53 protein-coding genes (1 of these 53 running past the window's edge) are annotated in these 57,671 nt (G+C 45.7%); 23 read left to right on the top strand and 30 right to left on the bottom strand.

What is annotated here, in order from left to right:
* From purH to FTU55_RS03365, 7 genes are all read right to left on the bottom strand, one after another.
* Positions 1-236 carry the start of a bifunctional phosphoribosylaminoimidazolecarboxamide formyltransferase/IMP cyclohydrolase gene (purH, locus tag FTU55_RS03395; RefSeq protein ID WP_005178775.1) on the bottom strand. It extends 1,339 nt beyond the left edge of the window, so 236 of the gene's 1,575 nt are visible here — the first part of the coding sequence; its start codon is at positions 234-236; the stop codon falls past the left edge of the window.
* Positions 237-327: 91 nt separating this feature from the next.
* Positions 328-597 carry a DNA-binding transcriptional regulator Fis gene (fis, locus tag FTU55_RS03390; protein WP_001086304.1) on the bottom strand — a complete coding sequence of 90 codons (270 nt, stop codon included), beginning with the start codon at positions 595-597 and terminating at the stop codon, positions 328-330.
* Positions 598-965: 368 nt separating this feature from the next.
* Positions 966-1,835: a DUF3426 domain-containing protein gene (locus tag FTU55_RS03385; protein ID WP_005178772.1), complete on the bottom strand. Its 870-nt coding sequence runs from the start codon at positions 1,833-1,835 to the stop codon at positions 966-968.
* Between the two features lie 18 nt (positions 1,836-1,853).
* A complete protein-coding gene (gene prmA / locus FTU55_RS03380; RefSeq protein WP_180046189.1) occupies positions 1,854-2,756 on the bottom strand; it encodes a 50S ribosomal protein L11 methyltransferase in 903 nt (300 codons plus the stop codon).
* Between the two features lie 116 nt (positions 2,757-2,872).
* A complete protein-coding gene (locus tag FTU55_RS03375; protein WP_016659105.1) occupies positions 2,873-3,760 on the bottom strand; it encodes a bile acid:sodium symporter family protein in 888 nt (295 codons plus the stop codon).
* Between the two features lie 77 nt (positions 3,761-3,837).
* On the bottom strand, positions 3,838-4,722 hold the full coding sequence (locus tag FTU55_RS03370; protein WP_180046187.1) for a bile acid:sodium symporter family protein: 885 nt from the start codon (positions 4,720-4,722) through the stop codon (positions 3,838-3,840).
* A 162-nt stretch (positions 4,723-4,884) separates the two neighbouring features.
* On the bottom strand, positions 4,885-5,244 hold the full coding sequence (locus tag FTU55_RS03365; RefSeq protein ID WP_045794918.1) for a hypothetical protein: 360 nt from the start codon (positions 5,242-5,244) through the stop codon (positions 4,885-4,887).
* 261 nt (positions 5,245-5,505) lie between these two features.
* On the opposite strand from FTU55_RS03365, the gene mnmG reads away from it, so the two are divergent.
* Positions 5,506-7,386, top strand: a complete 1,881-nt coding sequence (gene mnmG, locus FTU55_RS03360; protein ID WP_016659103.1) for a tRNA uridine-5-carboxymethylaminomethyl(34) synthesis enzyme MnmG — start codon at positions 5,506-5,508, stop codon at positions 7,384-7,386.
* 324 nt (positions 7,387-7,710) lie between these two features.
* Here mnmG and FTU55_RS03355 read toward each other — a convergent pair whose 3' ends face one another.
* Positions 7,711-8,709, bottom strand: a complete 999-nt coding sequence (locus tag FTU55_RS03355) for a YafY family protein (protein WP_005178762.1) — start codon at positions 8,707-8,709, stop codon at positions 7,711-7,713.
* Between the two features lie 245 nt (positions 8,710-8,954).
* On the opposite strand from FTU55_RS03355, the gene FTU55_RS03350 reads away from it, so the two are divergent.
* The 5 genes from FTU55_RS03350 to FTU55_RS03330 all read left to right on the top strand — a co-directional run bounded on the left by FTU55_RS03350 (position 8,955) and on the right by FTU55_RS03330 (position 13,200).
* A complete protein-coding gene (locus tag FTU55_RS03350) occupies positions 8,955-10,505 on the top strand; it encodes a circularly permuted type 2 ATP-grasp protein (RefSeq protein ID WP_005178759.1) in 1,551 nt (516 codons plus the stop codon).
* Between the two features lie 20 nt (positions 10,506-10,525).
* Positions 10,526-11,128 (top strand): alpha-E domain-containing protein, encoded by a 603-nt coding sequence (locus tag FTU55_RS03345; protein ID WP_045794921.1) that lies wholly within the window; start codon positions 10,526-10,528, stop codon positions 11,126-11,128.
* Positions 11,125-11,904 (top strand): transglutaminase family protein, encoded by a 780-nt coding sequence (locus FTU55_RS03340; RefSeq protein WP_180046185.1) that lies wholly within the window; start codon positions 11,125-11,127, stop codon positions 11,902-11,904. The genes FTU55_RS03345 and FTU55_RS03340 overlap by 4 nt, the downstream gene beginning before the upstream one ends.
* A 30-nt stretch (positions 11,905-11,934) precedes the next feature.
* Positions 11,935-12,669: a proteasome-type protease gene (locus tag FTU55_RS03335; RefSeq protein WP_104471041.1), complete on the top strand. Its 735-nt coding sequence runs from the start codon at positions 11,935-11,937 to the stop codon at positions 12,667-12,669.
* 96 nt (positions 12,670-12,765) lie between these two features.
* On the top strand, positions 12,766-13,200 hold the full coding sequence (locus tag FTU55_RS03330; protein WP_104494634.1) for a BLUF domain-containing protein: 435 nt from the start codon (positions 12,766-12,768) through the stop codon (positions 13,198-13,200).
* A gap of 68 nt (positions 13,201-13,268) precedes the next feature.
* Here FTU55_RS03330 and alr read toward each other — a convergent pair whose 3' ends face one another.
* The 12 genes from alr to ppsA all read right to left on the bottom strand — a co-directional run bounded on the left by alr (position 13,269) and on the right by ppsA (position 25,863).
* The gene (gene alr, locus FTU55_RS03325) at positions 13,269-14,339 is read right to left on the bottom strand and encodes an alanine racemase (protein WP_180046183.1); all 1,071 of its coding nucleotides are present in this window, start codon (positions 14,337-14,339) and stop codon (positions 13,269-13,271) included.
* A 45-nt stretch (positions 14,340-14,384) separates the two neighbouring features.
* Positions 14,385-15,830, bottom strand: a complete 1,446-nt coding sequence (dnaB, locus tag FTU55_RS03320) for a replicative DNA helicase (protein WP_005178744.1) — start codon at positions 15,828-15,830, stop codon at positions 14,385-14,387.
* A 210-nt stretch (positions 15,831-16,040) separates the two neighbouring features.
* Positions 16,041-16,487, bottom strand: a complete 447-nt coding sequence (rplI, locus tag FTU55_RS03315) for a 50S ribosomal protein L9 (RefSeq protein ID WP_005178742.1) — start codon at positions 16,485-16,487, stop codon at positions 16,041-16,043.
* 9 nt (positions 16,488-16,496) lie between these two features.
* Positions 16,497-16,724, bottom strand: coding sequence for a 30S ribosomal protein S18 (rpsR, locus tag FTU55_RS03310; RefSeq protein WP_004719336.1), 228 nt, complete (start codon positions 16,722-16,724; stop codon positions 16,497-16,499).
* Positions 16,725-16,735: 11 nt separating this feature from the next.
* The gene (gene rpsF / locus FTU55_RS03305) at positions 16,736-17,125 is read right to left on the bottom strand and encodes a 30S ribosomal protein S6 (protein ID WP_005178734.1); all 390 of its coding nucleotides are present in this window, start codon (positions 17,123-17,125) and stop codon (positions 16,736-16,738) included.
* Positions 17,126-17,422: 297 nt separating this feature from the next.
* Positions 17,423-18,301 carry a heme o synthase gene (gene cyoE / locus FTU55_RS03300; protein ID WP_127798743.1) on the bottom strand — a complete coding sequence of 293 codons (879 nt, stop codon included), beginning with the start codon at positions 18,299-18,301 and terminating at the stop codon, positions 17,423-17,425.
* A 10-nt stretch (positions 18,302-18,311) separates the two neighbouring features.
* On the bottom strand, positions 18,312-18,641 hold the full coding sequence (locus FTU55_RS03295; protein ID WP_171301768.1) for a cytochrome o ubiquinol oxidase subunit IV: 330 nt from the start codon (positions 18,639-18,641) through the stop codon (positions 18,312-18,314).
* Complete coding sequence (gene cyoC / locus FTU55_RS03290) at positions 18,638-19,258, bottom strand: cytochrome o ubiquinol oxidase subunit III (protein WP_005178726.1); 621 nt, start codon at positions 19,256-19,258, stop codon at positions 18,638-18,640. Before cyoC ends, FTU55_RS03295 begins: the two co-directional genes overlap by 4 nt.
* Before the next feature lie 4 nt (positions 19,259-19,262).
* Positions 19,263-21,245 carry a cytochrome o ubiquinol oxidase subunit I gene (cyoB, locus tag FTU55_RS03285; protein WP_104494637.1) on the bottom strand — a complete coding sequence of 661 codons (1,983 nt, stop codon included), beginning with the start codon at positions 21,243-21,245 and terminating at the stop codon, positions 19,263-19,265.
* Between the two features lie 3 nt (positions 21,246-21,248).
* A complete protein-coding gene (cyoA, locus tag FTU55_RS03280) occupies positions 21,249-22,325 on the bottom strand; it encodes a ubiquinol oxidase subunit II (RefSeq protein WP_005178724.1) in 1,077 nt (358 codons plus the stop codon).
* Positions 22,326-22,623: 298 nt separating this feature from the next.
* Positions 22,624-23,418, bottom strand: a complete 795-nt coding sequence (locus FTU55_RS03275) for an RDD family protein (protein WP_180046181.1) — start codon at positions 23,416-23,418, stop codon at positions 22,624-22,626.
* Positions 23,419-23,484: 66 nt separating this feature from the next.
* Positions 23,485-25,863 carry a phosphoenolpyruvate synthase gene (gene ppsA / locus FTU55_RS03270; RefSeq protein WP_005178721.1) on the bottom strand — a complete coding sequence of 793 codons (2,379 nt, stop codon included), beginning with the start codon at positions 25,861-25,863 and terminating at the stop codon, positions 23,485-23,487.
* Between the two features lie 155 nt (positions 25,864-26,018).
* On the opposite strand from ppsA, the gene FTU55_RS03265 reads away from it, so the two are divergent.
* On the top strand, positions 26,019-26,855 hold the full coding sequence (locus FTU55_RS03265; protein WP_005178719.1) for a pyruvate, water dikinase regulatory protein: 837 nt from the start codon (positions 26,019-26,021) through the stop codon (positions 26,853-26,855).
* Between the two features lie 114 nt (positions 26,856-26,969).
* Here FTU55_RS03265 and FTU55_RS03260 read toward each other — a convergent pair whose 3' ends face one another.
* The 4 genes from FTU55_RS03260 to FTU55_RS03245 all read right to left on the bottom strand — a co-directional run bounded on the left by FTU55_RS03260 (position 26,970) and on the right by FTU55_RS03245 (position 30,149).
* Positions 26,970-27,524, bottom strand: coding sequence for a flavoprotein (locus FTU55_RS03260; protein WP_180046179.1), 555 nt, complete (start codon positions 27,522-27,524; stop codon positions 26,970-26,972).
* Positions 27,525-27,768: 244 nt separating this feature from the next.
* Complete coding sequence (locus FTU55_RS03255; RefSeq protein ID WP_178865889.1) at positions 27,769-28,773, bottom strand: LLM class flavin-dependent oxidoreductase; 1,005 nt, start codon at positions 28,771-28,773, stop codon at positions 27,769-27,771.
* A gap of 227 nt (positions 28,774-29,000) precedes the next feature.
* Positions 29,001-29,504 carry a glycine zipper domain-containing protein gene (locus FTU55_RS03250; RefSeq protein WP_045794933.1) on the bottom strand — a complete coding sequence of 168 codons (504 nt, stop codon included), beginning with the start codon at positions 29,502-29,504 and terminating at the stop codon, positions 29,001-29,003.
* Positions 29,505-29,726: 222 nt separating this feature from the next.
* Entirely contained in the window at positions 29,727-30,149 is a 423-nt protein-coding gene (locus FTU55_RS03245; RefSeq protein ID WP_005178713.1) for a glycine zipper domain-containing protein, read from the bottom strand.
* A gap of 358 nt (positions 30,150-30,507) precedes the next feature.
* Between FTU55_RS03245 and prfA the strand changes: the two genes are divergently transcribed.
* The gene (prfA, locus tag FTU55_RS03240; RefSeq protein ID WP_005178710.1) at positions 30,508-31,596 is read left to right on the top strand and encodes a peptide chain release factor 1; all 1,089 of its coding nucleotides are present in this window, start codon (positions 30,508-30,510) and stop codon (positions 31,594-31,596) included.
* Positions 31,596-32,423 (top strand): peptide chain release factor N(5)-glutamine methyltransferase, encoded by an 828-nt coding sequence (prmC, locus tag FTU55_RS03235; RefSeq protein ID WP_180046177.1) that lies wholly within the window; start codon positions 31,596-31,598, stop codon positions 32,421-32,423. The genes prfA and prmC overlap by 1 nt, the downstream gene beginning before the upstream one ends.
* Here the strand turns inward: prmC and FTU55_RS03230 are convergent.
* The 3 genes from FTU55_RS03230 to FTU55_RS03220 form a co-directional block, all read right to left on the bottom strand.
* Complete coding sequence (locus tag FTU55_RS03230; RefSeq protein WP_180046175.1) at positions 32,420-33,331, bottom strand: bestrophin family protein; 912 nt, start codon at positions 33,329-33,331, stop codon at positions 32,420-32,422. The two genes, prmC and FTU55_RS03230, sit on opposite strands and share 4 nt — an antisense overlap.
* Positions 33,332-33,493: 162 nt before the next feature.
* On the bottom strand, positions 33,494-33,844 hold the full coding sequence (locus FTU55_RS03225) for a hypothetical protein (protein ID WP_005178707.1): 351 nt from the start codon (positions 33,842-33,844) through the stop codon (positions 33,494-33,496).
* 223 nt (positions 33,845-34,067) lie between these two features.
* The gene (locus tag FTU55_RS03220; protein ID WP_180046173.1) at positions 34,068-35,087 is read right to left on the bottom strand and encodes an AraC family transcriptional regulator; all 1,020 of its coding nucleotides are present in this window, start codon (positions 35,085-35,087) and stop codon (positions 34,068-34,070) included.
* A gap of 159 nt (positions 35,088-35,246) precedes the next feature.
* Here FTU55_RS03220 and FTU55_RS03215 point away from each other — a divergent pair, with 159 nt between their 5' ends.
* The 3 genes from FTU55_RS03215 (at position 35,247) to FTU55_RS03205 (ending at position 39,270) form a co-directional block, all read left to right on the top strand.
* Positions 35,247-36,017 carry a 3-hydroxyacyl-CoA dehydrogenase gene (locus FTU55_RS03215; protein ID WP_005178702.1) on the top strand — a complete coding sequence of 257 codons (771 nt, stop codon included), beginning with the start codon at positions 35,247-35,249 and terminating at the stop codon, positions 36,015-36,017.
* A 178-nt stretch (positions 36,018-36,195) separates the two neighbouring features.
* The gene (locus FTU55_RS03210) at positions 36,196-37,332 is read left to right on the top strand and encodes an acyl-CoA dehydrogenase family protein (protein ID WP_016659090.1); all 1,137 of its coding nucleotides are present in this window, start codon (positions 36,196-36,198) and stop codon (positions 37,330-37,332) included.
* 297 nt (positions 37,333-37,629) lie between these two features.
* On the top strand, positions 37,630-39,270 hold the full coding sequence (locus FTU55_RS03205; protein WP_168405500.1) for an AMP-binding protein: 1,641 nt from the start codon (positions 37,630-37,632) through the stop codon (positions 39,268-39,270).
* Positions 39,271-39,450: 180 nt separating this feature from the next.
* On the opposite strand, the gene FTU55_RS03200 is transcribed toward FTU55_RS03205, so the two are convergent.
* Positions 39,451-39,951 (bottom strand): pyridoxamine 5'-phosphate oxidase family protein, encoded by a 501-nt coding sequence (locus tag FTU55_RS03200; RefSeq protein WP_005178694.1) that lies wholly within the window; start codon positions 39,949-39,951, stop codon positions 39,451-39,453.
* A 24-nt stretch (positions 39,952-39,975) separates the two neighbouring features.
* Here FTU55_RS03200 and FTU55_RS03195 point away from each other — a divergent pair, with 24 nt between their 5' ends.
* From FTU55_RS03195 to FTU55_RS03175, 5 genes are all read left to right on the top strand, one after another.
* The gene (locus tag FTU55_RS03195; RefSeq protein WP_127801228.1) at positions 39,976-40,251 is read left to right on the top strand and encodes a hypothetical protein; all 276 of its coding nucleotides are present in this window, start codon (positions 39,976-39,978) and stop codon (positions 40,249-40,251) included.
* Positions 40,245-41,018, top strand: coding sequence for a HesA/MoeB/ThiF family protein (locus FTU55_RS03190; RefSeq protein WP_180046171.1), 774 nt, complete (start codon positions 40,245-40,247; stop codon positions 41,016-41,018). The genes FTU55_RS03195 and FTU55_RS03190 overlap by 7 nt, the downstream gene beginning before the upstream one ends.
* 59 nt (positions 41,019-41,077) lie before the next feature.
* Positions 41,078-42,376 (top strand): AarF/ABC1/UbiB kinase family protein, encoded by a 1,299-nt coding sequence (locus tag FTU55_RS03185; RefSeq protein WP_180046169.1) that lies wholly within the window; start codon positions 41,078-41,080, stop codon positions 42,374-42,376.
* A gap of 117 nt (positions 42,377-42,493) precedes the next feature.
* Positions 42,494-42,874 (top strand): dihydroneopterin aldolase, encoded by a 381-nt coding sequence (gene folB / locus FTU55_RS03180; protein WP_005178686.1) that lies wholly within the window; start codon positions 42,494-42,496, stop codon positions 42,872-42,874.
* Positions 42,831-43,268, top strand: coding sequence for a 2-amino-4-hydroxy-6-hydroxymethyldihydropteridine diphosphokinase (locus FTU55_RS03175; RefSeq protein ID WP_005178682.1), 438 nt, complete (start codon positions 42,831-42,833; stop codon positions 43,266-43,268). The genes folB and FTU55_RS03175 overlap by 44 nt, the downstream gene beginning before the upstream one ends.
* Before the next feature lie 168 nt (positions 43,269-43,436).
* On the opposite strand, the gene coq7 is transcribed toward FTU55_RS03175, so the two are convergent.
* Complete coding sequence (gene coq7, locus FTU55_RS03170; protein WP_016659085.1) at positions 43,437-44,072, bottom strand: 2-polyprenyl-3-methyl-6-methoxy-1,4-benzoquinone monooxygenase; 636 nt, start codon at positions 44,070-44,072, stop codon at positions 43,437-43,439.
* A gap of 4 nt (positions 44,073-44,076) precedes the next feature.
* Complete coding sequence (locus FTU55_RS03165; RefSeq protein ID WP_180046167.1) at positions 44,077-45,396, bottom strand: MFS transporter; 1,320 nt, start codon at positions 45,394-45,396, stop codon at positions 44,077-44,079.
* A gap of 177 nt (positions 45,397-45,573) precedes the next feature.
* On the opposite strand from FTU55_RS03165, the gene FTU55_RS03160 reads away from it, so the two are divergent.
* The 6 genes from FTU55_RS03160 to FTU55_RS03135 form a co-directional block, all read left to right on the top strand.
* The gene (locus FTU55_RS03160) at positions 45,574-48,324 is read left to right on the top strand and encodes an autotransporter assembly complex family protein (protein WP_180046165.1); all 2,751 of its coding nucleotides are present in this window, start codon (positions 45,574-45,576) and stop codon (positions 48,322-48,324) included.
* 21 nt (positions 48,325-48,345) lie between these two features.
* Complete coding sequence (locus FTU55_RS03155; RefSeq protein ID WP_180046163.1) at positions 48,346-52,857, top strand: translocation/assembly module TamB domain-containing protein; 4,512 nt, start codon at positions 48,346-48,348, stop codon at positions 52,855-52,857.
* A 107-nt stretch (positions 52,858-52,964) separates the two neighbouring features.
* On the top strand, positions 52,965-53,324 hold the full coding sequence (locus FTU55_RS03150; protein WP_180046161.1) for a hypothetical protein: 360 nt from the start codon (positions 52,965-52,967) through the stop codon (positions 53,322-53,324).
* A gap of 271 nt (positions 53,325-53,595) precedes the next feature.
* Positions 53,596-53,865: a hypothetical protein gene (locus FTU55_RS03145; RefSeq protein ID WP_005178664.1), complete on the top strand. Its 270-nt coding sequence runs from the start codon at positions 53,596-53,598 to the stop codon at positions 53,863-53,865.
* A gap of 295 nt (positions 53,866-54,160) precedes the next feature.
* On the top strand, positions 54,161-56,800 hold the full coding sequence (locus tag FTU55_RS03140; RefSeq protein WP_104488916.1) for a bifunctional aconitate hydratase 2/2-methylisocitrate dehydratase: 2,640 nt from the start codon (positions 54,161-54,163) through the stop codon (positions 56,798-56,800).
* A gap of 204 nt (positions 56,801-57,004) precedes the next feature.
* The coding region (locus FTU55_RS03135) for a hypothetical protein (protein WP_180046158.1) at positions 57,005-57,671 on the top strand (667 nt) is incomplete at its 3' end.

Below are 57,671 nucleotides of genomic sequence, written 5' to 3'. Positions count from 1 at the left end.
CGACGAGCCAGAATGCCGCCATGAATTTTAGGATGTAAAGTTTTTACACGACCATCCATCATTTCTGGAAAACCGGTGTGCTCTGAAACTTCAACTACAGCGATATTGTTGTCTTTAAGCAACTTATATGTACCGCCTGTAGATAAAATTTCTACCCCAAGAGCCACTAGATTTTGTGCAAATTCAACAATTCCAGTTTTGTCAGAAACAGAGATTAAAGCGCGTTTAATAGTCATGATTTTCGTCACAGTTATCAAAAAACAGATTAAAACATTAGCAAAATGCGGTTAAAAAAAATGCCCACGAAAGCCGCGAGCATTTTATCATTTATTCACTCATTAAACCGTGAGCTTTTAACTTTTTACGTAAAGTACCACGGTTTAAGCCTAGAATCTCGGCAGCACGTGTCTGGTTACCACGTGTATATTCTAGAACTACAGATAAAAGAGGTTTCTCCATTTCTGCTAGCACCATGTCATACACCTGAGAAGGTTGCTCGCCTTGCAATTGAGCAAAGTAATGGCGAACTGCGCGATCTACGTGAATACGAAGAGCGACATCAGATTGTGCAGTAAAAATAGGAGATTTGCTATTCATGCGAATTAATCCGAAAAATCAAATATCACTTGGGTAAAGTGATATATAAATGTGGTCTATAAATAAATGAACCCCGTTTTAGATCCTAAAACGAGAGTTCTAAAACTGGAACATTTAGCTTGCCACAACTCACAGCGCTGGTCGAAAAATAAGCGTAACAATAGATTAATAATTGTTACAGACCAAAAATCGAAACGAAAAAACCTGCTCAATACGCGTTATTGAAAATAAGGCGCATTCTGCGAGTTTCTATTTGTTTTGAATTACTGAGGAGTATGCAGCACTAAGCTTACGTGGCGCGTATCATACCATTGTCTTAGAAAAAGTGAGCAAGAAAACTGCACTTTTTTTACATTTTTTTTTAATTTTTAAGGCTTGATAATTTCTAAATTATAGGTATCAAAGCTTTTTCGGGTCACTGGCAGCTGAATTTCAAACTTGAATGGGGTATTTTTGGGAATCCGCTCAATGCTGGCCAGACTTTTAATTAAATACTCTTTCGGTTCGAGTACATAGGTCGCCACTTCTTCATTATCATCTTTTAAGGTGATTTTCAGTTTTGGCAATACCAGACTCTTGTCATGAAAATTGATCAGCTCGCCGGAGAACAAGGTATGTTCATGGTCATAGCGTTTCACCCGCACACGGTTAATTGAAATCAGGCTGTACTGCTTTTCAAAGGTTTCACAGTTAAACAGCTGGCAGACCCCGTTAAAAGCCACAGTCAGGGCAGGGCTGTTGTTCATGAATTTCGGGTTAAACCATAGAATCTGGAAAATCAGCAAACCGACCAGACTAAAATTGACAATACCCCACAGCGTGTAATAGCCCGCACCATGTTTCTTGCGTTCTTGCTGCAGTTCATTTTCAGACAGATTCATCGAGGGAATACTGGCAATTGGTTCAGTGCTGAAATAATTCAGATTGTTTAAGTAGGTCTTTAAATCAATATTGGAATGTTCAACCTTACGGTCAAAAATATCCAGCAGATGGGTTTCATGTGTGTCGTCAAAAGCCAGACCATGATCGGCCAGAACCGGCGAACTGACCTGTCCACCAGTAAAACCGTTGTATTCGAGCTGGGTTGGCGCAGGCTTTGGCTGCACCAGATGCGAGAGCGCATTAAAGGTAGAGGCACATTTGGGACAGCAAACCATGCCCTGAGCCACTGTAAGCTGTGCAACAGAAACTTTATAGGTGGTTAAACACTCGGGGCACTTGGTCTGCTTTTCACTCATAAGATCTATAGAGGTTGATTAATGCGGCTGGCGCTTCCCGGAAATTCGGCACCAGTTTTCTTCACGTTTTTCGACCTCTAATATATCAAAAAATTCAGAATAAACACTAGAAACTTCAGCAACTTGCTCTTCGATTACACCTGCAAGTGCGAACTCTCCCTCAGATTTGGTTAAAGTTGCGAATTCAGGCGCAAGCATCATTAACGGGCCAGCCAGAATGTTGGCAACCAGTACATCGGCTTTCTGATCTTTTAAGGTTTCATTAAACTCTTCAGGCAGACCGACAAACAGACGATCCAGTACGCCATTCAATTCAGCATTTTGCTGGGTGGCTAAAACCGCTTGTGGGTCAATATCAGTGGCATAGACTTTTTTCGCACCTAAAAGTAGGGCAGCAACACCTAAAATGCCAGAACCGCAACCATAGTCGATGACGATTTTATCTTTAACATCGGTTTTACCTAACCATTGCAGGCACAGGAACGTTGAGGCATGGTTACCGGTACCAAAGGCCAGACCCGGATCCAGTTTAATATTCACCGCATCTGCTTCAGGGGGCTCTAGCCATTCCGGTACAATCCAGAATTTTTCAGCAATCTGGATTGGCTCGTAATAATCCATCCATGAGCGTTCCCAGACCTGATCTTCCAGGAATTCGCTACGCATTGGTGCATCTGGCAGTTGAGTGTGAATGAAAGTTTCCAGCGCAGCCACATCAATTTCTTCGTTTTCGTCCTGTGCATAAATACCGGTCACAATCACCTTGTTCCACAGCGGTGTTTCGCCTGGAAGTGGTTCAAGCAAGTCCTGATTTTCAGCATCATCCAGCGTTACACTCACGGCGCCAAGTGAGCTGAGTAATGTTTCAGTAAAGTCGACTTGAGCTTGATCAACAGTAATATGTATTTGTAACCACTTCACAGGAATAACCTAATTTGTTTTTTCAAAAGGATATTGTAGCGGAAGGCAATCGGTTTCGCCTACCAATGTACAAAATAAAAAGGATGCCAGCGCGACATCCTTGGGTGAAAAAGTACTTAACTGTTTGCCACCACAGGCTTGGGTTCGGCAATCGGCACAAAGCGGTTTAATAACATGCCAAAGATGGCGGCGAAGATATACATGAAAATAGAATAGACTGCCGCCGGCATGGCCACGGTTGAACTGGCCATAACGGTTAAGGCAATGGTCATGGCAAGCGTGCTGTTATGAATCCCAATTTCAAAGGCACTGGCGCGGGCCTGGGCGCTATTAATCCCAAACAGGCGTGGGACGAAGTAACCAATCACCAGACTGGAAATACAGAACAGTGCGGTAGCCAGGCCAATATCACCAATATAATTCAGGATATTGTGTCGCTCCTGCACAATGGCCCCAATGATAATTAAAATCAGAAAGATCACTGCAAAAATCCGTAAGGGCTTGTTCAGTTTCTCGGTCAGTCGCGGGGCATAATGACGAATTAACATGCCAATAATCACCGGCACAATAATAATCCCGAATACCTGCAAGATTTTACTGAATTGCAGGCCAATGCTTTGGTCAGCCTGTAAAAAGTGGGCAATTGCGAAATTGACGATAATGGGTAAGGTCAGTGCTGCAATCACCGAGTTAATTGCGGTTAAGGTAATGTTGAGCGCCAGATCGCCCTTAAATAAATAACTGAACAGGTTGGCGGTACTGCCACCCGGCGAAGCAGCCAGCAGCATCATGCCGACGGCCAGTAACGGCGGTAGTGCCAGAATTTTACATAATAAAAAGGCAATCCCGACCAGCAATACCAGCTGGCAAAATAGTGCGACCAGGACTGCTTTGGGGTGTTTGGTAACGCGTGCGAAATCTTTGGGCGTGAGTTCCAGCCCCAGCCCAACCATAATAATGGCCAGCGCCAAGGGCAGCATAACGGTAATAATGCCTGAATCCATATGACCTTCCTGTCAAATTTATCCTTGTGAGAAAAGACAGTTGCTTCATGCAAAATATCTTTTACTGTTTATTCAAATTACTCTATGACTTTCTGTTTTACCGAATTTAACGGCATTCGTCTAGCCAGTAAATGTCCAAAGATCAAGGCAAACATATACATGAAGATGGTGTAAATGGCGGCAGGAATGGCAATCTGGGGGCTTTGTAGTACCGACAGTGCCAAGGTTAAAGACAGCGCGGTGTTATGAATACTCATAAAGAAACCGCAGGAGCGTGCCTGCTGTTCGGGAATGTTCATCAGCTGTGGCAGCACATAACCAGCCACCAGACTGACAAAAGCATACAGGGCGGTGGCCAGTCCAACCTGTTCCATATACTGCGCCAGCTGATAGCGCTCCTGAAAGAGCGCGAAAAAGAACAGGGCAAAAATAAAATATACCGACATGCGTCGAATTGGTTTACTCAGCCGTTTGGCCAGCTCTGGAAAAGAGGAGCGAATGGCCATCCCTAAACAGACTGGTACTAAAATTAGCAGGAAGGTATAGGCAATCCGCTCAATTGGCATGTTAATTTCGGTCTGATCGGCCATGAAATAGCGCATGGCAATGCTAATGATAAAAGGCAGGGTTAAAATGGCCATCACCGAATTGATAGCGACCACGACAATATTCAGGGCTACATCGCCTTTATAGACATAACTGAACAGGGCAGAGGTGGAACCACTAGGGGTAGCTGACAGCAGCATCAGGCCCACCGCCAGCAAAGGAGGCAGTTCTAAAAACAAGCAGAGAATAAATGCCAGTCCAACCAGCAAGACCTGCCGGGTAAACAAGGCAATAAAAATGACTTTCGGTTGCTGATTGACCCGAATAAAATCTTTAGGGCTGAGTAGCAAGCCCAAACCCATCATTAATACCGCCAAGGTTAGCGGTAGAAAGAAGGTAAAAATGCCGCTTTGCATGGCATCATCCTATTTAATTCTTATTTTCCCCAGTTTCAGTGTAATTGAGTTGAGTTTTAAATCAACCATAAAAATAATAAAAACAGCCATTTACTTGGTAATAAATGGCTGTTTTCTTGATTGAGTTCACATATTTTAGCTAGATGTGAATCGGGTTGGAGTTTACATTTGAGCAGGACGCGGCGGGGTAAATCCAAGGGCACATTTACCACGAACTTCTGCACCGGAAATGGTTGCCGTGGTTGCATTCATGTCTTGGCCACAGGTGGTATACAGTGCAGCTTCATCACCCTGAATATCGAGTTTTCTGTCTGCCGGGAAGAACTGTGGCTGGCAGGTACCGTTCCAGATAATGCCACGATAGGCAAAGCTGACAGCAGCACCTTGAGATTTGCCTTTACAGACATTCTGATAGCGCTGTGAATCGTACACTTTTTCAACTTTGTCATTTGCCTGTACAGCTGCAAATGGAGATAAACATAAACCGCAGAGGATGGATGAGAGGAGTATCTTCTTATTCATAATTCGTACCTGTGCTTGTTTGTAATGAGTACATGATTTAGGATAAAAAATAATCAAAATAAAACAACCTATATCTGGTTAATTTTTAATATGAAATGTTTTTATTTGCGGTATATCTGCAACGTTCATTTACATTGCCAGGCGATCAATCAGGTGAAAAACCACGAGAAAATCCAAATAAAATTGACTTAATCTGTCAACTTATACGCCGGCTTTTGCTATAATATTCTGTCATTTCTTTTTATCTCTCAATTTACCACTATGCATTATCCTAAAGTTTACGATGTCATTGTTATCGGCGGCGGTCACGCGGGTACGGAAGCGGCTTTGGCTGCGGCGCGTATGGGCCGACAAACCTTGCTCTTAACTCATAACATTGAGACTTTGGGGCAGATGAGCTGTAACCCGGCCATTGGTGGTATTGGTAAATCGCATCTGGTGCGTGAAATTGATGCCTTGGGCGGTGCGATGGCGCTGGCTGCCGATAAAGGCGGGATTCAATTCCGTATTCTGAACTCGCGTAAAGGTGCTGCAGTGCGTGCCACACGTGCACAGGCTGATCGGGTTCGCTATAAAGCTGCCATTCGTGAGACTTTGGAAAACCAGGCCAATTTGGATATTTTCCAGCAAGCGGCGGATGACCTGATTGTAGAAGGCGATACCGTTAAAGGTGTGGTCACCCAAATGGGCATTCGCTTTGATGCTAAAACGGTAGTATTGACTGCCGGGACCTTCCTGGGTGGTGTGATTCACGTCGGTCTGGAAAAATCCAGCGGTGGTCGTGCCGGTGATCCACCCTCTATTTCTCTGGCACACCGTTTACGTGAATTGCAGCTGCCGGTGGGCCGTTTAAAAACCGGGACTCCACCGCGTATTGATGCACGTTCAGTTGATTTTTCGGTGATGACGCCGCAGCCGGGTGATTTCCCGTCTCCAGTGATGTCATTTATGGGCGATGCGTCGATGCATCCTGAACAGGTTAACTGTTATATCACGCATACCAATGAAAAAACCCATGACATTATTCGTGGTGGTTTGGATCGTTCGCCAATGTATACCGGCGTGATTGAAGGGGTAGGTCCACGTTACTGTCCTTCGATTGAAGATAAAATTCACCGTTTTGCCGACAAAGATTCGCACCAAGTGTTCTTGGAGCCTGAAGGCTTAGATACCCACGAGCTGTATCCAAACGGTATTTCAACTTCACTGCCTTTTGATGTGCAGTTTGAATTGGTACGCTCAATCCGTGGTATGGAAAATGCCCATATTCTGCGTCCGGGTTATGCGATTGAATACGATTATTTCAACCCGCAAGCGTTGAAATTCACTTTGGAAACCAAAGCGATTAATAACCTGTACTTTGCCGGTCAAATCAACGGTACCACCGGTTATGAAGAAGCTGGTGCGCAAGGTCTGCTTGCAGGTTTGAACGCTGCACGCCGTGCCTGGGATCAGGAACAGTGGACGCCAAAACGTGATGAAGCGTATATGGGCGTACTGGTTGATGACCTGATTACCTTGGGAACCAAAGAACCGTACCGTATGTTCACCTCACGTGCTGAATACCGTTTAATGCTGCGTGAAGACAATGCGGATCAGCGTTTAACTGCAATTGGTCGTGAACTGGGTCTGGTGGATGATGCACGCTGGAATGCTTACTGTGAAAAAATGGATGCAGTTGAGCGTGAGAAAGGCCGTTTACAGCACTTGTGGGCTGCGCCAAATAACCCGATGGGTAAAAAATTCGTTGAAATGACGGGTGCAGACCTTTCTAAAGAGTGTTCTGCAATTGACCTGCTAAAACGTCCAAACATCACTTTTGCGCAAATTGCCGAACTGACTGGTTCAGAAGTATCGCAGCAAGTCGGTGACCAGATTGAAATTGCGGTGAAATACGAAGGGTATATCAACCGTCAGCATGAAGATGTAGCGCAGATGAAACGTCTGGAAGAAACCAAAATCCCGGCTGATTTTGATTATGACGGCGTATCTGGTCTGTCGCGTGAAATCACCATGAAGCTGAAACAGGTATTGCCGGAAACTCTGGCACAGGCCAGTCGTATTCCAGGCGTGACTCCTGCGGCAGTTCAATTGGTGATGATCACCATTCGTAAAAATGCCCAAGCCCGTAAATCTGCTTAAAAGATCCTAATTTGTGAAAAAGCCCGCGGTTGAGATCGCGGGCTTTTTTATGTGCTGAATAAATAAAGTGGAAATTGAGTTTAAGAAAAAAACAGATTTAAGCTGCAGATCTTATGATTTCACAGATGATATTGGAAGCGTTACAGTCATCTTATCCAAACAGAGAGGAGTGCACGATGACCTTAAAAACCATTCGTTATAATACGGCTGAACTGGCATGCTAACGGCAATCGCATCCTGTTCAACTTCCCTAAAATCAGCAGCGATAACAACAAAATTGAAAAGAAAATAAGTAAATGTTAGGTCCCAGACTTGGGACCTTTTTTATTCATTGATTTGATGCACAGCGTCAGACACTTCTGCCGGCTCAATCTGTACCAGTTTTTTGCCAAAACTGCGCAGCCACCACACCAGTTGCGAGGTAAACGGCACATTGGAAATGACCTGATACAAGCCATTGTCCAGCTGGATAATCTGCTGGTCTTTGCTTAAACGGGTTTCTTCAAAATAATGTGCATCGGCTTCTGACATGGTCAGTTTCAACTCGATATTTTCAGTCGGCTTGCTGTAATCGACTCTAAAGCCCAGCGCGCCGGATTCAATATAGGCATCAATATCAAAATTAACCGGATGCAGGGCGCGGGAATTTAATACCTCCGCCGATTTAAAGCGATGCAGGGCAAAGGTCTGAATATCGGTTTTGTCGTGTCGGGTGCAAATCAGATAAATCACTGCACCTTTTTGTACCAGTGCCAGCGGATTCAGAATATAGGTTTTCTCTTCCGAAGCCGTGGTACGTGGATGGTAAACACATTCCAGCTGTTTATCCTGCAATAAGCCTTCATAAATGGCCTGTTGTGCGCTTTTATCGACCACTGGCGGAATCAGCGGCTGAATGGCCGGCACAATCCGCACCCGGTTAATCCACTGGCGGACATTGTTCTGGGTCGACAGGCTGCGCCGTGCCAGATCAAACCATGGAGTCATTTCCTCAATCAGGCTAGGTGGTAACAGATGTTTGAGATGTTCTTCCACCATCATAAAGGTGACTGCCTGTGAGCTGGTCATGTGCGGCAGGCTTTGTAGCGGTGCATCGGAGCGCCAGCGCCAGCCTTGCGGGACGGTGCCATTATTTTCAATCGGGAAGCGCTGCGAAATCTGGTTTAAATCACGCTGGATGGTACGTAGGCTGATATCAATGCCTTCACGTTGCAGAATTTCCTGTAATTCACGGGTGCCCATCCATTTTCCGGTAGAAAGGCGGGACAGGATTTGCCACTGGCGATAGAGGCTATTGGACGTTTCTTTTTCTTGTGTCGACATATTGGAATCAGCGCTGAGATAAATATTGGAGAGTACATGGCTATAGTCCACACAATAAGAAATGTCATGCTTTTTGGCAAGTGGCAGGCACGAGGTCTGGCGATAAATTGATACAAGATGAAGCAAAATAAGATTTGTTTTATCTGTACAGATCGGCGATAAAGAAAGAGTGAATGCTAAGTCACAATTATTGGCACTGGAATTGCTTATATAAAATTAGAAAGGATAACAATGATGAGGTTTGTATGCTGAAAGAAAATCAAGATACAAATTCAATAGATACAATAACATCAGACCATCTTTTAGAGCGGGTGCAGGTCTCGGTGACCGATATTTCGCTGCCGCAGCAAAAATCATCTGTATTATTCGAACAATTGAAATCTGAATTTTTTAATGAATTGTCGGGCGAACAGAGCCTTGCCGATAGTGCCGCGCAGAAAATCGAACAATGGCTGACCCAGCACAGTTTAGAAGAACTGACAGCACTGAATGATGCCGCCAAAGCACATTTTCTGTATCAGGGAATTACCTTTACCGTGTATGGCGATCAGGAAGGCACCGAGCGCACCATTCCTTTTGATATTATTCCGCGGGTTATGGCCCGGCAGCAATGGAATACAGTGGCCTTGGGCTGTGCCCAGCGTACCCGGGCGCTAAATCTGTTTTTACATGATATTTATCATCAACAGGATATTCTAAAAGCCGGTATCGTACCGGAACTGCAGGTGCTGACCCACGAAGCCTATCAGCCACATATGCTTGGTCATGGTCTGAAGGGTAAGGTCTATAGTCAGATTAGTGGCATTGACATTATTCGTGATCAGCACGGTGAATTTTTTGTGCTGGAAGACAATTTAAGAACGCCATCGGGTGTGTCTTATATGCTGGAAAGCCGCAAGATTAGCCAGAAACTGATTCCAGAGCTGTATCAGCAGAATAATATTCAGGGCATTGAGCATTATCCACAGCTTTTAAAAGAAATTCTGGCCGAAAATGCCTATGTCGATCAGCCTTTTATTGTGGTGCTGACCCCGGGGCGCTATAACAGTGCCTATTATGAACATGCATTTTTAGCCCGTGAGATGGGTGTACCTTTGGTAACATCGAGTGACCTGTTTGTATTAAATGACAAGGTTTATGTGAAAACGGTGCGGGGCAAACAGCAGGTTGATGTAATTTATCGCAGGGTAGATGATGCATTTTTAGACCCGCTCTGTTTCAGACCGGACAGCACCCTGGGTGTGCCGGGCCTGATGTCGGCCTATTTACAGCATCACGTCGTCATCGCCAATGCGCCGGGTACCGGGGTGGCCGATGACAAATCCATTTATCCTTATGTCGATAAAATGATTCATTTCTATTTGGGTGAACAACCAATCTTAAATAATGTCCCGACCTATCAATGCCGCGAAGCAGATGATCTGGCCTATGTGCTGGAACATCTGGAACAGTTGGTAGTGAAAGAAGCACAAGGTTCAGGTGGATATGGCATGCTGATTGGTCCTCAAGCCTCCGAGGAGCAACTGGCCGAGTTTAAAATGAAAATTCTGGCCGCACCGCAAGCCTACATTGCCCAGCCGACCCTGAATCTGTCGGTGAGTCCGACCTTAACCGAACAGGGCATTGCCGAACGGCATATTGATTTACGTCCTTTTGTGCTCAGCTCGCCTTATCGTACTGAAATTGTTCCCGGTGGCTTAACCCGTGTGGCCATGCAGGCCGGTTCGCTGGTGGTCAATTCATCTCAAGGTGGTGGCATTAAAGATACCTGGGTGGTTGATCCCTTACATTCATAACAACTCCCAAGGAGAATCATGTGATTTTACTGAGTCGTAATGCACAGCAGATTTTCTGGTTGGGTCGTTATTTGACCCGCATCCAGTATTTATGCAGTCAGTTTCCATTTAAATATAATGATGATGCCTTGCAGTATGCACACGCCTTCTGTTTGCCAGCCTTTGATGCGGCATCTTTAAATGAGCTGATTCTAAATCCGGAACAGCCCGCCTCTTTTCATCAGCAGTTTCAGTATGCCAAAGATAATATTCAGGATTTACGCGGGGTCTTGTCGGCACATGCCTATGCCGAATTAAACCAGTACATTAAAAATGCCAAAGAAAATCCGGCCTATATCTGTGATGTGGTCGGAGATTGTCATGAAGTCTTAGAAGCTGAAGCATCTGATATTTTTCTGTTCTTTAAATTGGGCCAGCATCTCGAGCAACTGGACCGGCAATTGCGCTTAAAGCAGGATATTCAGGGCACGGTCTATTATATTGAAGTGGTGGTGGGATTATTGACCCAAGCCGGCTGGGATTCTTTATCCGAAATCTGGATGAAGCTGAAGCAGCAGCCCGACAGCATGCATTTTTACCAGTTTAGTGACCATATCCAGCAACTGTTCGAGGCCGATGCATGAGGCTCATGATTAATCACCAGACCCATTATCATTATTCGGCACCGGCCTGTAACAGTATTCAATATATTAAAATGACCCCGCCGAACAATGCCCATCAACAGGTTCATCATTGGGCGATTAGTGTGCCAGGGGAATCCGAGATTAAACAGGATGCTTTTCAGAATATCTGGATGACCAGCACCCAGCGCTTTAGCTATCAAAGTCTGAGTATTATGGCGCAGGGCATTGTCGAGTTGCGTCCGCAGATGCGATGGGGCCTGCAAGATCAGCTGAATCCCTATCTATTTTTACAACCAACAGCCAGCACGCTGTGCAGCCCTGAAATGCAGTGTTTTGCACGGCAGTATGTGTTGCAGGTGAATCGTGACAACCTGATCCGTTTGTCAGAAGCGATTTTAAGCCATATGCCATACCGTCCGGCCCAAACTTCGGTGCAGACCACCGCCATTGAAGTCTTTCAGGCCAAACAGGGCGTCTGTCAGGACCATGCCCATGTGCTGATTGCCATGTGTAAATCTTTAGGCATCCCGGCACGTTATGTTTCCGGTTATTTATATAGCAGCAACAGTTCACATCTTGCCAGCCATGCCTGGGTAGAGGTATTTTTAGAACAGCACTGGTACTGTTTTGATGTCAGCAATCTGGCTTTTCAGCCAGACTCGCATGTCTATCTGGCCGTCGGGCGGGATTATTGGGATGTGGCGCCGGTCCGTGGCGTAAGAGAAAAAGGCGGCATCGAGCACATGCAGACCATGGTGCAGGTTCTGGCCTGCTAAGTAATGGATGACAATTAAAAGGATAATGCTATGACGTATTGCTGTGCGCTGCGTTTAAAAGATGGTCTGGTGTTTATTAGTGATTCGCGTACCAATGCCGGGGTCGATCACATTTCGGTATTTCGCAAGCTGTATACCTTTGGCGTGGAAGGCGAGCGCCTGATTACCATTCAGACCTCGGGTAACCTGGCGACCACACAGGCAGTCATCGGTCATTTAAAAAATCATCTGACTTTAAACCAGGAACCGCATTTATATAGTGTCAAAACCATGTTTGAAGTGGCAGAATTGGTGGGTTGTTTGCTGAAAAAAGTCATTCAGGATGTCACTGACGATAAAGACGAGCAGCATAATTATTATTGCAATTTGCTGGTGGGTGGACAGATCAAAGGCGAGCCGATGCAGCTGTATCATATCTATCCACAAGGCAATTTTATTTGCGCCACGCGCGATACCCCATTTTTCCAGATTGGGGAAAGTAAATATGGCAAACCAATTCTTGACCGGGCCTTGCGTTACGATATGTCATTAGAAGATGCCTTGCGCTGCGGCCTGATTTCTTTTGATTCTACTTTACGTTCTAATGTGTCCGTGGGGATGCCGCTGGACTGTATGGTCTATCATAAAGACAGCCTGCATATTCCTTTGGGCAAACGCATTTACGAAGAAGACCCGTACTTTGAATATATCAGCAAGCAGTGGTCCGATACTTTAAGACGCGGGTTGCAGGAATTGCCGGTGCCAACCGAAGATTATTTGACTTAAAAGCTCAGTCCCTTTATTTTAATCAAGTTTTCCTTGAATGATAAATCCTTAAGAAAATCAAAAAATATTCGTACAGATCATGATGAGGACTTGAATATGTTTCAGCTTTGCTATGCCAGCCAGAGTACCTCGACGGCTGAAAATTTACTGCAAGATTTACGCAATATTCTGATCGAAGCGCGCAATGCTAATACCCAGCATCAGGTATCGGGTGTGCTGTGCTATGCAGAGGGTTATTTTTTTCAATGTCTGCAAGGTGATGAACAGGCCGTTCAGGAAATTTTTGCCGGGATTGTTGGTGATTCGCGTCATCAGAATATCCAGATTTTTACCGAGAATCATGTTGCCCAGCAGCGTTTTCAGGATTGGGCCATGAAATATGTGATGCGTAATAGCGAGATCAAAGCCTATTTTCAGCAACTCGGTCATGCGCAATTTTTACCGCATCAATTAAATGCCACACAGGTTGATGGATTGCTTCAGGTGCTATATGAGGCGCTAAATCATTCGGTGGTAGATGAGGTGGCTTAAATCTGCTGCCTGCGTTATAAAAAGAATAAAAAAAGAACCTCCATTGAGATTCTCTTTTATTGAAAAGATTAAATAACTTTACGGTCCGGACGCTGGGTTAAGCGGCACAACAGCTCATAACCAATGGTGCCATTGGCTGCTGCGACATCATCCACTAATCGTTGCTTGCCCCAAAGCTCGACTTCCGTGCCTAACTGAACATCCAATCCAGTTACATCAATAGCAATCATATCCATGGCAACACGACCGACTACAGCTGCTTTTTGGCCTTTAATGGCGACAAAATTCTGCGCAAAGAAGGCACGTGGATAGCCATCACCGTAGCCAATGGACACAATAGCCAGTTGCATAGCTTTATCGGCAGTAAAGGTCGAGCCATAACCAACCTGTTCACCGGCCTGAATCTCATTTAAGGCAATAATTTCTGCGCTAAAGGTCATCACCGGTTTTAAATCTAGTGCATAAATATCTCGGTCTGCAAACGGAGTTGCGCCATAAAGCATGATACCGGGACGGACAAAATCAAAATGCAGTTCCGGATATTTATAAATAGCAGCAGAATTACAGCACGAAGCTAAAATCGGTGCGCAGTCGTTTTTTACTTCCAGAAACTGACGGATCTGTTCATCATTCAGTGGATGATCAGCATCTGCATTGGCAAAGTGCATCGCCAGAACACAGGTAAAGCCGGCCGATTTTAATTGCTGAATGACCTCTTTAATCACCTCAAGTTTAAAGCCCAGACGGTTCATGCCGCTGTTGAGCTTAACCCAGACTTTCAGGTTTTTAGAGATATAGGCATCTTTGTGCGCAATGAGCCATGTAACCTGTTCAGGCTGATGCACCACAATCTCGATATTCTGTTCAATGACAATTGGCATTTCATCTTTAGTGAACACGCCTTCAATCAGGGTGATGGGTTGCTGGAACCCCAGTTCACGAATTTCTAGTGCTTCTTGTAAACAGGCGACGCCAAAGGCATCGCTGTCTTGTAAGGCTGCTAAGCAGTCTTTAACGCCATGTCCATAAGCATTGGCTTTGACCATACTGACAATTTTGGCAGTTGGGGCAAGTTGTCTGACACGGTTTAAATTATATTGAAGCGCAGCGCGATCAATATAAACTGTAGCTTGGCGCACCCTTATTTACTCCTACAGGGTCATGGAAAGGCAATGATGGCTGAATTATTCATCATCATCGTACTGAGCATAAAACTCAGGGGAAAGGTTACTAAAGCGGGTGTATTGGCCTTCAAACGCCAGACGCACGGTGCCAATCGGGCCGTTACGCTGTTTACCAATAATAATTTCGGCAGTACCGGCTTCTTTAGATTCCTTGTTATAGACCTCATCACGGTAAATGAACATGATCAAGTCGGCATCCTGCTCAATCGCACCCGATTCACGAAGGTCGGACATTACTGGGCGTTTGTTGGGACGGTTTTCCAGCGAGCGGTTGAGCTGGGAGAGGGCAATGACCGGACACTGCATTTCTTTGGCTAAGGCTTTCAAGCTACGCGAAATTTCTGAAATCTCGCCGACACGGTTATCGCCCATGCCGGGTACTTTCATCAGCTGCAAATAGTCGACCATGATACAGCCGAGTTTGCCGCCGTGCTGTTTGGCAATCCGGCGCGCACGCGAACGTACTTCGGTTGGAGGGAGCGCTGATGAGTCATCAATATATAAATGCTTTTCCTGTAGCTGCAAGATGGTACCGGTGACTTTGGACCATTCATCGCCGCTGAGTTTGCCGGAACGTAAATTCCCCTGATGCACTTTGCCATACGAGGAAATCAGACGCATGGCAATTGAATCGGCTGGCATTTCCATGGAGTAAACCAGCGCCGGCAGGTCGTTATTGAACAGCACACTTTCGACCAGATTCATGGCAAAGGTGGTTTTACCCATCGACGGACGGGCCGCAACAATAATCAGGTCGCCGGCTTGCATCCCGGAGGTTTTATTGTCCAGCTCGACAAAGCCGGTGGTCAGACCGGTAATGTTGCCGTCCATTTGCGACAGTTCATTTAACTTGTCGAAGACATCGGCCACGACGGTATTAATGGCTTTCGGACCGGCATTTTTCTTGTTGTTATTGTGCTGCTCGGCAATCTGGAAAATATTGGTTTCAGCCAGGTCTAAAATTTCACTGACAGTACGGCCTTTGGTGTCATAGGCATTTTGCAGAATTTCCGAGCTGACTTTAATCATGTTTCTTAAGGTCGAAAACTCTTTAATTTTAGCCGCATAGGTTTCCAGGTTATAGAAACTCGATGGTGAATCGGCCATCAGCTGCATGAGATATTCTTCACCACCAATGGCATCAAGCAGATTGTGCTTGATCAGCCAGTCATTGACCAGAACTGCATCATAAGGCGAGTTTTCTTTGGCCAGGGTATCAATGGCACGGTAAATATATTTGTGTCGGGTGGCGTAGAAATCGGATTCCTGTAATACATCTCCGACCTGTTCCAGTGATTCGGCCACGGTCATGAGGGCAGCCAGAACGGCCTGCTCAATGGCCAGGTTATGTGGCGGGGTGCGAAACTCTTTGAGTGCACCGGAATCGTTGCTGGAACTCTCTGTTTTGACTGGAGTTGGTTTGGTGTTGGCCAGCGCCTGTGACATATAATTCCCTGATTTTAATACGATGAATACCAAATAAAACCGGTGGTCTTATAGCATGAATTCAATAAACGGTGTAATCACAAATCATACGCGCTCTGGCAAAAAAAGCGAGCAGATTTTAAGAACGGATAGCTTACAAAAAGGTGAGGAGATTTTTACAGAAATAAAAAAAAGAGCATGCCAAGGCATGCCCTTTTTTCTTGCGAGAAATTACTCAGATACGATAGTAACGAGAACTTCAGCAACAACATCATGGTGCAATTGGATTGCGATGTTGAATTCACCAGTGTGACGAAGCGCACCGTTTGGTAAACGAACTTCTGAACGGTCTACTTCTAAACCAGCGTTCGTTAACGCGTCAGCGATGTCACGAGTACCGATTGAACCGAATAATTTACCTTCGTCACCCGCTTTCGCAGTGATTACGATATTTACTTCGTTCAGTTGGTCAGCACGTGCTTGAGCAGCAGCCAATACTTCAGCTTCTTGCTTCTCAAGTTCAGCACGACGAGCTTCAAAAGCAGCAGTGTTTGCTTCAGTCGCAGCAACTGCTTTACCTTGAGGGATAAGGAAGTTACGGCCGTAACCAGCTTTAACTGATACTTTATCGCCTAATTTACCAAGGTTTTTAATGCGTTGTAATAAGATAATATCCACAGCTCAACCTCACTTATGATTGTCAGTGTAAGGGATCAACGCTAAGTAGCGAGCTTGTTTGATCGCAAGCGCTAATTGACGTTGGTAACGAGCTTTAGTACCTGTAATACGGCTAGGAACGATCTTGCCGTTTTCAGTGATGTACTGTTTTAAAGTATCGATATCTTTGTAGTCGATGTACGTAACGTTCTCAGCTGTAAAGCGGCAGAACTTGCGACGACGGTAAAAACGTGCCATTGATGTTCTCCTTATGCTTCAGCAGAGTCTTGGTTAACTTGTTGTGCTTCTTCACGTTGAGCTTTACGCGCACGTTTTTCTTCAGCACTCTTAGCCAGTAAAGACTCTTCAGTGATAGCGTTTTCACGACGGATGATTAAGCTACGAAGGATCGCGTCGTTATAACGGAACAATTCTTCAAGTTCATCAAGAGTCGTTTGACCACATTCAACGTTCATTAAAATGTAGTGCGCTTTGTGAATTTTGTTAATTGGGTAAGCCAATTGACGACGGCCCCAATCTTCTAAACGGTGAATTTGACCTTCAGCTTCTTTGATGTGAGTCAGGTAACGTTCTACCATACCCACAACTTGATCGCTTTGGTCTGGGTGTACCAAAAGTACGATTTCGTAGTGACGCATTGTCAGCTCCTTACGGTTTATGCAGCCCCTGACCAAATAGCCAGAAGCAAGGAGTCACAACCAGGGTTGTGTCGCAAAATTGCGAAGCGTGAATTTTAGTGCTTTTGCTAACGAAATACAAGCCATTGAACAAAGAGCTTGATCACTTATTTCAACAAAAGAGTGAGGTGGGGGAATTATGGTAATAAGCTTACTAATAGAGAGTAAGTATCTATAAATCAGAAAAAGAGATCGAAGAAAAGAAAACTGGAATTAGAAGGGGAGTCCCATCTTAAAAGATAGAGAGGGCTCTATCTTTTAAAAGAGGATGATTGAATTTGCAGGAGCTTGCGCAGTAATGCTGAAGCTTAAACTGATCACGGTAATTAAAATTACAGAGAACAGGAAAAAGCGTTTTGCCCACAGCTGATCATTTTCTGCTTTAAAGCCGAGGATGGCAATGTACAGCCAGTAAATACACAGGGCATTTAAAATCAGCAGATATAACCAGTTGGCATATCCAAATACAAATAAGGCATTCATGACCACTGTAAACAGAATCACATAAATTAGCGACTCTACTTTGGTGCGATACACAGAACGCGCCACAGGTAAAATTGGAATACCTGCATTTTTGTAGTCATCGAAGCGGTAAATGGCAATCGCCCAGGAATGCGGCATTTGCCACAGTGCATAGCCCAGAAAAATAATCAGGGCAGCCAGGTCAAACTGGTTTGCAACCGCAGTATAACCAATAACCGGTGGGCTTGCGCCCGAAATACTACCAATAATGGTCTGATGAATGGTGGTGCGTTTGGTCCATAAGCTATAAAAGCCGACATAAACTACAAAACCAATCACGGCAAAAAGGAAAGCGTACGCATTTACCCCAAACCATAAAATGCTAAAACCCAGTACACCCAGTACTAAAGCAAACGCTAAAGCAACCGGAACTGAAATGGTTTTTTTTACCATCGCACGATTTTGTGTACGTTGCATTTTTTGGTCGATGTCTTGGTCAATTACGTTATTAACCACACATCCAGATGCCACTACCAGGGTAGTGCCCAGAAGGGTAAGAAGCAGGAGAAGGAAATCTACAGAACCTTGAGTGGCTACAAAGTAGCCACCCAAAGTGGTAACGAAGTTACCGAAGAGAATTCCTGGCTTAGTCAGGAATAAATACTTTTTCAGCATGACAACCAGTTTAGATCATCATGTTGTAGTGAAGGTAGTTCATAATCCATACTGAACCGACTAACAGAATAGCGATACAGAGGATTGTATAAATAAACGCAATCACGTTCCAGCGTTGTTCTGAAGACGAGTTCATGTGCAGGAAGTAAACTAACTGTACAAGAACCTGAGCAACCGCAGTAATCGCAATAACTGTGACCAGCAGACTGCGGCTAAAACCACCTGCCATAACCATACCAAAAGGAATAACGGTTAAAATAACAGACAGGATAAAGCCAACAGAGTACTGCTTGAAGTTACCGTGTGATGCGCCAGCAGCGTTGTGATCGTGACCCATTATAGAACTCCCATCAAGTAAACGACGCTGAATACACAGATCCATACGATGTCAAGGAAGTGCCAGAACAAGCTTAGGCAAGCAAGACGACGCATGTTAGGTAGAGTCAAACCATATTTCTTGATTTGAATCATTAACACGATCATCCATACCAGACCAGAAGTAACGTGAATACCGTGCGTACCAACTAAAGTAAAGAACGCAGATAAGAACGCACTAACGCTTGGGCCATGACCAGCGTGAACTAAATGATTGAACTCATATAGTTCCATGCCAATAAAGATCGCACCGAAGATCCATGTGATGCCTAACCAAGTTAAAACTTTAGCAACATCTTTTTTGTATGCAGCCAGAACTGCAAAACCAAAGGTTACTGAAGAGATCAGCAGGGCGAAGGTTTCAGTTAAAACGAAACCTAAAGACTCGCCAAAAAGATCTTTTGCACTTGGAGTACCAACTGGAACGTGGCTGCTTAATACAGCGAATGCAATGAAGAGTGTACCGAAAATGATCAAGTCACTCATCAAGTAAGTCCAGAAACCAAAGACAGTGATGTCAGTATCATCGTGATGATGATGCTCATCGTGTCCGTGGTTGTCGTGATGAAGTACCTCAGCCATTGTCTTAGTCCTTCTTCAAGTGTTTTTCAAGTAAGGCATAACGTTCGTTTTCAATGCGTTCTACTTCTGCTGCAGGAACATAGTAGTCCACTTTCTTCGTGAACGAGCTCACGATGAACGAAATGATAGACGCGATAAACGTTACAACTACTAACCACCAGATGTGCCAGATAAGTGCAAAGCCCATTACTGTGATAAACATAGCAATCACAAAGCCCGCAGCACGGTTGGTTGGCATGTGGATGTCTTCGTACTTCGCTGGTTTCGCGTAAGCTACGCCATTCTCTTTGTCAGTCCAGAAAGTATCAATGCCATTGATCTTTGGAAGATGCGCAAAGTTATAGAACGGAGCAGGAGATGAAGTCGCCCATTCAAGGGTACGGCCATCCCAAGGGTCGCCAGTGTGATCAAGACGCTGGTTACGTTGCAAGAAGCCAACAATGATTTGCATCAAGAAGCATGCAATACCAATGGCGATCATTACCGCACCCACCATCGCGATCATGACATATGGGTCCCAATCTGGGTTGTCATATGTGTTCAGACGACGCGTCATACCCATGAAACCAAGGATATACAGCGGCATGAACGCAAAGTAGAAACCTAAGAACCAGAACCAGAATGCAGCTTTACCCCAAGTTTCATTCAGTCTCCAACCAAACATTTTTGGCCAGTAGTAAATGATACCTGCGAACATCGCGAATACTACACCACCAATAATTACGTTATGGAAGTGAGCAATTAGGAATAAAGAGTTGTGTACCAGGAAGTCCGCTGGTGGAACTGCCATTAATACACCTGTTAAACCGCCGATACCGAAAGTCACAAGGAAGCCAAGTGTCCAAAGCATTGGGGTAGTGTAGGTAATACGACCCTTGTACATGGTGAATAACCAAGAGAAGATTTTCACACCAGTAGGAATCGCAATAATCATGGTCATGATACCGAAGAACGCGTTAACGTTGGCACCTGCACCCATGGTAAAGAAGTGGTGAACCCATACAACGAAAGACAATACAGTAATTGCTACAGTTGCATACACCATTGATTTGTAGCCGAACAACGTTTTGCGAGCAAAAGTCGCAGTTACTTCTGAGTAAATACCAAATGCTGGTAATACCAAGATATAAACTTCAGGGTGACCCCAAGTCCAGATCAGGTTTACATACAACATTGGGCTACCACCCATGTCGTTTGTAAAGAAGTGGAAACCGAAGTAACGGTCAAGCGTTAACATTGCAATTGTTGCAGTTAACACTGGGAATGAAGCAATGATCAGTACCGCTGTACATAAAGATGTCCAGGTAAAGATCGGCATGTCCATTAATTTCATGCCAGGCGCACGCATCTTGATGATGGTAACGAAGAAGTTAACACCCGTTAGAAGCGTACCTAAACCGGAGATCTGTAATGCCCAGATGTAGTAGTCCATACCTACGCCTGGAGAGTATTCAATACCGGACAGTGGAGGATAAGCCATCCAGCCTGTTGCAGCGAACTCACCAATTGCAAGTGAAACCATGATTAGACCCGCAGCACCAGCGAACAGCCAGAAGCTTAAAGAGTTTAATAATGGGAAGGCAACGTCACGAGCACCAATCTGTAAAGGTACAGAGATGTTCATCAAGCCTACTACAAGACCCATTGCCACGAAGAAGATCATGATCACACCGTGTGCGGTGAAGATCTGGTCGTAGTGCTCAGGGTGTAAATAACCTTCGCCACCACCTCGTGCAAGGAATTGCTGAAGACGCATCATGATCGCATCGGCGAAACCACGCAGCAGCATGACCACAGACACGATGATATACATGATACCAATTTTTTTATGGTCTACAGATGTGAACCATTCATTCCACAGGTACCCCCATTTCTTGAAGTAGGTAATACCCGCAACAAGAACGAGACCGCCCAGGATCATCATTACAACTGTAGCCTGTACGATTGGATCGTACGGAATTGCATCTAGTCCTAACTTACCAAACATGTCTTATTCCTCTACAGAAGCAGTCGCATGTTCAACGTTTACATGAGCTTCTGAAGCAGGCGCTTCAAGCGCAGTTTCAGCTTGAGCTGAATGGTCTGCACCATGGTAGTTACTCATGTATTTATTGATCACAGATTCAAACAAGCCTTGCTCTACAGAAGAGTAATAAGTCACAGGATGTGGCTGAGTCTTATAAGGACCTTCTGCTTCAGCAGTTGCAGCAAGTTTTTTCTCTAGTTCTGTTTTCGCATTACGAACCATTGCATCAATTTGTTTCTGTGAACGGTTACCGTCACGTAAAGATGCAAATTCAGCTTGATCTAGAACTGTTTTTTGAACAGCTTCAGGATTGATCGTTGTGCCTTGTCCAGCTTTAACCGCAGTTACCCATTGATCAAAATCAGCTTCAGTTACAGAGTGAGCAAGGAAGCGCATTTGAGAGAAACCGTAACCTGAGTAGTTAGACGAGAAGCCGCGGTATTGACCAGTGCTGTTCGCTAATAGGTTCAGGTGAGTCTGCATACCCGCCATTGCATAAATCTGACCAGACAATGCAGGGATAAAGAACGAGTTCATTGTAAAGTTAGATGTTAAACGAAGGCTTACCGGCGTTTGCTCTGGGAAGCGGATTTCGTTAACAGTCGCAATGTTCTGTTCTGGGTAGATGAAGATCCATTTGAATTGTTCGGCAATAACCTGAACAGTTAATGGAGCCTTATCTGACTCGATTGGACGGTATGGGTCATACTTGTGGGAACCCCACCAAGTTAACCAAGCTAAAATACCAATAATAATAACCGGGATACCCCAAACCACGATTTCAATCGCAGTAGAGTGTGCCCATGTTGGTTTATAGTCTGCATCTTTATTTGATGCGCGATATTTCCAACCAAACCATAATGCCATGATGATTGAAGGAATCACCACTAATAGCATCAAGTAGATCGCAGTCATCATCAGGTTCGATTGACCTTCAGCAACTGGACCTTGCGAGTTTAGAAGTACCATATCACCACCACACCCGGTTAAGAGTGCAGCCATCGTAGATAAAGACAATACAGCTAAAATCGTTTGTCTCATTTTACAACCTCGGTGAAGAGTCCCATTCCCTAATTTAATTATGGGATAGCGATTATAGTGTCGCATGATTGATAAGTATTTTTTTTGACGCAAAAATCCTTGTCAATCATGATACACCGCTACGTTGTAGGGCATTATGCCTGATATCGACAAACTAAGCTACTCAAAAAGCGGCTTTAAATGACTGTAATAAAAACCGATTCTGTCACTTAGAATTAACTTTTTTACGAAATATTTTTATTTGTATATCAATGTAATGAATAAAAAAGGGATGAAATTTCATCCCTTTTTTGATCTTTTATTTTTCTTGCTTTACGACTTTGGTTTTGGCCAGTTTGTCATGCAAAGTCTGACGTTTTTCACCCAAAGCGAAGATATAATCGGCAATTGTAATAAACGGCATGAATAACAGATTCAAAATAATGAAAACCAGGGTACGCAGGGCAAATACGCGGGTCAGGCCTACTTTGCTATGGTCTTCAGCATCGACAATCTTGATTTTGGTTAAACGTTTACCAATACTCTGTCCACTTTTGGCCAGCAGAAACGCCTGAATCCCGAGCATAATCAGCAGGTAAATAGCCATCATTTGCCAGGCATCGGCAGGAATCAGGCGAAACAGTTCTGACTGTAATTGCACGGCCTGATCAGAGCTGGTGGCTGACTGCATTTTCTGTTGCAGTTCAGACAGTTGATCAAACTGGTCCTGCGTTAAAAAGAAAGATGGAATGGCGGCAGCCGGTAACCACAGCAACAGGTCAATAATTTTCGCCAGTGCACGGGTGCCGATAGAGGCCAGTTCGGTTTGAGTGGCTTTTGCTTGCGGCTGGTTCAGGCTTGAATTGTTATAGCTGGCAGTATTCTGCGGCTGCTGAAACGGCGATGCTTCCGGTGCGGCCGGCGCAGGCTCGTAGCCTTCAGGTTGATATACAAGTTTACCTTGGGTGAGCTCACCTAAAGCTTTCCATTCTGTCATCCCTTGATGCCATGCAAGATCTGTCAGTAACACTTGCTGGCTGGCAAGCATCTGGTTCACTTGCTCCAGGGTATATGGACCGGCTTGTTGATTATTTCGTGCCAAGTAAATCTGCATAAAGTTTAAATCTCAAATCTATAAATAAAAAAGACCCAATGAATGGGTCTTTTTTAACATGTTTTATTAAGCTTGTTGAGCTTTTTCTTCAGCAAGGAAGAACCAGGTGTCTAATACTGAGTCTGGGTTCAGCGACACAGATTCAATCCCTTGTTCCATCAGCCATTTTGCCAGGTCAGGGTGATCAGAAGGACCTTGACCACAGATGCCGACATATTTGCCCGCTTTACGGCAAGCATGAATCGCCATCGACAGTAGGGCTTTTACCGCTGCATCACGTTCATCAAACAGGTGAGAAACAATACCTGAGTCACGGTCTAAACCAAGGGTTAACTGGGTCAAGTCGTTTGAACCGATTGAGAAACCGTCGAAGTGTTCAAGGAATTGCTCAGCCAACAGGGCGTTGGTTGGTAATTCACACATCATGATCACTTTCAGACCGTTTTCACCACGTTTCAGGCCATTTTGTGCCAGCAGTTCCATCACACGTTTCGCTTCAGCCACAGTACGTACAAATGGAATCATGATTTGTACGTTGGTTAAGCCCATTTCATCACGGACTTTTTTCAGTGCGCGACATTCAAGCTCGAAGCAGTCACGGAAGTTGTCTGATACATAACGGCTTGCACCACGGAAGCCTAGCATCGGGTTTTCTTCTTCCGGCTCGTATAACTTACCGCCAATCAGGTTGGCATATTCGTTTGATTTGAAGTCAGACATACGCACGATGACTGGCTTGTCTGCAAACGCGGCTGCCAGCGTTGAAATACCTTCCACCAGTTTTTCCACATAGAATTCAACTGGAGAAGTATAACCCGCAGTACGTGCCATTACGGCTGCACGTGTTTCACGTGGCAAGCTGTCAATATTCAGTAGTGCTTTTGGATGCACACCGATCATACGGTTAATGATGAACTCAAGACGTGCCAGGCCAATGCCTTCGTTTGGAATTTGCGCGAAGTCAAATGCACGGTCCGGGTTACCCACGTTCATCATGATCTTGAACGGCAGCGCAGGCATCGACTCGATTGAGTTACGTTGTACTTCAAAATCTAAAGCACCTTCGTAAATGAAACCGGTATCACCTTCAGCACAAGATACTGTCACTTCCTGACCGTCAGTCAAGACTTCAGTGGCATTACCACAACCCACAATTGCAGGAACACCTAATTCACGCGCAATAATCGCAGCGTGACAGGTACGACCACCACGGTTCGTGACAATCGCAGCGGCACGTTTCATCACTGGTTCCCAGTCCGGGTCGGTCATGTCAGAAACCAGTACATCACCGTCTTGGACTTTATCCATTTCTTTGATCGAGGTTACGATGCGGACTTTACCAGACCCGATACGCTGACCAATTGAACGGCCTTCACACAATACAGTGCCGCGTTGTTTCAGCAGGTAACGTTCCATGGTGCCCACGTTTTGACGGCTTTTCACTGTTTCTGGACGCGCCTGAACAATATAAATTAAACCGTCATCACCATCTTTGGCCCATTCGATGTCCATTGGTGCACCGTAGTGCTCTTCAATGATTAACGCCTGTTTCGCCAGTTCTTGCAATTCGTGATCGTTTAAGGCGAACTGTTGACGGTCCGCTTTTTCAACATCAACCACAACCACAGATTTACCAGCCGCACCTTCTTCACCATAAATCATTTTTTGGTGTTTAGAACCAAGGTTACGACGTAAAACCGCGTGTTTACCCGCTCTTAAGAGCGGCTTAGAGATATAGAATTCGTCAGGGTTAACCGCACCTTGTACTACCATTTCACCCAGACCATAAGAAGCAGTAATAAAGACTGCATCACGGAAACCAGATTCTGTATCCAGGGTGAACATTACACCTGCAGCACCTGTTTCTGAGCGCACCATGCGTTGTACGCCAGCAGACAGGGCAACAACATCATGGTCAAAGTTTTGGTGTACACGATAAGAAATTGCGCGGTCGTTGTACAAAGAGGCAAATACTTCTTTAATGGCAATCAGGACGTTGTCGATGCCACGGATGTTCAGGAAGGTTTCCTGCTGACCCGCGAAAGAAGCATCTGGCAAATCTTCTGCAGTAGCAGATGAACGAACGGCAACCGCGATGTCAGGGTTGCCGTTAGAAAGTTCTGCGAAAGCATCGCGGATTTCTTTTTCAAGTTCTGCCGTAAGCGGAGTGTCGACAATCCATTGACGGATTTTTGCGCCTGTCTCAGCAAGAGCATTGACGTCATCTACATTTAACGTTTTAAGCTCGGCTTGAATTTTAGCGTTTAGGCCACTTTGCTCGAGAAATTCACGATAAGCTTGAGCCGTTGTCGCAAAGCCACCTGGTACAGAGACGCCAGCATTAGACAAATGGCTGATCATTTCGCCCAGAGATGAGTTTTTCCCACCTACGAGCTCAACGTCGTGTTTCCCTAATTTTTCTAGACCAATTACGCGCGCTTCCAAAGTTATTACTCCACTTTTGCAGTATTAATCACTATCTTGGCATGAAATTATATTGAATATGCTTAGCTTTTTGATTTAACTAAGCGACAGTCATGTAAGATCAGTTTACTATAAAGATTATATAGCACTAAGACAAATGTTTAAGGAGAATTTTAATGTCCGAAGGTAAACAAATTAAGCGGAGTGTGTTCTTTATTTCCGATGGAACCGCAATTACAGCCGAAACCTTGGGACACTCCCTTTTAGCGCAGTTTCCGAATGTCGATTTTGACATTCATATTATTCCCTATATCAGCTCGGAAGAAGCAGCCACCGATGTGGTGTCAGAAATTAACCGACGTGCTGAATTAGACGGTCAGCCGCCACTGGTATTTGATACGTTGGTCGATCCGTATGTGCGCGATATTATCAACACCGCCAATGCCGTCAATCTGGACGTATTTGAGGGGTTGATCAGCAAACTGGCCGATGAGTTGGGCACACAGCCAACCACGCTGGTAGGGCAGACCCATGCTGTAACTGATTCAGAATCGTATAAAGCGCGAATTGATGCGGTACATTTTGCTTTGGACAATGATGATGGCGCACGTACCCGTCACTATGACAAAGCTGATCTGATTCTCATTGGCGTATCCCGTTCTGGTAAAACCCCAACCTCGATTTATTTGTCATTACAGTTTGGTATACGTGTGGCCAACTATCCACTGACCGAAGAAGATCTGGACGATAACCGCTTGCCAGCTGTGCTGCGTCCACACAAACATAAATTATTCGGTTTGATGATTGATGCCGAGCGTCTGGTGGCAATTCGTACTGAACGTAAAGCCAATAGCCGTTATGCAAGTTTTAATCAATGCCAAATGGAATTGCGTGCGATTGAAGGTATTTATATTTCAGAAGGGATTAAATATTTAAATGTTTCAGAAATGTCGATTGAAGAAATTTCAACACGTGTTTTACAAATGACAGGTTTAAAACGTCGTATTGGTTAATGAAACTATATGTATTAAAAGAGCCAAAATTTTATTTTGGCTCTTTTTTATTGGATTTAAATAGAATAAAAATCAAGCTACTATTTATTTAAATGATAATGCTTTTAGTGTGACTTAAAATGTAGTGATAATGGTATCAATTGGATGTTCTTGTCCATCAATACTATGCACGCTATGTGCACAGACTTTGACAATTGGCCAAGTAATCAAATGGCAATTTTCGCGTTGTAAAGCTGAATAATAATGATCAGATTTAAAATAGCGTTGATGTGTATCTGCAATGTTTGGTGTGAGTTGACGTTTAAGCCACGTGTCTTTGACTTGAGCATCTAAAAAGCGTAAAGCCAAAATATTTTTGACGCGGTTATTAAACAAACGTCGATTTTTAAACACCAAAGGATGGCTAATTAGGCGATGGATGCCACGTTCTGTACTTGGCAGGACAAAATGCGGTGCAATTTGAAAGACTTGAACAGATGTTGCTTGCTGACAAATTCTATCGAGTTGTGCCACGCTGTCCTGATTTGCACCAATAACTGCAACGCGTAAACCTGTGAAGTCATGCTGTTTGATTTCAGTTGCAGGAATGCATTCGCCTTGGAATTCTCGAAAATCTGCCAAGCAGTTTTGAAAAGCGTGTCTATGTACGTCGTGTTTAGGACTGACCATGCTGAATCTCTTGATATATTCATTTTATAAATTAGAACATTTACTCTATTTTGTTGGGGCAGTACTGTTTGGTAAAGTCTTTTGTGCAGGCGAGCCAGTCATTCCTAAAGATTGAAAATTAATTCAACTGAGATTACTGAGATTTAAGCGAAAGAGAACAAGAAAACGGATTTAAGTTATTTATTTTAAATGTTTTTAATTGATGAAACCTTGTAGCTTAATAGAACTACAAGGTCGGAGCTAATTAAGTATCTAACTTCATTTGCATGAGCAAATCAAAGTTATGTAAGCGTTTTTCTGTGTCATAGATGTCACAGGTAAAAATAAACTCATCGACATCATACTTCGCCAATAAGTTTTCCAATCCTGCTTTGACAGTCGCCTTTGAGCCAATTTGCGCCATGGCATAAAAACTATCAACTGACATTTTTTCTGCAGGTGACCATAAGCCATCCATACTTTCGACTGGAGCTTTGAGTTTTAGGCTTTGTCCACGCATTAAACCTAAAACACGCTGATAGGCACTAGTCGCCAAAAATTCTGCTTCTTGGTCGGTATCTGCAACCACCGTTGGCACGCCCATAGATACATAAGGTCGCTCTAAATATTCTGAAGGCTCAAAATTGTCACGATATAACTGAATGGCTTGAGCAAGCATACGTGGGGCAAAGTGTGAGGCAAAGGAGTAGGGTAGTCCTAATTTTGCGGCAAGCTGTGCGCTAAATAAACTTGAACCAAGCAACCATACTGGAACGTGTGTCCCTTGTCCTGGTGTGGCAACAATACGTTGTTGTGGTTCTGCATCTTTAAAATAATGCAAAATTTCTAAAACATCTTGCGGAAATTGATCTTCAGTTTCCTGACGCCCACGACGCAGTGCGCGCATGGTCACTTGATCTGTACCTGGTGCGCGACCTAAACCGAGTTCAATACGGTTAGGATATAAAGTCGCTAAAGTTCCAAACTGTTCAGCGACCACTAACGGTGCGTGGTTGGGGAGCATAATACCGCCAGAACCGAGTTTAATTTTTTGCGTATTTGCTAATAAATAACCCAAAAGAACTGCGGTTGCTGAGCTGGCAATGCCATCCATATTATGATGTTCCGCCAACCACAAACGGTCATAGCCGAGTTGTTCTGCATGTTGTGCTAATTCAAGTGCATGATGCAGCGAAAACTGTACTGATTGATCATCACGTACAGGTGCGAGTTCAAGAATGGCAAATTTTGTGTCTTGCAGGGAACGCATCATTTATTCCAGCTTGATTAAAGAGAGTTTTATCATACGATGCTGCACTGATTTTGTATATCGAAAATTTTCGATATATGGGCGAGTCATGAGATATTGCCATTTAACAACGCGCGACATTCATCCAAAAAGCACGCTTTATAAAAAAACATTTATCCAAGCAAGTAGTCAGCAAACAAAAAGCACCCGAAGGTGCTTGTGATAGGTTCAGATTCTGAACTTTGAAATTAACGGCGTTTCCCGTTTTTGTAATGACCCAGATGCAAGCCATTATCACCGCGGTAACGGTCATTATAACGGTAATCGTTGTAACGGTAGCCACGGCTGTCGTAGCGACGGTCATAACGGTCATCATAACGGCGATCTTCGCTGACTTTGGTACCTAACACTGCTCCGGCGCCACCACCTAAGGCTGCGCCAATATAACCGCCATTGCTGCCGGCCATGTTTTTACCGACACTATAACCACCGGCACTGCCTAAAGCGGCACCAATGGCTGCACCATTGCGGTCACGTTTATCGGCAGAGACCGCTGCACCACCGGCACCACCCAAGGCCGAACCAATTAATGCACCGGTTGAGCCGCCCATTTGCTGGCCAATGGCTGCACCGACCACACCACCTAAAGCGGAACCTACTGCGACACGGGTGTTGTTATCGGCGTGTGCTGTACCCATCATAAGTGCTGAGCTGGCCAGTACTGTACTCAATAAAATTTTGTTGATCTTCATGGTTACACTCCAAAGAGCACATTCAATTTGTCTTGACTTTAATGTAGAAAAACTTTGAGAAAAGATCGTGGAGGGCACAGGTGTCAAAATGCTAATTTTGGTCAACGCTGTGTAATTTTTCTGTCGAATCTCTTCATAATTGCCTCCTCATCCATCTACTGAAAAAATGAAATCCCAGGCGTAAAAAAAGCATCCTGAAGATGCTTTTTTACAAGGGGAGAATTAACGACGACGTTTTTTCTTCCATTTACGTTCCTGGTAACGGTCGTATTCTTTATCTTTGGAAATCTTGTTACCCAGCGCTGCACCACCGGCTGCACCGAGCGCTGCACCAATATAACCACCATTCGTACCGCCCATGTTCTGACCCACGGTATAACCCGCACCGCCACCTAAGGCACCGCCAATGGCAGATTCAGTACGATGGCGTTTGTTACTGGCTACAGCTGCGCCACCTGCACCACCTAAAGCCGCACCAATGGTTGCACCCGTGGTACCGCCCATGTTTTTACCTAAGGCTGTACCTGCGACACTACCTAAGGCACTGGCTGCAGCTACACGGGTCGCATTGTCAGCATGTGCATTCACCGTCATGAAAGAAGTGGCAGCAAGCGTTGCACTTAATAAAACAGCATTGAGTTTCATATTCACTCCATGTCCAAGAGCGGACTTTTTAATGTCATTTGATGGCAGTAAATGTAACAAAAGGATTCCCTGCAAATATGGAGAGGCACCTTCATAATTCAGTGCTTTGGTTTCGGCTTTGTATAAGTTGTATTAAAACTGTCGATTTTATCGGCAGCCCAGACTTTAAATTGAAAGAGGCAGGATGCATCTCTTGCACGCTGTAGCGTATTTGCCGGATTTGACCATCAACCACGCAGTTTCTGCTACGAATAAAGATGTTATTTGCTGGCCAGAATCGTTAAACTATGGCAATTTTTTGATTTCGCTGGCCTTATTGAATTAGGGCGACAGCCTGTATATTGAGATAATTTGCACAATGAAAGAATCGTTACGTTTACGATTAGATCAACTTTCTGACCGTCACGAAGAATTAACAGCACTCTTGGCCGATGCTGAAGTCATTTCCGATAACAAACGCTTTCGCCAGCTGTCGCGCGAACACAATGACCTGAGCGAAATTACCGAAGTCTGGGGCAAATATACCCAGGCCGAAGCCGATATTGAAACGGCTGAAGCAATGCTGTCCGATCCTGACTTTAAAGAGATGGCGCAGGAAGAGATCAAGGAAAACAAGGCACTGATTGAACAGCTGGAAGCGGATTTAAACATCCTGATGATTCCTAAAGATCCGAATGATGCCAACTCGGCCTATCTGGAAATTCGTGCCGGCACCGGTGGTGATGAAGCAGCAATTTTCTCCGGCGATTTATTCCGCATGTACAGCAAATATGCCGAATCTCAAGGCTGGCGTATTGAAGTGCTGTCAGAAAACGAAGGCGAACACGGCGGCTATAAAGAAGTGATTTGTCTGGTTAATGGTGACGGGGTCTATGGCCGCCTGAAATTTGAAAGTGGCGCACATCGTGTCCAGCGTGTTCCGGCAACTGAATCGCAAGGCCGTGTACATACGTCCGCCTGTACCGTGGCTATTTTGCCTGAAATTGATGTCGATACCACGGTGGATATTAACCCGGCAGATTTACGTATTGATACCTACCGCGCTTCGGGTGCCGGTGGTCAGCACGTCAACAAAACTGACTCTGCGGTGCGTATTACCCATATTCCAACCGGCACGGTGGTGGAATGTCAGGAAGAGCGTTCGCAGCACAAGAACAAAGCCAAAGCCATGGCCTTATTGGCCTCGCGTCTGGAAAATGCCAAACGTGCCGCAGCAGATGCCGCCACTTCGGAAATGCGTCGTGACCTAGTCGGTTCCGGCGACCGTTCCGAGCGTATTCGCACCTATAACTATCCGCAAGGGCGGATGACCGATCATCGTATTAACTTAACTTTATATAAGTTAGATGCAGTGATGGAAGGTGATTTAACCGAATTGCTGGACAGCCTGCACCGTGAATATCAGGCCGATCAGCTGGCGTTACTTGCCCAGCAAAATGGTGGCTAATGAAAATTGCCGATGCACTGGCCATTCGTGGCGTAGCAGACAGCTACGAACGTCAGGAAAATCTCTGGCTACTGGAGCATATTCTAGGTTTATCTGCCTTGGCGCTGAAATATCAGGCCGATCGTGAGCTAAGCCCAGAACAGGAACAGCAATATCTTGCGGGTATTGCCCAGATTGAAGCAGGTGAACCCTTGGCCTATGTCACCGGTTCACAGCCATTCTGGACACTGGATTTAAAAGTCACACCAGATACCCTGGTGCCAAGACCAGATACCGAAGTACTGGTAGAAAGCTGTTTGCAACTGGATTTACCGGCACAAGCGGCGATTATCGACTTGGGTACCGGCACCGGTGCGATTGCCTTGGCCTTGGCATCGGAACGTCCGGATTGGCAGGTGACTGCAACCGATATCTATCCGCCGACTCTGGCGGTTGCCAAAGAAAATGCGCAGACGCATAACTTGGAGCGGGTAGAGTTTAAGCTGGGCGCCTGGTTTGCTGCTTTAGGCGTTCCTGCCGAGCCGAGGTTTGATCTGATTGTGTCGAATCCACCGTATATTGCGGCTGATGATGTACATATGAAAGATTTGGCCACCGAACCTGAACGGGCCTTAGTGGCGGCCAAGCAGGGCTTATCTGATCTTGAGATTATTATTCAGCAAGGCAAGCATTGGTTAAAACCGCAAGGCTGGATTGCTGTAGAGCATGGTTATGATCAGGCAGTAGCTGTGCAAAATATCTTTAACGATGCCGGTTTTGTTGCGGTACGCACCATTCTGGATTATGGCGGTAATGATCGGGTGACTATCGGCCAACTCGGCGATTAAGTCAGGTTGCCTTTAATCGCCTGAATGGCCGGAGGTAATTCTTCACCCAAGGCACTCAGCATTTCCCGTTCGATTAGCCGGACCATGGCACTCAGTGGCAGGTCATTGTCTTGCAGGCCAAACGGTTCTTCCAGCTGTTCGCTTAAGGCATCCAAGCCCAAAAACAGATAGGCAATCAATCCCACCAGAATGGGGGTCCAGATACCTAAATTCGCCTCTAAACTAAAAGGCAGAATAAAGCAGAAACAGTATACGGTGCGGTGTAGCAATACCGAATACGAAAAAGGTAACGGCGTGGTCAGAATCCGGTCACAACCGGCCTGAATATCCCCTAAGCTGATAATGTGCTTGTTCAGGCCGTGATAGACAATATCTGACAGTTCGCCGCTGTGCAGGGCCTTGACCAGATCTTTCTGAATCTGTTCCAGAATAAACTGGGCGGCATTAATATGCCCAAACAGCGCCTGATAATCGGCCGGGCTTAAATTGACCTTGTTATGATAAAAATCAATCGGCTCATTCTGGGTGCGCAGCCGGTTTTTCAGTAAATTGCTAAACAGCATTACCCGATACATCAGCACCTGACGTTCGGCGGGCGGCAACACATAGGAATCACGGGCAAGATGGCGTGAGGTGGCAATCAGCTGCCCCCATAATTTGCGGCCTTCCCACCAGCGTTCATAACTGGCAGTATTTCTGAAACTGAGGAAAATCGACAGGATAACCCCGAAAATGGTAAAGCCAATCGCGGGCACGGCCGGCGCCTGTACATAATGATGCGAGGACAGATAGACCAGCACGGTGGAAATGCACACCACCATCATTAAGGCCGGCATGACCTTGGGCAAGATGGTGCCTGACCATGCAAAAAGTAATGCGAAACTGTTGCTTTTATCCCGAATAATCATAGTGCTTCTGCGCGGATGCTCAGCCGTAGTGTTCCATAGCCGGACAAGGCAATGCAAGCCGTATACGTTGGGATGATTCAGTATAATCCAGTCAAAAAAAGTGACGCCGTAGCGTCACTTGAATAAGGCGTTGGGTAACTGCTCAAGATTTACACTCAAGATTTACATTGGATAATCTTGCAGACAGTCAGATACTTCCACTTGAGCCAGGCTATCGGTTTCTAAAGCCAGACACAGCGCTACAATTTTTGCCGTTTCGCTCAGGTTTTCATCTTTAAGTGCTAAGCCTGCTTGTAAGGCGTGCAGATCTTCCTGAGGAATATCTAAGGCTTGTGCCGCTTCTAGCGCATCTTCACGATCAAAAAATGCCGCCATCGCATTACGTAACTGATCTTCAGAGGTGTTGAGAATGCCTTGATTCAGCAATTCATCAAGTTGCTCTGAAGGAGTAGAAAGTGCGTGATTAAAATTTTGAACCAGATTTTGTGCAAGCACATCAATCATCTTAAGCATGGGAACCTCTAAAGATGGAGTACAACAAGGAGAAGGAGGGATTACAGCCAAAATTGCATAGAATCTATGCGATAAATTGAGTGAAAATTAATCTATTTTGGTGTGATTGGCAATGCTGTTACGATGAATGACCGGTTCAAATACTGCACTTGAAATGCCAAGTGCTTCATATTGCAACTTATATTTAAAAGTTCTGAGTTAAAAATATCAGCATAAATAACGGCTAGCTTTGATTCTGCCGGTAGGCCCCCGGATTTAAGCCAGTCCACTTTTTAAAGGCTCGGTGAAAGGCACTTGGATCATGAAAATTCAGCCGTTCACTAATATCTTGTAGCGATAGCTCGGTTTTCGAGAGCAGTTCAATCGCGGTATCGCGGCGGATTTCATTTTTCAGTTGCTGATAGCTGGTACCTTCCTGTTTTAAACGGCGCTGAAAAGTGGCGCCTGACATATTCAGTTGTCGGGTCAGTTCATGCAGTGCCAGCCATTCACTTGGCGGACGCTGCATCAGTTGTTTGCGAATCATCGTGCTTAACGCATGCGGATTTTTAAAACGCACCAGCAGGTTATACGGGGTTTGCTGTAAAAAGCGTTTCCAGCTGCGCTCATCCTGCTTGATTTTTAGACCCAAAGCCTGCGCATCAAAATAGATTCGGTTGTCGGGTTGTTCATAGCGAATGTTTTCACAAAAGCGCACCCGATAATCTGCATCATCGCTTGGAGCCGGGCATTTTAGTTCGATTTTTTGAATGGCAATGCGCTGTCCACTGAGCCAGCAGATCAGGCTATGCACCAGCATTAAATAAGTCGCATAACTGAACATGGCTTTGGGCTGCGCCCGATCATGAAGGGTCAGCACAGCAGCATCTTTGTTGAGCTGCAGTTCCCCGCGCAGATCATCCAGAATCAGGTTGAAAAACTTTAGAATCTCTTTCAGTGCGGTTTCAATGGTATCGGCAGAGTAGACCCATTTGGACAATAAACGATAACTGCCACGGCGCAGCGGATGGCTGTCCATACCAAAAAACTCATCATTCATGGCATCGGCCAGGGCAATCCACAGCTGCCCATATTGCAGCACCGACACCCGCGCTTTGGCCGAATGCATCAGCTCCAGCGGAATACCGGCCCGGGTCAGAATGGAGTGAATTTCCACCCCTTGCTGCTGGGCGGCTTGCAGTGCTTCATGCACCAGTGCAATAGAAATGGTGCCTTTACTATAATGCAAATGGGATGGCGTCATCTCGTGTCTATTCAATTTAAAATTATGTTAAAAATGCTATTGTTCAAAGGCATCATGCAGGATGCTGTATTTGGAAATTGTACTCAAGCTGGAGTCTGATTACTCTGCATCTTAAGTCGAGTATGTGTCATTGATAACAAAACTATTTGGGAAAATAAAATGAAGATTCAAGGAAAAGTATGTGTGGTTACCGGTGGTGCATCTGGTTTGGGCGCTGCTACTGCACAGTATTTGGTGGAGCAGGGGGCCAATGTCATTCTGGTCGATATGAATCAGGAGCTGGGTACGCAAATGGCACAGCAATTGGGTGAAAAAGCCCAGTTTAAGGCGCTGGATGTGACCGATGAAGCCGCGGTAGAGCAATTCTTTGCCGAGATTGAGCAGCACTATGGCCAGTTAAATGGTCTGGTCAACTGTGCCGGCATCGCACCTTCAGCCAAAGTGCTGGGCAAAGAAGGCTTACATAGCTTAAGCATGTTCCAGAAAGTGCTGGACATTAATGTCAGTGGCAGCTTTAACATGATTCGTTTTGCTGCGCAGCTGATGGCCAAATATCAACTGCAAGCTGGTGAAGAAGAGCGCGGTGTAATTGTCAATACCGCTTCAGTGGCGGCGTATGAAGGACAGATTGGTCAGGCGGCCTATTCTGCGTCCAAAGGTGCGATTGTGGCGATGACCTTGCCGCTAGCGCGTGAACTGGCCCGTGAATCGATCCGCGTGATGACCATTGCACCGGGGATTATGGAAACACCAATGCTGAAAGCCTTTCCACAGCATGTGCAGGATGCTTTGGGGCAGATGGTGCCATATCCACCGCGTCTGGCTAAGCCACATGAATTTGCCCAGTTGGTAGGACAGATTTTTGAAAATGGCTATTTGAATGGTGAGGTGATTCGTCTGGATGGTGCGATCCGGATGCAGCCTAAATAAGTACAATGCTTAAAAAAGCAGCCCTTTGCTGGGTTAAATAAATAGCCTAAGTAAATAAAAATAAGATAAAACCATCTGGTCTGGTTGTCGTGCTGATGCTGCAGCTAGACCATCCCCCAAGTTTTTAGATCAGCCAGCGTACTTCAGCCGAATCCAACGTAATGAGAACGAGAAAGCAATGATTTTAAATGAACAACAAAAAATGGTTCAGGACATGATGCGTAGCTATGCGCAGGAGAAATTGAAACCGACCGCGGCCGAACGCGATAAAACCGCACAGTTTCCGGCACAGGAACTGAAAGAGCTGGGCGCTTTAGGTGCACTGGGTATGACTGTATCGGAACAGTGGGGTGGTGCCGGTCTGGATTATATCTCGCTGGTGCTGGCTTTAGAGGAAATTGCCGCAGGAGATGGTGCGATTTCGACGATTGTGAGTGTGCAAAACTCTTTACCGTGCGGCATCATTCAGCGTTATGGCACTGAAGCGCAAAAACAGCATTATCTGACCAAACTGGCGACCGGTGAATGGTTAGGCTGTTTTTGTCTGACCGAACCGCAAGTCGGTTCCGATGCCAGTGCCATCGAATGCAAGGCTGAACGTGATGGTGACAGCTGGATATTAAATGGCACTAAGCAGTTTATTACCACCGGTAAACACGCCCAGCTGGCTTTGGTCTTTGCTGTGACCGATAAATCTGCTGGCAAAAAAGGCATTTCCTGCTTTTTGGTCCCGACCGAGAACCCCGGATATATCGTATCGCGTTTAGAAGACAAAATGGGGCAGCATTGTTCCGATACGGCGACTATTGTGCTGGATCAATGCCGTATTCCAGCTGATCATCTGCTCGGTCAGGAAGGCGAAGGCTACAAAATTGCTTTGTCCAATCTGGAGTCAGGCCGGATCGGAATTGCTGCCCAATCGGTAGGGATGGCGCGTGCCGCTCTAGATGCCGCTGTGGAATATGCCAATGAACGTAAAGCCTTTGGTGTGGAAATTGTCCAGCATCAGGCGGTGGCTTTTCGTCTGGCCGATATGGCCACGCAAATTGAAGCAGCGCGTCAGCTGATTCTACATGCAGCCAGCCTAAAAGATGCCGGTTTGCCATGTTTAAAAGAAGCCTCAATGGCCAAACTGTTTGCTTCAACCATGGCAGAACGCGTTTGCTCCGATGCCATCCAGATTCATGGCGGTTATGGTTATGTGTCCGACTTCCCGGTGGAACGGATTTACCGCGATGTTCGGGTTAGCCAGATTTATGAAGGTGCTTCGGATATTCAGCGTTTGGTAATCGCCCGGGCTGTGACCCAGCCTTAAACCGACGTTGATACAGCAATATGTCCAAACACGGCATCACGATTGAGGCCAATGGAAATTGCAGTCGCGCCGTCCTTATGCTGAACTGAAGCATAAGATGCTATTCATCATCTAACCCATCTCCCATGTGAAGACCGCTTTACATGGGCACAACCTAAAAATAGCAGTATAAGAAATAACCCTGCAGTCGGATGGACTGCAGACCATCAGCCCGATGGCATGAAAACAACAAGGAACAAGTCCTGCAATACGGATGTTTTGCAGATCAATTGCCCCGAAGGATAAGAGGTTGCCCCCATGAAAACGTTGCAAGACGCCTATCAAGATTTTAATTTGGAACAACTGATTGCTACCCAGTTACAGGGAACGGCACAGGCACTGAATGCCTATACCGAATGCTGTGGTCGATATTGCGGACAGCAGCATACTGCACTGATCTGGGAAGGCAAGCAGGGTGAATCAGCCCGTTGGAGTTTTGATCAGCTGGCTGAGGCTTCAGGCAAGCTGGCCAATTATTTTCAGGCCATGGGTTTAAAAGCAGGCGACTGTATTGCCGGTCTGCTGCCACGTACTCCGGAATTACTGATTACCGTATTGGCCACCTGGCGGATGGGCGCGGTCTATCAGCCGCTATTTACGGCCTTTGAATCGAAAGCGATTGAACACCGGCTGGAGGCTGCCAATACCCGCTTTATTGTGACCCATACCGAGCAACGCGCCAAACTGAGTTCGTTGCAGCAGATTGGTATATTAACCGTCGGTGCCGAAGCCGCTGGAACAAGTGATGCCGATTTCTGGCAGCAGCTGAATCAGCATTCTGCCAGTTTTGAGCCGGTACTGCGCAGCTTTGATGATGACTTCCTGATGATGTTTACTTCGGGTACTACGGGTCTGGCAAAATCGGTACCGGTGCCTTTAAAAGCCTTGCTGGCCTTTAAAGGTTATATGCAGCATGCGGTGGATTTACGTGCTGAAGATTCGTTCTGGAATCTGGCCGATCCGGGCTGGGCTTATGGGCTGTATTATGGCATTACCGGGCCGCTCAGTCTGGGGCATAGTATTATCATGGATGAACGACCATTTAGTGTCGATCATGCACTGGAAGTCATTCAAAAATATCAGGTCAGCAATTTGGCCGGTTCGCCAACAGCCTTTCGTATGTTCTTTGGCTTTAAAGAAAAATTTGCCGGTGTACCTAAAACCTTGCGCGTGGTCAGCAGTGCCGGTGAGCCACTAACCCCAGAAGTTATTCACTGGTTTAAACAGGATCTCGAGGTCAATGTTTACGATCAGTACGGACAAACTGAACTGGGCATGGTGATTGCCAATCATCATGCGCTGGAACATCACAAAAAAGTGGGCTCGGCCGGTTATGCCATTCCGGGACATCGTTTTGCGGTATTAAATGCACAGCATCAGGAAGTTGCCGCGGGTGAAATTGGCACGCTGGCGCTGGATGAATCACAATCTCCATTAATGTGGTTTAAAGGCTATGCCGGACATAACCGTAAATCCTTTGTGGGCCAGTACTATTTAACCGGTGATACGGTGCGTTTAAATGAGCTGGGCGGAATTGATTTTATTGGGCGTGCAGACGATGTCATTACAACTTCGGGCTATCGGGTCGGACCGTTTGATGTCGAAAGCACCTTGCTGGAATGCGAGGAAGTGCTGGAATCAGCCGTGGTGGGTAAACCGGACCCGGCGCGTACTGAAATCGTTAAAGCCTTTGTGGTGCTAAAAGCACAATTTGCTGCAAGTCCGGCACTGGAACAAAAACTACAGCATTATGTGCGTTCACGTTTATCCAAACATGCTTATCCGAAAGAGATTGAATTTGTCGAGGCTTTACCCAAAACCTCCAGCGGCAAGATTCAACGCAATATCCTTAAGCAGCAGGAAATTGATAAACAGATACTGTTGGAAAAAGTCAGTTAAGAGGAGATAGAAGACAATTAAAATTATTTAATTTATGTAATTTGTATGTCATTACATTTGGTTTCTTGATATTGATTTTTATCAGTTTTATTTTTATCTATAAAAAGTCACGCAAGAATCTGCAAAATACAGGTCAAAGCGTGACTTTTTTATGGCTATTTCAAGGCGTATATGTGGCTGTTATAAATCCATTTTCTGGTGTTCAGAATTGGGTTCACCAGTTTTACCGGTCAGATTGCCTTTCAGTACTTTAAATAACTGGGTGACTTTATTGTCGGTGACATTCCAGTATTCGGCACTAATCGCTTCTGCCACCAGAACACGCACCGAAGGATCATCCTTGCCGTTAAACCAGTTTTCCGCCCATGGATTCCAGAGCTGATCAATCAGGGCACGATCTGTACTGATTTGCGCATGTGCACTCATCGACACATAAATCCCATCTGAAGGTTTGGAGAACGCCAGACCAATCTGGTTACGGCCGCTGGTCACTGCTGTAACCAGATCATTGCTGTCACGCAAAATAAAATACAAATTCTGACGTTCATGCAGCTTTTCAGAATTGAGCATGGTCATTGGCTGTGCATGAATTTCTTGGGTTTCGGTGTGGTGACTGATCATGGTGAAGCGTACATCTTTAATCAGTTCCCATAATTTGTCGCGGTTATGTTGATCGTTCATGTGCTCTGCTCCTGATGTCAGTAAATGCGCTTTTACGCAAAAGAACTCATTCACAAGCAGAGTAAAACGATTTTTGTGCTTCGCGTAGCGGTCTCACCTAACTCATACAGATTCAGGGTAAAACAACATCTGCGCTCAACAAAAGCGCATCAGGCAAGACAGTTGTTTACATATCATCCAGACAAAGAGGTTATACATAAAATGAAAAGCAGTGAAATCGAAAAAACAGCGGGTAAGGCTGTTAAAAAAAATCAATCGAATTACACTATAGCCAGCAAAAAACAGGAAGATAAATGGTGACACTTGAGGATAACTGGCAGGAACTGAGCGATGCAGAAATGCATTTATATAGTCGCCAGATTTTGCTGGATGGCTGGGACATCGAAGCGCAGGAAAAATTAAAACTGGCCAATGTGCTGATTGTCGGCTGTGGTGGTATCGGCTGTAGCAGTGCCGAACTGTTGGCGCGCGCCGGGGTCGGAAAAATCACCCTTATTGATGCAGATACGATTGAAGTCAGTAACCTGCAACGTCAAATTGCCTATAGCGCAGAAGATTTAGGCTTCTATAAGGCCGACATTCTGGCCAAGCGTCTGCAAAAGATTAATCCGCATATTCAGGTACATGCCATCACAGCCAAACTGGATGACAGCAATGCTATCGGACTGATTGCCCAGCAGGATCTGGTTTTAGATGGCTGTGATAATTTCAGTACCCGTTATCTGGTCAATCGTGTTTGTGTGCAGCATCAGGTGGCGCTGATTAGCGCCTCGGCTATTGGTTTTCAGGGCCAGCTGTTTATGGTGGAAGGCGATTCGGCTTGTTATGAATGCCTGTTTCCAAAAGAAGATCAGGTCAATGAAAGCCTACGCTGCGCCGATTCTGGTGTGCTGGCCACGACTCCGAATGTGATGGCCAGTTTACAGGCGCATCATACCTTGATCTATTTAGGTCTGGGAATTGCTGCGTTAAAACAGAAGCTGCTGCTCTGGGATGGGCTGAGTTTAAAACAGCGCCTGCTGGCGTTTGAAAAAGACCGAAATTGCCCATGCTGTCAGGCAAGATAAATCTATCTGACACCAATTTTTTGCTACACTGACTCAAATTTAATTTCATCGAAGACATTATGAAAAACAATATCTGGTTAGATGGCCTTCGTTCCGTGGCGCGTATGGGCGAAACGGCGGTCGTGGCGGCCAAAGCCGGCCTGAAATATGCGACTGAAAAACCCAGCAACGCCAAACTGATGCGTGAAACCTTTGAATCGCTCGGCTCAACCTATATCAAGCTGGGGCAGTTTATTGCCAGCACGCCGTCCTTGTTTCCCCGTGAATATGTGGAAGAGTTTCAAGGCTGCCTAGATCAAACTCCATCGTTGCCGTTTAGCTATGTACAGCAGGTGCTGGCTTCGGAATTTGCCGGGCGTGATTTAGGCGAAATTTTTGCCTCGATTGATGAAACCCCGCTGGCTTCGGCTTCTATTGCCCAGGTGCATGCTGCCAAGCTGGTCTCGGGCGAAGATGTGGTGATTAAAGTCCAGAAACCGGGTGTGGAAACCATTTTATATACCGACCTGAATGTATTGCACTGGGCCACCAAGTTGCTGGAAAAAGCCGTACCGAAAGTGAAATTCGCCTCTCTGGCCGATATTGTCGAAGAAATTAAAGTCCGTATGGTGCGCGAAGTCGACTTTATTGAAGAAGCCAAAAACCTGGATGATTTCGTCAATTATCTGAACCTGACCCAGAATCAGGCTGCAACAGCGCCGAAGGTTTATCATCAGTATTCCACTCGCCGGGTGTTGACCATGCAGCGTCTTTTCGGGGTGCCTTTAACCGATTTTGAAGTGGTAAAACAGTATGCCAAAGACCCGTCGCAGGTGTTAATTACCGCCATGAATACCTGGTTTGGCAGCCTGATGATGTGTAACAGTTTCCATGCCGACCTGCATGCTGGTAACCTGATGCTGCTGGAAGATGGCCGCGTCGGTTTTATTGATTTTGGGATTGTCGGGCAGCTGAAGCCTGAAGTCTGGACGGCCTGTATCGCCTTTATGGATGCCTTGCAGAATACCGACTACACGCTGATGGCGGAAAACATGCTGAAAATGGGCATGACCGATACCCAGATTAACACCCAAGTGCTGGCGCAAGATTTGGAACGTCTGTTTAGTGGTGTACTGCTGGCCGATCCACAGGAAATCCTCAGTTCAAATCCGGCCGATTTAAATGACATCATGATGGATATGGTGGCGGTTGGTGAACGTCATGGCATCCGTTTCCCGCGTGATTTCGCGCTGCTGTTCAAGCAAATGCTGTACTTTGACCGTTTCATGCGTATCCTGGCGCCGTATACCGACATTTATGCCGACCAGCGCTTGCAGATGGTACAAAGTATAGACCCAAATCTGCTGCTCAAACATTAATTTATAGACATCGCCCAGCTTTTATATAACAAGCTGCTGCTACATCGCAAAGCGACACACGTGATGCTGATGTAGCAAGCAGGTGATGATTCACGTTATACACGCCCGAGTAATCCGATGGACGCAATTATTATTGAAGGCTTAAAGGTCGAAACAGTGGTGGGCTGTTTTAACTGGGAGCGTCAGATTATCCAGCCTTTGCTGCTGGACTTAACCATTCAGTGCAGTCTGGAGCAGGCTGCCTGTTCTGATGAACTGGAAGATACCCTGAACTATGCCGAAATTTGTGAAATTTCTGCGCAAGTGATTCAGGCCGCTCAGCCAAAATTGATTGAACATGCAGCAAAGCTGGTGCTGGATGCACTTTTTGCTCACTATCCTACAGTTGAATCGATTATGATTAGCATCCGCAAGCCTGCCATTATCCCGCAAGCCCAATCTGTAGGAATTCGTCTTGAACGCCACCGAAACGATTTTCGCCCTAGCACTGGCGAGTAATTCTCATCCTGAACAGCATTTTCAACAGGCATTTGCTGCGCTGTCGCGTTTGGGGCGTTTGCAGTGTTCCTCGATTTATCTGATTCCGTGCCGGGATGGGATTGGTGCGGATTACTGGAATGCCGCCTGTCTGCTCAAGAGTGAACACAGTGTCGAGCAGATTCTGGCCTTGCTAAAACAGTTAGAAGCAGATTCCGGGCGGGTACGACCTTCACATCAAATCAGTTTAGATGTGGATTTAATTGCTTGGGGGACAAGCCTGGAGCAAATGCAATTTAATCCAAAGAAATTACCGCTGGCGCTGGATGTAAAAATCCCGATGTTTGAGCTGTGGCACAATGCGGCATTTGCCCACCAGCCCCATCCATTTCCTGTAATTCAATGTTCAGCGTGAAGATGACATGACTCATCAGCAAGCCCGGTTTTATACCGGGCTTTTTAAATTAAGTAGATAAATTGGTCGTGTTGATTTTACTTACGCTTGCACACGCATGATAAAACAGCCTGCGAGGATGCAGGCTGTTTTTGGAATCTTTCATCAAACATGATGAAGATAAAACGCTTAAATATAATAACTAGTCTTGGTCATCAGTTTTGAAATACCGGTCATAGCAATATGTACAGGCGCAGGGAGATCAACCCCGCCTGCATTTAGCGCCGTATCACGATGATGCAGCTCATCCTCGTTCATTTGTTCCAGAATTTTGCGCGAGCGTTCATCATGTGCTGGCAATTGACGAATATGATCTTCTAAATGCAGGCTGACCTGACGCTCAGTTTCAGCGACAAAACCTAAACTGTATTTGTCCCCGGCAATTCCGGCAATAGCGCCCATGCCAAAAGATAGTCCGTACCAGACCGGATTGAGCAGGCTGGTATGGCTATCCAGTTCTTTTAAACGGTCTTCACACCAGGCCAAATGATCCTGTTCTTCAATGGCGGCCTGTTCCATTTCGCGGCGTACATTCGGGAGCTTCGCTGTCAGTGCCTGACCATGATACAGCGCCTGCGCACAAACTTCACCACTATGATTGACCCGCATTAATCCCGCCACATGACGCGCTTCACTCACTGCTAATTGAGTTGGAGTATTTTGCCCAGGATTATCGCGCTGAGCCGAGGTGACGCCCGGAACCAGGCTGCGTAAGGCCTGATCAAATGAATGAATAAACTTGTCGAGACCGGTGTAATGACGCATGAATTTAATCCTCCAGAGGGTCTGCTGCAGTATCAAGCATAGACTTGAATTTAAACAAGAGCCAGATGGTGAATATGGCGCTTAAAACAGCAGTAATGCAAAACAGAATTTTAAGGTCAATTTGCAGCACGCTTAAAATAATAATCGAGAAGATGGCTGAAGAAACCATAAAAATCGCATTTAAAATGTTATTGGCTGCCACCACCCGGGCACGATGCGAGCGCGGTGAATAGGCCTGCATCATGGCATATAGGGGCACAATATAAAAACCGCCACTAATACCGAGCAAGGTCACGGCCAGCATCACATGATAATAACTCCAGCCTTGCTGAAAGACTTCGCTTAAGCCCAGTAGTTCACCAGTTTGTGGTGGTACAAAGGCCAGTGCAGCAGCCAGATAAAACGCAAATACGGTTAAACCGACCGCACCAATCGGTACCATCTTGATATTTACCTCGGTGCCGCCAATTTTACGACAGAGTAATGAACCGACACCAATCCCGACCGAGAAGAAAGTTAGCAATAAGCTGACCACATTTTCAGAAGCATGCAGGTTTTGCTGGGTCAGCTGTGGAATTTGGGTCAGATACGTCGCGCCATAAAACCAGTACCAGGAGTTACCGAGTAAAATCAGAAAAATCAGCGGCAGGTTTTTGGCATATTTTAAGGTTTGAATATTGGTACGGAAAAAGTTCCAGTCCACCTGTAACTGCGGTGCAGCAATCGGCTGTTTTAAAATAAAACGGCTGGCAAGATAACCGACCACGGCAATAGCCAGCACGGTCAGGCTGATCCAGAGTAAATTACCAGCGGAGAGGGAAATCACCGCGCCGCCTAGAATCATCCCGACCAGAATGGCAATTGAGGTGCCGGACTGGAACAGCGCATTTCCCGACATCAACTCATTCGGTTTCAGGATTTCTGGCAAAATCGCATATTTGATGGGACCAAAAAAGGTCGATTGGGTACCCATTAAAAACAGGGCAAACATCAGCAACCATAAGTTGCCAATCAGGAAGCCGACCGTGGCCAGTAACATCACCGCAATTTCCAGCAGTTTTAAATAACGCACCAGCTGCGAGCGTTCATATTTATCGGCAATTTGTCCGGCTGTGGCCGAGAAAATAAAATAGGGCAAAATGAACAGCAGTGCCGCCAGATTATTCAGGGTGCTGATACTGCCAGATTGCTGACTGATCCAGCCATAGGTAATCACCAGCAGCAAAGCCTGCTTAAACACGTTGTCATTCAGCGCGCCCAGAAACTGGGTACAGAACATGGGCAAGAAGCGTCGTGTGGCTAGCAAATTTTCATTTTTTTCCATAAGAAGTGGACTTCATTAGTTTTATTAAGAAATGTGACCAATTGATATAATTGCCCGAAAATCATGTATGATATTTTGCAGTGTTTTCACTGTTGAAAAAATCCAATAAATTAGAGTCTGTTAGCGAACATTTCATTGCGGATTTTTCCATTAAAAAGATTAAATTTAGAGTTTTCTATGCTTGTGAACCGAACTTTTAAAAAGTCTGCGCTGTCTAACAGTATGCATGCCATAATTCAGTGGAGGCATTCCAGACAACTTTGTCTGAGCATTTTTTTAAGTTTAGTCGCACAGCAGGGCTTTAGTCAAAATCCTCCCGCAGTGGCGGAACCGGCGAGCGATCCGGTCGCATCGGCCGACATGAAACAGGAAATTCGCGATCTGGCGCTCAGCCAAGGCAAAGATACCCCTGAAGAATTAGAAAAAATTGAGAATTTTCAGGCGACTAGCACTGAGCCGGACAGTCTGGAGATGTTGCAACAGCAGCAAAATAGCAGTGAACCGATAGCCGCGTTTCAGCCAATTGAACTGGAAAATCTGGATGATTTACCGGTAATGCCGGTTGATGCCAATATGGCCGCAGAAATTTTCCAGATCGCTGAACAGGCCAAACAGGAAGCACGCCAGTATCGCGCCGAGCAGAATACTGAAGTACTAATTAATGATGCCACCCAGCAGGAACAGGCTGAAATTAACCAGTCTCCGGTCAATGTCGACCAGCTGATGGACAGTATCCGCGCCGACAGCCAGATTGTGGTGGAAGCTAATACCTCCGGCCGAACCCTGACGGAGTTGGGCCTGAATACAGAAGTGGCCGATGCCGATAAACCGGGCTTTTTCCGGCGCTTGCTGTATAAGGTACGTCCACCGCGTGAGTTAAATACTGCACGGGTGCCCCGGATTAGTGCCGATGTGGTGATTACCGGCGCCGAGAATAGTGGTGAAGTTTCCGCAGAGGCCTATGCCACGGCACTGGAAAATCTGCGTGTCAATGTGCGCGGCAAACTGTCCAGTTTTACCCAGGAATCTTTTGCCGATTTTCCCTCGGCTTTACCGCAGTTGCGTTCTTTATCCAATCAGGCGGCACAGGCCGTCGGCTTTTATCATGCCGAATTCAAGTTTGAAAAGCTGAATGACAGCCGGGTGCGGGTTCTGGTCACACCAAATACACCGGTGCATGTGCAGGAGCAGAATATTGAATTTAGCGGCCCAGGTGAGAATCTGGCACAGTTCCAGGTAATTCGCGTCCTGCCCGATCAGGATGTGGGCGATGTGTTTCACCACGGTCTGTATGAAGAGACCAAAACCCGGATTAATGATGCTGCCTCCAATAACGGTTTCTTTGATGGCTATTGGCGCCTGCATGACGTGAAAGTGGCGCAGCCGCAAAATACTGCCGATATTAACCTGCGCTATGAAACTGGCGAGCGTTATACGCTTGGACCAGCTCAGTTCCGGATGAGTGATCCGAGCAAGGAATTTCCTCTGGATATGGATATTCTAGAAAGCATGGTGCCGTGGGAAGATGGCGCCGATTACACCTTCTGGCGGGTCAACGGTCTGGCCAATAACCTGACCAACTCACGTTATTTTAACTATACGCTGGTCGATACCATGCGTCCCGATCCGCTGGAACGCCCCCCAGAATTGCCACCGGATATTCAGGCCCTGGTTGATCAGCGCAAACTTTCTGCTGAAGATTTCCAGCCGGTTCAGGACCAGAAAGATTTAAGCTCGACTGAAGAAGTGACCCAGTCAGTGGTGGATGAAGACCAGTTTGCTGGTACTCAGGAAGCGGAGCCGAATGAAAACATCCGTCAGCTACGGGTCGAACAGCAAACCCAGCAATCAGAAGAAGAGCGGCTAAAAGAACAGGCACGTCTGGAAAAGAAAATTCCGGTGATTGTGACTTTGAACGCCGACAAACTGAACAGTGCAGAAGTTGGTGCCGGTTATGGCACAGATACCGGAATGCGTGTACGTGGCCAGTATCGCCGGGCCATTGTTAACCGTCGTGGTCACTCCTTCGATGCCAACCTGGAACTATCTGAAATCCGCCAGTCTTTAGATGGCCGCTATAGCATTCCCTATAATCATCCACTGAATGACTATATTACCCTGGTGGCCGGTTATGAGCGTGAAGAGCGTAGCGATGTTTCTGCCGGCAATGACCTGTTAATTGAATCGGCAGTGGCCGGCGCCGACCGGATTATTAAAAATCAGCGTGGCAGCTGGCAACATGCTTATGGTCTGCGTTACCGTCTGGACCGTTTAACCCAGAACGGTGTGGTCGATATTGACAAGATTCCTGACGCCTTTATTGGTAATGGTTCCACCGAACAGCAGTCTTTACTGTTTGGTTATGAACTGTCACGTACCGATAGTAGCCCGCGTGTGAATCCAACCCGTGGTTTCAAGCAGATTTATAAAGTTGAACTCGGCAGTGAAAGCCTGTTGTCCGATGCCGATATGGCAATTTTAAATGCCGGCTGGCGTTTTATTTATTCTCTGGGTGAAAATAACGATCATCAGTTTGTTGGTCGTGCCGATCTGGGTTATATCGTGACCGAAGATTTTAGCAAAGTGCCTTATAATCTACGTTACTTTGCCGGTGGGGATCAGACCATTCGCGGTTTTGACTTTAAGAGCCTGTCTCCGCAAATTGATGGCTTTAAAATTGGTGGACAAGCACTTGGGGTGGGCTCACTGGAATATAACTATCAGTTCAGGGAAGGCTGGCGCGCAGCAATTTTTAGCGATTTTGGTAATGCTTATGATGCCGATTTTAGCAATCCGACCGAATACAGTGTCGGTTTAGGGGTACGCTGGGCATCACCAATTGGCCCGATTCGGGTTGATGTCGCTTCGGGCATTTCGGATGAGAATCATCCAATTCGTCTGCATTTCTTTATTGGCTCGCAATTATAAAATTAAGATTTAGAGAGAACTATGGCTGAAGTTGAACAGCAACCAAATACACCCGCGCCTGTACCCAAAAAGCGCAGAATAGTCAGAAGTGCCTTGTTGTCACTGCTGTTTATGGTGGTGTTGCTGGTATCGGCTTTGGCAATCATGTTCTCGACCGACCGTGGCAGTAAATTCCTGCTCGACCGGGTGCTGGAACGTCAGCAGATCATTCAGTATGAATATGAAGGCGGGAACTTATTGCGCGGTATTATCCTGCGCAATATTCTGATCACACTGAAATCGGTGGATGTCAAAATTGACCGCGCTGATGTCATGCTGGGCTGGCGCGCCGTGCTGAATAAGGAAATCCATTTTACCCATGCCGATGTGCGTAATCTGCAAATTACCACCAAAGGACCGCCAAGTGATGGACCATTCAAGTTTAATGAAATCCGTCTGCCTTTTGTACTCCGGCTTGATCATGCCGATCTGGACCGTTTGCTGATTCAGACTTCAGCTGGCAGCAAAGTCAATTTTTATGATGTAATCCTGAACAATGCGCTGTGGTCGGGCACCAAACTGGAATTTGAAGATTCCAGTATGCGTATGGATTATCTGTCGGTCAAAAATGCCAGCGGCGATATGGATTTTTATGGCAAATATCCGCTGAATGCCATTGGCGATGTGAATTTACCTTCGTTAAACAACAGCCTGAATATTCATGATATTAAAGTCGTCGCCAAAGGGTCTTTAGATACCGTTCAGGCCGGGGTGGCGACCTATACGCCCGATTTGCTCACCGGTTGGGTGGTGCTGCATCCAATGCGTGAAAATGTGCCGATGTTTGGTGAGCTGCAGTTTAATCAATACCATTGGCCGCTGTTACAAGACTGGGAGCTGTATACAGAAGACGGCACAGCCAAGTTTAAGGGTGATATCAAGCGTCTGGATTTAGATGTCGCTACCGATCTGATGGGTAAAGATATTCCAACAGGACAATATACCGCGCTCATGCATACCGATCTGGTCAATCAGCTGAACATCAGCAACTTAAATGGCCAGCTGATGCAGGGCGCCGTGAATGTGGCTGGTGTGGTCGGCTGGAACGAGCGCGTCAGCTGGGACCTCACCGGTCGCCTGGACAAGATTAATCCGAAAGACCCACTCATTCCGCAGGGGGTGCAGGATTTTCTGCCGCCAAGTCTGGATGCTCAAATTGCCTCTAAAGGCCATTTAGAAAATGGAACCCATCTGACGGCGCAGGTCGATTTTGACCGCTATGAAACCTGGAACCTGAAACTGGATCAGAATGCGCCGAAAAACCGCCAGCCAAACCCCATGGTGCTGGATGTACGCTGGAACAATATTGACCGCGCGATGCCTTATATTGGCTGGTTATCCAGTGAATCGGGTGATGTGCAGATGGCCCTGGTCGAAGGCCAGCAAAAGATTTTTGTCGCAACCCAGGTGGCACAGCATGAGCAGGGCGCTTTACCGGCGGGTATGTACAAGGCCGAGCTGAATCTGAAGAACAATAATCTGGATGTACCTAGCTTTAGCTATAACGCCGGCGCCAGCACCTTAACGGGACGTGCGCTGATTGAACTGCCAACCGACAAGCGCCAGCTCAAATGGAATGCTACCTTAAACGCGGACAATTTTAATCCGCAAATTATTGCTGATGCTGCTCCGGTCAATCTGCTGAATGGCCGTTTGCAGGCCAATGGTTTTGCCCGTCCAAACCAGCAGATTATTCATTTAAACAATATTGATTTACGCGGGCGTCTGGCCGAGCAGGATGAAACAGTGCATTTGACCGGGAACAGTACCGTGGCCTTGCTGTTCCATGATGAACGTGCGGGTGGCGGCTTCAAGAGCTTCGCGGTCAATTATGATGGCGCGCTCAACAGCAGTCTGCTGGAAGCCAGTCAGGGCAGTTTAAAGCTGAAACTGTCCGGTACACCGGAGCTGATCAAGATTTCAGACCTGCGTCATGACGGTGTGGCCGGGCAGATTCTGGCCAATGGTATGCTGAACCTGAAAAATGGCATTGGCTGGAACCTGAACGCCTCTTTAATCCGCTTTAAACCGCATTATTTTGTCTCAAGTGTGCGCGGCGAGCTGTCGGGCAATGTACGTACCCAAGGGGTTTGGTCAGATCAGCTTAAACGCATCAATATTGAAAAGCTCAATTTGGCCGGCATGATCAACAATAAACCGGTACGTGGTACCGGTAATCTGGCCCTGTTGATGGATGCTAATCAGCAAGGTTTCCTGCCGCAGCAGTTTGAGGCCAATAATTTATATCTGGCCTATGCCAAGAACCAGATTCAGGCTACTGGTAATGCACAAAACCTGAGAATCAAACTGAATGCACCAGCACTGTATGAACTGTATGCCGGTTTGCGTGGCCGTGCTTATGGCTATTTAAATGTGCAGTCGCAACCACGTTTGCAGGCCACCGCCAATCTGGTGGTCGATGATTTTGGTTTAAATAACCTGTTTAGCGTGCGCAAAATGCGTTTACGCGGTGAATTACCGACCTCGGAAAATACCCCAACCTTGCTTACGGCCAGTCTGGAAAATTTACGTAGCGGCAACCGTGAAATTCAAAAAGGCGAGATTTCACTGGCCGGTACCCGCCAGGCGCATCTGCTGAAAGTGAAAGCGGAAAACCGTTTAAGTAGCTTCTATGTGCAGCTGGCCGGCGGCTTTAATGCTGAAAATAACTGGCTGGGTCAAATCCAGAAAGGTGATTTTGACTCCTTAAGAACCCGTCTGGTGCAGCGTCAGAATGCCTCGGTCATCTTCCAGACCAAAACCAGTGATCTGTTTGTGGGTGCGCATTGCTGGATGAGCCAGCAAAGCCAGTTGTGTTTTGACCAGCCAATTCGAGTCAATAAAAACCGAGGCAATGTGTCCTTTGTAACGCGCAATGTCGACCTGAACGATTTTGCCGCCTTTATGCCGGAAGGTCTGGCGATTACCGGTAAAGTCAATGGACATGCCAAAGCCTCCTGGGCACAAGACCAGCGGCCAAAAATTGATGCACGTCTGGTAACCCGTAATGGGGTCATTGGTCTGGCAGGTGATGACCCGCAAGAACTGGGTTCGACCTTAAGCTATGATCAGGTGGCTGTGGTGGCTAAAAGTATTGCCGAAGGTCTGCAAATTCGACTGGATGTGAAAACCCCGGAAATTGGTGCTGGTTATGCCAATGTTATTATTGATCCATATACCGAGCGTAAGCCGATGCGCGGTGAAATTGCCTTTAATGAAGTGCAGTTAAAAGTCTTTAAGCCGTTTATTGCCGATGTGCGTTCTATGGCTGGGGTATTGTCCTTTGCCGGTAAGGTCGGCGGTACGTTAACCCAGCCATTACTGACCGGTGAAATGCGTCTGAAAGATGGTGCCATCAGCATGATTTCCCTGCCGGTGAACCTGACCAATGTGCAGCTGTATTCCTCGATTCGGCAGGATTCGGCCACAATTAATGGCGCATTTAACAGCGGTCAGGGTGTGGGGCATTTAACCGGTCATGTTGACTGGAAAGGTGTACCAAAAATTCAGCTGAACTTAAAAGGGGATAATCTGCTGGTGCGTCAGGCACCGCTAATTACTGCCATTGTGACGCCGGATTTATCCATGGAGGTTTTCCCGACCCAGAAACGTTTAAGCTTAAATGGCAAGGTCGATGTGCCGCGTGCGTTAATTTCCATGCCTGAGGCTTCTGATCCGGTGGTGAACCTGTCTTCAGATGTGCGTGTGGTGCATGAAGGGCAAGACCAGCTGGCGGTATTACGCTCTGCACGTCCTTGGGATATTCGTGCCGATCTGGAACTGAATCTGGGCGATCAGGTCATCTTCCAGGGCTTTGACAGCCGTATTCCACTGGTGGGCCGTCTGTATCTGAGTCAGCGTGGTCTGGAAACCGCCATGCGCGCCAATGGTGCAATTGGGGTTAGCCAGCGCGTCAAGATTGAAGCCTATGGCCAAAGTCTGGATTTAAACCGTGCCATCGCCCGTTTTAATGGACCATTAGCCAACCCGAGTCTAGATATTGATGCCAACAAGAGCGTACAGGGTAGCGTAGTCGGGGTGCGGGTGACCGGAACGGCTTCTGGTCCGAATATTCAGGTCTATAACGATGCCGGCTTGTCCGAGCAGGAAGCACTAAATGCCCTGATTACCGGCCGGATTAACGAAGGTGCCAGCGGTTTAAGCCAGACCGACAGTTTCCGTTCCGATGTCAACAATACCATTGCGGCGGCAGGTATCAGTCTTGGTTTAGGCGGCACGCGTGCCCTGACCAACCAGATTGGGCGTACCTTTGGTTTAAGTGGGTTGGCTTTAGATGCACAGGGTACGGGGGATGATACCCAGGTCAGCCTGACCGGTTATATCACTCCGGATCTGTTTATCCGTTATGGCGTGGGCGTGTTTACCCCGGTGAACAAGCTGACCTTGCGTTATCAGATGAACAAACGTCTGTATCTGGAAGCCAGTCAGTCGCTGGAACGTGCCGTGGATATTTTCTATAACTGGCGTTTCTAAGCCGTCTATTCTGAACTTGAAAATGCGCTCAACACGGGCGCATTTTTTCTGGCCGATTTCTCATTCACGATAACTTTGATTATCATAGCGGAAATAGGAGAGTATGCATGAACAAACTATTCGCTTTGGCTGCCGTAATTGCATTGGCTGGCTGTGCAGAGAAAAAGCCCTTAACCCCGGAAGAGCAATGGAAAGGTTACTGTACCAGTGTTGGTAATGCAGCACGAACCATCATGCTGGATCGTCAAAATGCCATTGAAAAAGATCAGGCACTGGCTCATGCGGACAAAGTAGAAGATGCAACCACACGCAAATTTATTTTTGAGATTATTGAAACGGTCTATGCCATGCCTGAGCAGGAAGTGAAGGGTGATGTAGATGCCGCGCGTGAGAAAATTAAAGCGCAATATACAGAAAAATGTCTGGCTACGCCGTATGACGAAATGCCGGATTATCGACGTTTTTAAGTCATGAACCCAAAATGCCAGATGACATATTTGTGATCTGGCATTTTTTTGTGCTCACTATTTCTGCATATAGATAACAATAATCAAAATTCGCTGCGTTGATTTATATTTTAAGCAGATATTGAGTCTGCTATTTCTTCCTCTACTTACTTCTAAATAGCCTAAGCAATATAAATATATATTGTGACACTTTTCTTTAGCACCAATATAGAAAAGCTTATCTTTTTAATGAATAATGGATTTAACAATAGCCAGAAGAAAGGAGCACATCATGGACGTGATTGGTTATCTGCATCATGCAGATTTGCTCTTGGAAGATGAACAGGGCGTGACCATTATTGGCAATAGCAACTATGTACTCAGTATTGGAGATAAAGTCTATTTTCAACAACTTATTGATGCTGACAGCAAGCGTTATCAGGTCAATATCTCCTTTGCCAGTGCCGGGCATAGTACTCTGCATGAAGATGAAATTCAGGTCAAATTTGAGGGCAGTCGCGAACATCTGCAGCAATATTTAAACAGTACAACGGTACACTAAGGTTGAATAGTAATTGGAACCCGGAAAAGGCAGCATAGTGTTGCCTTTTTTCTATTTAGAATTCGGTTAAAGTGGATTAAAAGCAGCAATGACGGGTCTAAACGTGCTCCGCTTGATTATTGTATAAACAATATGAACATCATTTAGTTATAAAATAATGAGCATCACAAAGAAACACCTTCCTTGCATTAACTTTTAACTGGAATTTTAGTAAAATTTTGCAGTCCATATTACTTGTGAAGCTTTGAACAAGCTGGAATTCACAGGTAATTTTTTAAAAAAGAGGAATAACACCGTGCTAGAAGCTTACCGCCAACACGTTGAAGAACGTGCCGCACTCGGAGTCCCACCGAAGCCACTTGATGATGCTCAAACCGCTGCATTAGTTGAATTATTAAAAAACCCGCCAGCTGGTGAAGAAGCTTTCTTGGTTGATTTGCTTGAAAACCGTGTTCCAGCGGGTGTAGACCAAGCTGCTTATGTAAAAGCTGCTTTCCTGTCTGCTGTTGCAAAAGGCGAAGCGACTTCTCCATTAGTTTCTAAAGAACGTGCGGTTTACTTACTAGGTACTATGCTTGGTGGTTATAACGTAGCGCCTTTAGTTGAGCTTCTGGAAAATGCTGAACTTGGTGGTTTAGCGGCTGACGCTCTGAAGAAAACCCTGCTTGTATTTGATGCATTCCACGACGTTGCTGAAAAAGCAAAAGCGGGTAATGACAATGCGAAAGCAGTACTTCAATCATGGGCTGAAGCTGAATGGTTCACTAGCCGTCCAGACGTTCCAGAAGAAATCAAACTGACTGTTTTCAAAGTAACAGGCGAAACGAATACTGACGACTTGTCACCTGCACAAGACGCGTGGAGCCGTCCAGACATTCCATTGCACGCAAATGCAATGCTGAAAAACGTTCGTGATGGTATCAACCCAGAAGTTCCTGGTGAAGTTGGTCCATTAAACCAAATTAAAGAACTGATCGCGAAAGGCAACCAGGTTGCTTACGTTGGTGACGTTGTTGGTACAGGTTCTTCTCGTAAATCTGCAACGAACTCTGTGCTTTGGTTCTTCGGTGACGAACTTCCACACATTCCAAACAAAAAAGACGGCGGTTACTGCTTAGGCGGTAAAATTGCTCCGATTTTCTTCAACACCATGGAAGATGCGGGTGCATTACCAGTTGAGATCGATGTTTCTAACATGAACATGGGTGATGAAATCACACTGAAAATCGATCACGCTGCTGCAAAAGTAACTGCGTTCAAAAACGGCGAACAAATTGCTGAATCTGAACTGAAAACTCCAGTGCTTCTAGATGAAGTACGTGCCGGTGGCCGTATTAACCTGATCATTGGTCGTGGTTTAACTGGTAAAGCACGTGAAGCTTTAGGTCTTGAGCCATCTTCTTTATTCCGTACTCCAGTACAACCTGCTGACTCTGGCAAAGGCTTCACTTTAGCGCAGAAGATGGTTGGTCGTGCATGTGGTCTTCCAGAAGGTCAAGGCGTTCGCCCTGGTACTTACTGCGAACCGAAGATGACAACTGTTGGTTCTCAAGATACAACTGGTCCTATGACTCGTGACGAGTTAAAAGACTTGGCGTGCTTGGGCTTCTCTGCTGACCTGGTAATGCAATCTTTCTGTCACACAGCTGCGTATCCAAAACCAGTTGACGTGCAAATGCAACACACACTACCTGACTTCATCATGAACCGTGGTGGTGTATCTTTACGTCCAGGTGACGGTATTATCCACTCTTGGTTAAACCGTATGCTTCTTCCAGATACAGTAGGTACTGGTGGTGACTCGCATACTCGTTTCCCAATTGGTATTTCATTCCCGGCAGGTTCTGGTCTGGTAGCGTTCGCTGCTGCGACTGGTGTTATGCCACTGGATATGCCTGAATCTGTACTTGTGAAGTTCAAAGGTAAAATGCAACCTGGTATCACTCTACGTGACCTGGTACACGCAATTCCTTACTACGCAATTAAAGAAGGTGACCTGACTGTAGAGAAGAAAGGTAAGAAAAATATCTTCTCTGGTCGTATCTTAGAGATCGACTTAACAGAAATGGAAACTGACTTAACTGTTGAGCAAGCATTCGAATTGTCTGATGCTTCTGCTGAACGTTCTGCTGCAGGCTGTGCGATCACGCTTTCTGAAGAGAAAGTTGCTGAATACCTACGTTCTAACATCACCATGCTGAAGTGGATGATTTCACAAGGTTATGGCGATGCTCGTACTATGGCGCGCCGTGTTGAGAACATGGAAAAATGGTTAGCGAACCCATCACTGCTTAAAGCTGATGCTGATGCTGAATACACTAAAGTGTATGAAATTGACCTTGCTGACATCAACGAACCTATCCTGTGCTGCCCGAACGATCCAGATGATGCGAAACTGCTTTCTGACGTTCAAGGCGACAAGATTGATGAAGTATTCATCGGTTCTTGTATGACGAACATCGGTCACTTCCGTGCAGCTGGTAAACTTCTAGACAAAGTTCCTGGTGGTTCTTTATCTACTCGTCTATGGTTGGCTCCTCCAACGCGTATGGACGAACACCAGTTAATGGAAGAAGGTTTCTTCAACATTTATGGTAAAGCTGGCGCGCGTACTGAAATGCCAGGTTGTTCATTATGTATGGGTAACCAAGCACGTGTTGCTCCGAACACTACTGTAGTTTCTACGTCTACTCGTAACTTCCCGAACCGTTTAGGTCAAGGTGCGAACGTATACTTAGCTTCTGCAGAGCTTGCTTCTGTTGCTGCGGTTCTTGGTAAATTACCAACTCCAGAAGAGTATCAACAATACGCTTCTCAAATCGACAGCATGTCTGCTGACATTTACAAGTACTTGAACTTCGATCAAATGTCTGAATATACAGATGCTGCTGAAAAGGTAGATACGAAGAAAATTGCTGCTGCTCAATTGTCTTAATTGATTAAGTAGTTAATAAGAAAATCCCACGTCATGTGGGATTTTCTTTATTTAATAGAATCTTACTAATAATAGACTTCTTGCGAAAGTATGGTTTTATCTAATTTTTGAATTGGCTAAAACCGCATAAAATATAGCTTTCGGCTGCTTAAAATTTGACTAACGCAAGAAGTCTAATAAAACTGTAATTTAGAAATTGGCCTTATGAAACTAAAGAATTTATCTTTTATATTATTAACATTTTGTTCTACACAAATTTTTGCAGAAGTGTCGTATACGAAGTTAGCAAACATAAAATTGGTTGATGAAAGTATATATCCCACAGGATATGACATTCAGTCTGAAGTGGAAAATTTGATTAGAGAGAAAAAGTTCAAAGATATTTCAAACAAAGCACAACAGCTTTTAAATAGTGAAGAATATAATTTTGATGGTAAGTTTAAACATACTAGTTATTTAGATTCTTTTCTTGGGATTGTAAATAAACATCGAGTAACTTCTCCAAATTATTATAAAGAAAATATAGCAATCGCACAGAAATGGATTAAGGCTGAACCAGAGTCACCATTAGGTTATATTTACTATACGCTTTGGGTTAGAAAACATGCTTGGAGCATTAGAGGGGGAAGTTATACTTCACAAGTATCGAAAAAAAATATGCAATATTTTGGTGATCAATCAATTAAAAATTTAAATTTTTTATTAGAAAATTATGATGTTGCATCTAAAGATCCTTTTTATTACTACATACTGTTAATGACCCTACGTGATCTGGGGGCTGAAGAAAACTACTTAAAAGCTTATCAAGATGGAATTGTAAAATATCCAAAACAGCGAGTTATTTATAATACATTTATGGGGAGTTTTGAGC

The organism is Acinetobacter sp. YH12117 (assembly GCF_013418865.1).
GTDB lineage: Bacteria > Pseudomonadota > Gammaproteobacteria > Pseudomonadales > Moraxellaceae > Acinetobacter > Acinetobacter indicus.
This window is presented reverse-complemented; position numbering and strand designations above follow the sequence as displayed.

Bases quoted from the DNA above. Each gene is read 5' to 3' on its own strand.
- rpsR (WP_004719336.1), bottom strand. From the start codon at position 16,724: ATGGCACGTTTTTACCGTCGTCGCAAGTTCTGCCGCTTTACAGCTGAG.
- FTU55_RS03265 (WP_005178719.1), top strand. From the start codon at position 26,019: ATGTCCGAAGGTAAACAAATTAAGCGGAGTGTGTTCTTTATTTCCGAT.
- FTU55_RS03275 (WP_180046181.1), bottom strand. From the start codon at position 23,418: ATGCAGATTTACTTGGCACGAAATAATCAACAAGCCGGTCCATATACC.
- FTU55_RS03330 (WP_104494634.1), top strand. From the start codon at position 12,766: ATGTTTCAGCTTTGCTATGCCAGCCAGAGTACCTCGACGGCTGAAAAT.
- FTU55_RS03160 (WP_180046165.1), top strand. From the start codon at position 45,574: ATGCTTGTGAACCGAACTTTTAAAAAGTCTGCGCTGTCTAACAGTATG.
- FTU55_RS03195 (WP_127801228.1), top strand. From the start codon at position 39,976: ATGCGCTTTTACGCAAAAGAACTCATTCACAAGCAGAGTAAAACGATT.
- FTU55_RS03350 (WP_005178759.1), top strand. From the start codon at position 8,955: ATGCTGAAAGAAAATCAAGATACAAATTCAATAGATACAATAACATCA.
- FTU55_RS03210 (WP_016659090.1), top strand. From the start codon at position 36,196: ATGATTTTAAATGAACAACAAAAAATGGTTCAGGACATGATGCGTAGC.
- FTU55_RS03230 (WP_180046175.1), bottom strand. From the start codon at position 33,331: ATGATTATTCGGGATAAAAGCAACAGTTTCGCATTACTTTTTGCATGG.
- FTU55_RS03205 (WP_168405500.1), top strand. From the start codon at position 37,630: ATGAAAACGTTGCAAGACGCCTATCAAGATTTTAATTTGGAACAACTG.
- dnaB (WP_005178744.1), bottom strand. From the start codon at position 15,830: ATGTCACAGGCGCTGGCCAACACCAAACCAACTCCAGTCAAAACAGAG.
- FTU55_RS03255 (WP_178865889.1), bottom strand. From the start codon at position 28,773: ATGCGTTCCCTGCAAGACACAAAATTTGCCATTCTTGAACTCGCACCT.
- FTU55_RS03250 (WP_045794933.1), bottom strand. From the start codon at position 29,504: ATGAAGATCAACAAAATTTTATTGAGTACAGTACTGGCCAGCTCAGCA.
- FTU55_RS03260 (WP_180046179.1), bottom strand. From the start codon at position 27,524: ATGGTCAGTCCTAAACACGACGTACATAGACACGCTTTTCAAAACTGC.
- FTU55_RS03245 (WP_005178713.1), bottom strand. From the start codon at position 30,149: ATGAAACTCAATGCTGTTTTATTAAGTGCAACGCTTGCTGCCACTTCT.
- FTU55_RS03200 (WP_005178694.1), bottom strand. From the start codon at position 39,951: ATGAACGATCAACATAACCGCGACAAATTATGGGAACTGATTAAAGAT.
- FTU55_RS03355 (WP_005178762.1), bottom strand. From the start codon at position 8,709: ATGTCGACACAAGAAAAAGAAACGTCCAATAGCCTCTATCGCCAGTGG.
- FTU55_RS03215 (WP_005178702.1), top strand. From the start codon at position 35,247: ATGAAGATTCAAGGAAAAGTATGTGTGGTTACCGGTGGTGCATCTGGT.
- FTU55_RS03145 (WP_005178664.1), top strand. From the start codon at position 53,596: ATGGACGTGATTGGTTATCTGCATCATGCAGATTTGCTCTTGGAAGAT.
- FTU55_RS03165 (WP_180046167.1), bottom strand. From the start codon at position 45,396: ATGGAAAAAAATGAAAATTTGCTAGCCACACGACGCTTCTTGCCCATG.
- cyoA (WP_005178724.1), bottom strand. From the start codon at position 22,325: ATGAGACAAACGATTTTAGCTGTATTGTCTTTATCTACGATGGCTGCA.
- prfA (WP_005178710.1), top strand. From the start codon at position 30,508: ATGAAAGAATCGTTACGTTTACGATTAGATCAACTTTCTGACCGTCAC.
- fis (WP_001086304.1), bottom strand. From the start codon at position 597: ATGAATAGCAAATCTCCTATTTTTACTGCACAATCTGATGTCGCTCTT.
- cyoE (WP_127798743.1), bottom strand. From the start codon at position 18,301: ATGCTGAAAAAGTATTTATTCCTGACTAAGCCAGGAATTCTCTTCGGT.
- FTU55_RS03335 (WP_104471041.1), top strand. From the start codon at position 11,935: ATGACGTATTGCTGTGCGCTGCGTTTAAAAGATGGTCTGGTGTTTATT.
- FTU55_RS03375 (WP_016659105.1), bottom strand. From the start codon at position 3,760: ATGGATTCAGGCATTATTACCGTTATGCTGCCCTTGGCGCTGGCCATT.
- FTU55_RS03365 (WP_045794918.1), bottom strand. From the start codon at position 5,244: ATGAATAAGAAGATACTCCTCTCATCCATCCTCTGCGGTTTATGTTTA.
- FTU55_RS03185 (WP_180046169.1), top strand. From the start codon at position 41,078: ATGAAAAACAATATCTGGTTAGATGGCCTTCGTTCCGTGGCGCGTATG.
- rpsF (WP_005178734.1), bottom strand. From the start codon at position 17,125: ATGCGTCACTACGAAATCGTACTTTTGGTACACCCAGACCAAAGCGAT.
- mnmG (WP_016659103.1), top strand. From the start codon at position 5,506: ATGCATTATCCTAAAGTTTACGATGTCATTGTTATCGGCGGCGGTCAC.
- FTU55_RS03370 (WP_180046187.1), bottom strand. From the start codon at position 4,722: ATGCAAAGCGGCATTTTTACCTTCTTTCTACCGCTAACCTTGGCGGTA.
- prmC (WP_180046177.1), top strand. From the start codon at position 31,596: ATGAAAATTGCCGATGCACTGGCCATTCGTGGCGTAGCAGACAGCTAC.
- FTU55_RS03385 (WP_005178772.1), bottom strand. From the start codon at position 1,835: ATGAGTGAAAAGCAGACCAAGTGCCCCGAGTGTTTAACCACCTATAAA.
- FTU55_RS03340 (WP_180046185.1), top strand. From the start codon at position 11,125: ATGAGGCTCATGATTAATCACCAGACCCATTATCATTATTCGGCACCG.
- cyoC (WP_005178726.1), bottom strand. From the start codon at position 19,258: ATGGCTGAGGTACTTCATCACGACAACCACGGACACGATGAGCATCAT.
- FTU55_RS03190 (WP_180046171.1), top strand. From the start codon at position 40,245: ATGGTGACACTTGAGGATAACTGGCAGGAACTGAGCGATGCAGAAATG.
- FTU55_RS03150 (WP_180046161.1), top strand. From the start codon at position 52,965: ATGAACAAACTATTCGCTTTGGCTGCCGTAATTGCATTGGCTGGCTGT.
- FTU55_RS03220 (WP_180046173.1), bottom strand. From the start codon at position 35,087: ATGACGCCATCCCATTTGCATTATAGTAAAGGCACCATTTCTATTGCA.
- FTU55_RS03155 (WP_180046163.1), top strand. From the start codon at position 48,346: ATGGCTGAAGTTGAACAGCAACCAAATACACCCGCGCCTGTACCCAAA.
- cyoB (WP_104494637.1), bottom strand. From the start codon at position 21,245: ATGTTTGGTAAGTTAGGACTAGATGCAATTCCGTACGATCCAATCGTA.
- coq7 (WP_016659085.1), bottom strand. From the start codon at position 44,072: ATGCGTCATTACACCGGTCTCGACAAGTTTATTCATTCATTTGATCAG.
- FTU55_RS03225 (WP_005178707.1), bottom strand. From the start codon at position 33,844: ATGCTTAAGATGATTGATGTGCTTGCACAAAATCTGGTTCAAAATTTT.
- folB (WP_005178686.1), top strand. From the start codon at position 42,494: ATGGACGCAATTATTATTGAAGGCTTAAAGGTCGAAACAGTGGTGGGC.